Genomic DNA, 57671 nt, shown 5'->3' with positions numbered 1-57671 from the left:
CGGTCTCCGATGGCGGCGGAGGCACCGGTGCGACGGGCGGAGGCGGCGGCGCCTGCGGCACACCGGCATAACCACCGATGTCGGTCGGCTTCGGGAACGTCTCGTTGTCGGTGCCCTTGAGCGCACCGTCCATCGTCGCCTTCCAGATGTCGGACGGCAGACCGGACCCGTACACCGGGCCGCCCCACTCGTTGACCAGGGGCTTGGTGCCCGACGTGGTGCCCACCCACACCGCCGTCGACAGCGACGGGGTGTAGCCGACCATCCAGGCGTCGCGGTTGGCGCCCGTGTCGCCGAGCTGGTTGGTGCCCGTCTTGGCCGCCGAGGACCGCCCACCCGCCAGGTTGTGCCCGTTGGACCAGCCGGCGATCGGCTGCATCGCCGCGGTGACGTTGTCAGCCACCGCCTTGTCGATGCGCTGTTCGCCGGTGTTGTCCTGCTGCGAGGCGTCGAAGAGCACCTTGCCGTCTGCGTCGACGACCTTCTGCACGAAATGCGGCTTGTGATAGACGCCGGAGTTGGCCAGCGTCGCGTACGCCGAGGCCATGTCGAGCACCCGGCTCTGGTACTGGCCCAGCACGACACCGTTGTTCGGCGCCCCGCCCTTGCCGTCCTCACTCAAGGTGTGGTCGACGCCGGGGAAGCTGTCGGCGATGCCGGCGCTGTGCGCGGCGTCGGCGACGTCCTGGGGGCCGTTCTTCAGCTTCAGCATCAGCCGGTAGTAGCTGGTGTTCAGCGAGCGCTTGAGCGCCTCGGCGATATTGCAGACGCCGCAGCCCTCGCCCTCGACGTTGGTGATCTTGATGCCGTTGACGGTCACCGGCGAGCTGTCCACCTGGAAGCCCAGGCCGATGCCCTGTTGCAGCGCGGCCACCAGAGCGAACACCTTGAACGACGAGCCTGTCGGCAGGCCGGCCTGCGCGAAGTCGAAACCCTGCGCGTCGGAGCCGCCGTAGTAGGCCTTGATGCCGCCGGTCTTCGGGTCGACGGACACCGCCGCCGCCCGCATGTCGGGCATCTGCCCGTCCAGGGTTTTGGTGACCGACTCCTCGGCCGCCTTCTGCGCGGCCGGATCGATGGTCGTGGTGACCTGCAGCCCCTCGGTGTTCAGCGTCTGTTCGTTGATGTTGAAGAGGTCCAGCAGTTCCTTGGTGACCTGCCGCTCGATCAGTCCGTTCGGCCCGGTGGTCTGGTCCTGTTGACTGGCCTGCTCGGGTGGCACCGTCGGCGGGAACACCTGCGCGGCCCGGTCCGTCTTGGACAGGGCGCCGATGTCGACCATGCCGTCGAGCACCCAGTTCCACCGGTCGGCCGCACCCTCGGGGTCGACGGCCGGATCCAGGGTCGACGGCCGCTGGATCAGCGCCGCCAGCAGCGCGCCCTCGGCGACGTCGAGCTGTTCGACGGGTTTGTCGAAGTAGGCCTTCGCGGCGGCCGAGATGCCGTATGCACCGCGGCCGAAATAGATGATGTTGAGGTAGGACTCCAGAACCTGGTCCTTGCCCCATTCGCGCGACATCTTCGTCGAGATGACGAGCTCCTTGGCCTTGCGGACCACACCGCCCAGACCGGATCTCGCGTCGCCCACGAGCGCGTTCTTCACGTACTGCTGGGTGATGGTCGAGCCGCCCTGCAGGTCACCGCCGAAGATGTTGTTCTTGAATGCGCGCGCGAACCCCGACAGGGAGAAGCCCGGGTTGCTGTAGAAGTCGCGGTCCTCGGCGGCCATCACCGCGTCCCGCACATGCACCGGGATCTGGTTGATGCTGACGTCGTTGCGGTTGCCTTCGGGCGGGACGATCCGCGCCAGCTCGCTGCCGTCACTGGCCAGGATCGTCGACACCTGCGCGGTCCGGATGTCACCGGGCTTGGGCACCTCGACGATGAGATAGGCCATCGCGAACGTGACGAACGGCAGCACCAGGAACAGGACCAGCCCGACGTAGACGGCGCGGCGCACCCACTTCCACTGGAACTGCGGCCGCTGCTTCGGCGGCCGGGGTGGCGGCCCACCCGCCGGTGGGCGCGGAGGCGCCGGGGGCGGCGGCTTGCGCGGGGGTGAACCGTCCAGCGCCGCCTTCACGACGTCGATGGGGTCGCGCAGGTGCGGCTCGGTGGCGTTGCGGACGGGCGGCAACAACGTGGTCTGCCGGTCATCCGGCGGAATGTTCGGCCTGCGGTGTGCGCCCGGGCCAGCGGCATGCTCTCTATCGGCACCGCCCGCTGACCTCGTATGGCGCCCTTCGCTATTCACTGGCCGTACGCGCGCCGGAGCGCGCCGTTCGAGTGCGGGGCGCCTTCGGGGCCTTGGGGGGCCTTGGCGCGCCGAGCACGTACGACTTGACCAGATGGTTCCAACTGCAGGTCCTGCATACCTCCACCACATGTACCGCGAACTCGTCGTAACGCGTCGCCAACAGGACCAACTCCTCGGCGGTGCGGGCCGAACCCGACACCGCACCGAGGTGGTCACCGAATACCCACGACACCAGGGTGAGCTGTTCCTTGCGGCAGATCGGGCACATCACCGAGCTGGGCTTCCCGTGGTATTTGGCGGCGCGCAATAAGTAGGGATTGGCGTCGCACACCTCGGTGACCCCGGTACGCCCGGAGTACACCTCGGCCAGCAGGGATCGGCGCCGGAGCGCGTAATCCACCACCTGTCGCTGCAATCGCACGTCCACCAGAGTACGTCGGCGCCCCGACCGCAGAGCGAGGACGGCGCCAAGCGTCGGCACCGCAGCGCCGCCCGCCATACGATCTTCGCCATGGCGGCACGCACCCGGGCAAAGGACAGCGACCGTGATGCGACCTGCCGGATTCTGGACGACGCCTTGGGCGACGGCCAGCTCTCCGGCGAGGAGCACCGGCGCCGGGTGGCGACCGCCGTCGCGGCCACCACGCTCGGCGAGCTGGAGCCGCTGGTCGCCGACCTTCAGCTGGTCACCGGGGTGCAGCAGCGGCCGTCGGGGGCCACGCGGTCCCGCGGACCGATCCTGGCCGTTGCCGGTGTGGTCGCGGTGGCGATCGTCGCCGTCGGATGGGGCTTGGCCAAGGACGACTCCCCCGCCCCGGCAGGCAAACCCAGCCCGGCCGTGCCGGTGCCCGAGGAACATGTGGTGCTCGACACCGTCGTTGCACCGGCGCCCGACACCGTGCCCCCAGCCGTCCTCAAGCCGGTAGGCGACCTTCTCACCGCCGAAGGGTTGACCGCCGTCATCGACGCGATCCGCGCCCGCTTCGGCGACACCATGGGCTATGAACTCGCGATCTCGACCGACCGGGCCACCCTGGCGCGGCCAGACCCGGCCGACGACCGATCGAAGATGCTCTACCCCTTCCGCGGCGGGTGGGACGACCCCTCCCAGCGGCAGCGATCCGACACCGATGACCTGACCGACCTGGCGGCCTTCGACATCCCGGCCACCGCCGCCGCGCTGGCGACCGCGCCCGCCACGCTGAACATCGCGCCGGGGGACGTGGCGAGCGTCGACCTCGACATCGACCATCTCGCCGACGAGGGCGCGCTCGAGCTGTTGGTGAAGATCGCCACCAAGTCCGGTTCGGCCGGATACCTCTATCTGGACCCGGCGGCGAAGGTGAAGCGCGTCGAAAATCCCGGCTGATCAGCACCGCGACGGCGCGAACTCCTACGATCATCGCGTGGCGACTCGGCAGACGGCAGGCACGCGGGCCAAAGACAGTGACCGCAACGACACGTGCAAGGTCCTCGACAGCGCGCTGAGCGAGGGCCAGCTGTCCATGGACGAGCATCGGCAGCGGGTCGCTTCGGCCACCACCGCGGCCACCCTGGGCCAGCTGCAGGGGCTGGTCGGCGACCTGCAGGTGGCAAATGCCCCGGTCAAGCTGCCCAACCTGAAGCCGGAGCGCGCCTACGCAGCGACGGGCGCCGCCGGCGGCTGGGGTCTGCGCGTGGCGGCGGCCGCCGTACTGGTGCTGCTCGGCATCGCGATCGGCTGGGGGCTGTACGGCAATTCGTCCTCGCCGCTGAGCTTCACCACCGACCCGGGCGCGAAGGCCGACGGCATCCCCGCCCAGGTGCTGACCCCGCCTCGGCAGCTGCAGTCTCTCGGCGGTCTGACCGGCCTGTTCGAGCAGATGCGGCAGAAGTTCGGGGACACCAAGGGCTACAGCATCTCGATCTTCGAGGACTACGCCTCGCTGGAGCGCCCCGACCCGAACGAGCCGCGCCGGGCCCTGAGCTACTCCTACCGCGGCGGGTGGGACGACCCGAACGAGACCAGCGTGAGCGCCGACGACAAGGTGGTCGACCTCGGCGCCTTCGACATCCCGAAGATCGTCGGGCTGATCCGGGGCGCCCCCGAGAGCGTGGGCATCAAACCCACCGAGGTGAAGAACATGCACGTCAGCATCGAGCCGAACAGCGATATCACCGCCCCGCCCGGCAGCATCGAGATCAGCGTCTACGTCACCCCGAAGTTCGGCAACAGCGGCTACCTGTCGCTCAACGGGGACGGCACCGTCAAGCGCATCAACTACGCCAGCTAACCCTCCCGCCTCGCCGGCATATCGCCCCCACCTAGCGTCATATATATCGGCGCGATACAATTGCCCGACGTGTCGAGTCGACGTGACATTTGATCGACTTTGACAAGCGTGTGACGAGGGGGAGGTGATTCGATGTTGGAGCTCGCCATTCTCGGGCTGCTGCTCGAGTCGCCGATGCACGGCTACGAACTGCGTAAACGGCTGACCGGCTTGCTGGGCGCCTTCCGCGCGTTTTCGTACGGCTCGCTCTACCCGGCGCTGCGCCGCATGCAGGCCGACGGCCTGATCGTCGAGGACTCTGCCCCGGAAGGCACCCTCAAGGTGCGCCGGGCCCGCCGCGTCTACCAACTCACCGAGTCGGGCACGCAACGCTTCACCGAGTTGGTCGCCGACACCGGGCCGCAGAACTACACCGACGACGGTTTCGGCGTGCATCTCGCCTTCTTCAACCGCACCCCCGCCGAAGCGCGGATGCGGATCCTGGAAGGCCGTCGCCGCCAGGTCGAGGAACGCAGAGAGGGCCTGCGGGAGGCCATCGCCCGGGCGAGCAGCTCCTTCGACCGGTACACCAAGCAGTTGCATCAGCTGGGCCTGGAGTCCAGTGAGCGCGAAGTGAAGTGGCTCAACGAATTGATCGCAGCCGAAAGGGTGGCGCAGGGCCACCCGGAATCTCAACCCTGACCGACCCTGCTGACACACCGAGCATCGAAGTAAGTAAGAGAAGGAGAGCGTCACATGTCTGAGTCGAACGAAGTTCGGGTCGCTATCGTCGGCGTGGGCAACTGCGCGTCCTCGCTGGTACAGGGCGTCCAGTACTACCAGGATGCCGACGAGAACAGCGCGGTCCCCGGCTTGATGCACGTCAAGTTCGGCAAGTACCACGTGCGCGACGTGAAGTTCGTCGCCGCGTTCGACGTGGACGCCAAGAAGGTCGGCTTCGACCTGTCGGAGGCCATCTTCGCCTCCGAGAACAACACCATCAAGATCGCCGACGTGCCGCCGACCGACATCGTCGTGCAGCGCGGACCGACGCTGGACGGCATCGGAAAGTACTACGCCGAGACCATCGAGATCTCCGACGCCGAGCCCGTCGACGTGGTGAAGGCCCTCAAGGACGCCAAGGTCGACGTGCTGGTGTCCTACCTGCCCGTCGGCTCCGACGACGCCGACAAGTTCTACGCCCAGTGCGCCATCGACGCGAAGGTCGCGTTCGTCAACGCGCTGCCCGTGTTCATCGCCTCGGATCCGGTGTGGGCCAAGAAGTTCGAGGACGCCGGTGTCCCGATCGTCGGCGACGACATCAAGAGCCAGGTCGGCGCCACCATCACCCACCGCGTGATGGCCAAGCTGTTCGAGGACCGCGGTGTCACCCTGGACCGCACCTACCAGCTCAACGTCGGCGGCAACATGGACTTCAAGAACATGCTCGAGCGTGAGCGCCTGGAGTCCAAGAAGGTTTCCAAGACCCAGGCCGTGACCTCCAACCTGACCGGCTCGCTGGCAGGCAAGATCGAGGACAAGAACGTCCACATCGGCCCGTCCGACCACGTCGCATGGCTGGATGACCGCAAGTGGGCGTACGTGCGCCTGGAAGGCCGCGCCTTCGGCGACGTGCCGCTGAACCTGGAGTACAAGCTCGAGGTGTGGGATTCGCCGAACTCGGCGGGCATCATCATCGACGCGGTGCGCGCCGCGAAGATCGCCAAGGACCGCGGCATCGGCGGCCCCATCATCCCGGCCTCGGCCTACCTGATGAAGAGCCCGCCCAAGCAGCTGGCCGACGACGTCGCGCGCGCCGAGCTCGAGACATTCATCCACGGCTAGACCCAACCCGCGATTTGTGGAGTCGTACCCGTAATGATTGCGGGTATGACTCCACAGATCCCGGATGACGAACTGGTGGGCCTGGACGAATTCGGCCTGCTCCCCGAGAACGCCGCGCAGATCGGCACCACGGCGATCCCACCCGTGACGCGCATCGAAGCCGGCCGGGTCAGCTTCCTCAAGTGGGGCACCGAGTCCCCCGACGTCGTCTTCCTGCACGGTGGCGGACAGAACGCGCACACCTGGGACACCGTCATCCTCGGGCTGGGCGTGCCCGCCCTGGCCATCGACCTGCCCGGCCACGGCCGCTCCGCGTGGCGCGAGGACGGCGACTACGGACCCAAACTCGCCGCCACGGCCATCACGCCGATCCTGCTCGAGCACGCCCCCGACACCCGGCTGGTCGTCGGCATGTCCCTCGGCGGGCTGACGGCGCTGCGCATCGCGGCCACCGAGCCCACGCTGGTGCCCCAGCTTGTCCTCGTCGACGTCACGCCGTCGGCCCCGGAGCGGCACACCGAGATGACCAAGGCCCAGATGGGCACCGTCGCACTGGTCCGGGAGGACCGGACGTTCCCCTCGTTCGAGGCCATCCTGGATGCCACCGTCGCCGCGGCACCGCACCGAGACCGGAACTCGTTGCGACGCGGCGTCTTTCACAACGCGAAACAACTCGACGACGGCAGCTGGACCTGGCGCTACGACTCGTTCCGCAAAGGTGAGGGCTTCGAAGGACTCTGGGACGACGTCCCGGCGATCACCATGCCCACCACGCTGATCCGGGGCGCCAACTCGTTCTTCGTCAACGACGAGGACGCCGAGACCTTCGCCCGCACCGCACCCGGATTCCAGCGCACCCACGTGGTCGAGGGCGCGGGGCATTCGGTCCAGGGCGATCAGCCTGCGGCGCTGGTCGCACTCCTCAAGGACGTGCTGGGCTGACCCCGAGACGTTGCCGGTTGTTTACCAGCTGATTGCCAGGTTCACGTAGGTTCGCCCCCACCGGTCGCCCAGCCCGCGACCGGACTCCCGGGGGAAGGACCCGTGCACCCATGCCGCTCGTACCGCTGAATCTCTTGGTCGCACACCCGGGGCGGTCGTCACGCCAGCACGTGACCTGCCGCAACCGGTGCGGAGACGCGTGCTCGCGGCCCGCTCCCAACACCAGCGCCAACGAGTACTTCGGCGATATCGTCGCGTCGATGTCGCGGCGATCGGTGCTGCGCGCCACCGGCGTCGCCGTGCTGGCCGTCGGCGCCGGGTCGGCCCTGGCCGCGTGCTCCGGCGAGACCACCACCGCGCCATCACCTTCGGCGGAGGCACCCAGCCAACCGCTGCCCGGGATGCGCTTCGACAGCGTCGCGCCCAACAAAGAGGACGCCGTGGTGATCCCCGACGGCTATCAGCAGCGCGTCGTGATCGCCTGGGGCGATCCGGTTCTGCCCGGTGCACCGGTGTTCGACGTCAAGCGGCAGACCGGCGCCGCACAGCGCGCGCAGTTCGGCTTCAACAACGATTTCGCGGCGTTGCTGCCGATCGAGGGCGTGGCCGGGCACTACCTGTTGGTCAGCAACCACGAATATGTCAGCCCCCAGTTCATGTTCCACGGCTACGACGCCGACGCCCCGACCCGCGAGCAGTTCGACGTCGAGACGGGCGCGGTCGGACTGTCCGTCGTCGAGGTGCAGCGCAGCCCGCAGGGTGGTCTGCGTCCGGTGATGGGCCGCTACAACCGGCGCATCACCGTCGACACCCCGTTCGCCCTGACCGGCCCCGCCGCGGGTGCGCCCGCCGTACGCACCGCCGCCGATGCCGACGGACGCACCGTCATCGGCACCTTCGCGAACTGCTCCGGTGGTGTAACACCCTGGGGCACCATCCTTTCCGGCGAGGAGAACTTCCACACCTACTTCGGTGCGGTCGAGGGCACCGTGCCCGCCGACGCCGACCGGTACAAGCGTTACGGCGTGGTCACCGAGCCCTCGGAACTCAAGTGGGAGAACTTCGACCCCCGCTTCGACCTGGCCAAGGCGCCCCAGGAGGTGAACCGGTTCGGCTACGTCATCGAGATCAACCCGTGGGATCCCGCCTCGACGCCGGTTAAGCACTCGGCGCTGGGGCGCTTCAAGCACGAGGCGGCCAACGTCTACGTCACCGGCGACGGCACCGTGGCGGTGTACACCGGCGACGACGAACGCTTCGACTACATGTACAAGTTCGTGTCGGACAAGAAGATCCAGCCCGGTAACTTCGCGCACAACATGACGCTGCTCGACGAGGGCACGCTGTATGTGGCCAAGCTGTCCAGTGACATCCCGGCTACCGAGATCGACGGCAGCGGAAAGCTTCCTGCCGCAGGGGCATTCGCCGGTGGCGGCACCTGGATTCCGCTGCTGCACTCGGGCCCCGACGGCAAGGCCGAGTCGCTCGTCGACGGATTTTCGGCGCAGGACGTAGCGGTGTTCACCCGGCTGGCCGCGGACAAGGCCGGCGCCACCAAGATGGACCGCCCCGAGGATTTCGAGGCCGACCCCAAGACCGGCAAGCTGTACGTCGCGCTGACCAACAACGACAAACGCGGCACCGAGGGCAAGGCCAAGCCCGATGCGGCCAACCCGCGCAACGAGAACAAGAACGGTCAGATCCTGGAGATCACCGACGACCACGGCGGCACCGCGTTCACCTGGGAGCTGCTGCTGGTGTGCGGCGACCCGGCCGCGGCCGACACCTACTTCGGCGGCTTCGACAAGTCCAAGGTCAGTCCCATCTCCTGCCCAGACAACGTGGCCTTCGACGGTCACGGCAACCTGTGGATCTCCACCGACGGCAACGCCCTGAAGTCCAACGACGGACTGTTCGCCGTCGCGCTGACCGGGGACCGGCGGGGCGAGACCAAGCAGTTCCTCACGGTGCCGATCGGGGCGGAGACGTGCGGTCCCGTGGTGACCGACGACCTGGTCACGGTCAGTGTGCAGCATCCCGGTGAGGGCGACGACCACAGCCTGGACAACCCGTTGTCGCACTGGCCCGACGGTGGCAGCGCCCCGGCGCGGCCCGCGGTGGTCGCGGTGTGGCGTGACGGTGGCGCCATCGGCGTCTAACGCCACTGCTCGATGAGCGCACCGCGCTACGGTTGGTACCCATGACCCGTATCGGCGTTCAGCTGCAACCCCAGCACTCCCCCAACTACGGCCTGATGCGCGACGCGGTGCGCCGCTGCGAGGACCTGGGCGTGGACATCGCGTTCAACTGGGATCACTTCTTCCCGCTGTACGGCGATCCCGACGGGGCGCACTACGAGTGCTGGACCATGCTGGGCGCCTGGGCCGAGCAGACCTCGCGCATCGAGATCGGCGCGCTGGTCAGCTGCAACTCCTACCGCAATCCCGAGCTGCTGGCCGATATGGCCCGCACCGTCGACAACATCTCCGACGGACGGCTGATCCTGGGCATCGGATCGGGTTGGAAGGACAAGGACTACGACGAGTACGGCTACGACTTCGGCACCGCCGGAAGCCGACTCGACGACCTGGCCGAGTCGATGCCCCGGATCACCTCGCGGCTCGGCAAGCTCAACCCGCAGCCGGTGCGCGAAATCCCGATCCTGATCGGCGGCCAGGGCGAGCGCAAAACCCTCAAGCTGGTGGCCCAGTACGCGCACATCTGGCACGGGTTCACCACCGCGGAGACCTACCCGGAGAAGGCCGCCGTACTGGACCGGCACTGCGCCGACGTCGGCCGTGACCCTGCCGCCATCGAGCGGTCCTCGGGCGTCGACGGCAAGGGCGACGGGCTGATCGCCAACGCCGAAGCACTTACCGCACTGGGTGTTTCACTGTTGACGGTCGGCGTCAACGGTCCCGACTACGACCTGTCCGAAGCCGAAGAACTGGTCCGGTGGCGCGACAGCCGACGGTGACATGCCCAAGCGTTACGGCGTCAACGAACGCGAACAGGTGGTCGGCCACGTCGCGCACCTGATCCTGACGGGCAAGCTCCGTTCGGCTGATCGACTGGACCGCAACGAACTTGCCGCCGAACTCGGGGTGAGCCGGGTGCCCGTCCAGGAGGCGGTGGCGCAACTCGAGCACGACGGCATCGTGGTTACCCGCTACCACCGCGGCGCGTTCATCGCACGATTCGACGCCCGCGTGCTGCTCGAGCACTACAACCTGTACGGGGTGCTCAACGGCCTGGTCTCGGCGGGCGCGGCCACCGAGGCGACACCCGAGACCGTGGGGCGGCTGAAGGACCTCACCGGCGCACTGCGCACCGAGAACTTCCACGACATCGCCTGGGAATACCGGCAACTGCTGGTGGAGCGCCATGCCGGCCCCCGCCTGCAGGCCGCCATCGGGGCATCCCAGACGTTCATCCCTCGCGCCTTCTGGGCCGACCACCTGCACGTGGGTCCGGCACTGTTGGCGCACTTCGACGCCGAGACCAATGCCATCGCCGACGGCGACCCGGACGCCGCCCGCGCCGCGTGCCAGACGGCCGCCGCCCTGATGGGGCGGGTCATGCTGGCCGAACTGGTGCGCCGCGGCGTGCTCGCACCGCTGATACCGTCCGACACCTACTGAGGGACCGATCTGTTTGAGCCGAACCGATGGCCCACGGCCGCACAGCGGTTACGTTGCCACGATGACGTCTGTCCCGAATCGCATCGGCCGGGCGGTGCTCTGTGTGCTGATCGCGATGATGGCGTGCGCGCTCGCGTTCGCCGCACCCGCCGGCGCCGATCAGTGCGCCCCGCCCGGTGTCGACAGCGCCAGCGCGCTGCCCACCAATCTGGCTGCGGCCGCCAAGGGTCCCGGTGCGGACAAATACACCACCGCAGGCGTCGAACCCGTGGCGGGCATCGACGTGAACGCGCTGGGACTCGGCGTCCCCGGAGTGCTCACCGTGGGCACCCTGTCCGACGCGCCGCCCAGTATCTGCATCAACTCCCAGGGCCAGTTCACCGGATTCGACAACGAGCTGCTGCGGGCCGTCGCCGACCGGATCGGGCTGAAGATCAACTTCGTCGGCACCGATTTCTCCGGGCTGCTCGCCCAGGTCGCGTCACGCCGGTTCGATGCCGGATCGTCGTCGATCACCACCACCGACGCGCGCCGCAAGACGGTCGGCTTCACCAACGGCTATGACTTCGGCTACTTCTCACTCGTCGTGCCGACCGGCTCGGCCATCACCGGGTTCGAGAAGCTGGCCGAGGGCCAACGCATCGGCGTCGTGCAGGGCACCGTGCAGGAGGCCTACGTCGTCGACACCCTGCACCTGGACCCGGTGAAATTCCCCGACTACAACACCGTCTACGCCAGCCTGAAGACCCGGCAGATCGACGCGTGGGTGGCGCCGTCGCAGCAGGCGGTCGGTACGGTGCAGTCCGGGGACCCGGCCACCATCGTCGAAAACACCTTCAGTTTGGACAATTTCGTCGCGTGGGCGGTGGCCAAGGAGAACAAGCCGCTCATCGACGCGCTCAATGCCGGCCTGGACGCGACCATCGCCGACGGCACCTGGGCCAAGCTGTACTCGGACTGGGTGCCGCGCGCGTTGCCCCCCGGCTGGAAACCCGGCTCGAAAGCCGCACCGGTGCCTCAACTTCCGGACTTCGCCGCCATCGCCGCGCAGCACGCGGACACACCGGCCGCGGGTGGCGCCGCACCCAAATCCACGCTGGCCCAACTGGGTGCGGCATTCCTGGACTGGGACCTGTACCGCCAGGCCATCCCCGATCTGTTCAAGACCGGCCTGCCGAACACCCTGATCCTCACGGTCTGCGCCGCCGTCATCGGCGTCATCCTCGGCCTGGTGCTGGCCATCGCGGGCATCTCGCGCTCCCGGTGGCTGCGCTGGCCCGCCCGGGTGTACACGGACATCTTCCGGGGGCTGCCCGAGGTGGTGATCATCCTGGTCATCGGGCTGGGCATCGGCCCGATCGTGGGCGGGCTGACGGGCAACAATCCCTATCCGCTGGGCATCGCCGCGCTGGGCCTGATGTCGGCGGCGTATGTGGGTGAGATCTTCCGCTCGGGAATCCAGAGCGTGGAGGCCGGCCAGCTGGAGGCCTCCCGTGCGCTCGGCTTCAGTTACACCTCGTCGATGCGGCTGGTGGTGGTGCCCCAAGGCATCCGCCGGGTGCTGCCCGCGCTGGTGAACCAGTTCATCTCACTGCTCAAGGCCTCCTCGCTGGTGTACTTCCTGGGGCTGATCGCCAACCAGCGCGAGCTGTTCCAGGTGGGCCGTGACCTCAACGCCCAGACCGGGAACCTGTCCCCACTGGTGGCGGCCGGATTGTTCTACCTGCTGTTGACCATTCCGCTGACCCACCTGGTGAACGTCATCGACGAGCGCCTGCGCACCGGCCGCCAACCCGCGCCGGTGCAGGAAGAGGTGATCTGATGGCCGATCCAGGGGCGAGCGAAGCGACGGGGGAAGTTGCGGTATCGCTGGCAGCCAAGGACATTCATCTGTCGTTCGGGCCGAATCCGGTGCTGCGCGGGGTCGATGTGCAGGTGCCCGCCGGGAGTACCGCCGCGATCATCGGGCCGTYGGGCTCGGGGAAGTCGACGCTGCTGCGCACCCTGAACCGGTTGTACGAACCCGACCGCGGCGACATCCTGCTCGACGGCCGCTCGGTGCTGGGTGACAACCCGGATGCGTTGCGGCAGCGGATCGGGATGGTGTTCCAGCAGTTCAACCTGTTCCCGCACCGCACCGTGCTGGACAACGTGGCGCTGGCACCGCGCAAGCTCAAGGGCTTGTCCGCCGAGGCGGCGCACGAGCTGGCGCTGGCGCAACTGGACCGGGTTGGACTGCGGCACAAGGCCGATGCCCGGCCGGCGACGCTGTCCGGTGGCCAGCAGCAACGGGTCGCCATCGCCCGGGCCCTGGCGATGTCGCCGCAGGTGATGTTCTTCGACGAGGCGACCTCGGCGCTGGATCCCGAACTGGTCAAGGGCATCCTGGAATTGATCGCCGAGCTCGGCACCGGCGGCATGACGATGGTGATGGTGACCCACGAGATGGGCTTCGCGCGGTCCACCGCCGACACCGTGGTGTTCATGGATCACGGCAAGGTCGTCGAATCCGGTCCGCCCGAACAGATTTTCGAGGCCGCCGAGACCGACCGACTCCGTCGGTTCCTGTCCCAGGTGTTGTGAATCTGTATTCGCGCCGAAACTTCATCGCGGAACCGACCTGGCAGGAGCAGACAGGTTAGACTAGCGAATTATGGTCGAGACCGAACCGCAGGTCGCTGAGCTGGCCGGAGAGCTCCAGCGGGTGCTCTCCAAGCTGTTCTCCGTGATGCGCCGCGGGGACCCCAACAAGGGTCAGGCCGGCGACCTCACGCTGGCTCAGCTGTCCATCCTTCTGACGTTGCTCGACAGCGGGCCCATCCGGATGACCGAACTGGCCGCGCACGAACGGGTCCGCACCCCCACCACCACCGTCGCGATCCGGCGCCTGGAGAAGTTGGGCCTGGTCAAGCGTTCTCGTGACCCATCGGACCTGCGCGCGGTCCTGGTCGAGGTGACACCGCGCGGGCTGGTGCAGCACCGCGAAGCGCTGGACACCCGCCGGGCCTTCCTCGGCGAGATGGTGGCCAAGCTCACCGACGACGACCAGCGCACGCTGCTGGCGGCGCTCGGCTCGCTGGACCGCCTGGCCGACCAGACGCAGCCGGTCGAGAAGCCCGGCAGTTAGCCCAGCCAGTCCAGTACCGCGGCCGCCGTCCAGGACTGCTGCATGCTGCCGAGCGGCTCGCCGGTGAACGGTTCGTAGTATTCGGCGAAAGTCCCGTCGCTGGCCTGGCGCAAGCCTTCCCGGCGCAACACCTGTGATCGTTCGGCCCAGCCTCGGCGCGCGAAGCACCAGGAGAACAGCCACGTCATCACCGGCCACACCGGGCCACGCCAGTATTCGCGCGGCCGGAAGTCCCGCGACACCGGTGAGGTGGACGGGATCAGCGAGTACTTCAGGTCCGGATGCCCGCAGAACCGCGGGCCCTCAAGCAGTTTGAGCAGCGCGCGTTCCTTGTCGTGCGGCAGCCCGCCGCACAGCAGGGGCGAGAACTGCGCGACCGTCTCGGTGGCCACCCACTTCTCCGTGCGCAGATCGAAATCCCTTGCCGCACCGGTTCTCTCGTCGGCCGTCTCGACGACGCCGGCGCGGAACCGGTCGGCCCAGGCGTACAGGTCACGGACATCGGCGTGCGGGCGCTTGTAGTCCTCGCCGATCTCGGCCAGCACCGTGCACGCCACCGAGAACACCGCCGAGACGAAGACGTCCTCGACGGCGAAGCTCATCACCTTGGGCAGCAGCTCGTCGTCGTAGCGCGCCGACTTCATCTCTTCCAGCAGCCACAGGTACCGGTCGTACTCCAGATCCGACGGACGCTGGCTGGAGTCGGTGTTGATCTTGTTGTCCTCGCGCTGATATTCGGGCACGTTGCCCGGAATCACGTTGGCGTAGGCGCTGTCCCAGCGCGGCGAGTTGTCCATCCCGGATTCCCAGCCGTGATACAGCGTGACGCGGCCGTGCCCCTGCTGATCGCGGCTCTCGGCCAGCCACCGATGCCAGCGCACCAGATCCGCCCACCGCCGGTCCAGGAACGCCTCGGCGACCGCCCGGGTGGACCGACCTCTGGTCTTGGCGTGGTCCAGGATCCGCTGCACGGCGATGGCGTGCACAGGCGGCTGGGTGATGCCGGAGGTGTGCCGGGTGCGCGGGGCGTTGGCCGCCAGTGCCGACGTGGCCCACCGGGCCGGGCCCGGGAAGTAGCCGTCGACCCCGTTGGCGAAGACGATGTGCGGGATCATCCCGTTGCGCCACTGCGCGGACAGCAGGGTGTCGAGCTCGACGACGGCCCGTTCCACGCTCAGCGGTGCCAGCCCGATCGCGACGAACGCGGCGTCCCAGCTCCACATGTGCGGGTACAGCAGCGGGGCAGCGGTGGTCATGGCGCCCAGGTCGTTGCCGCGCAGCAGATAGGCCGCGCGGGCGGCGAGTTGGGTGGCGGCGAAACTCGGATCGGGTGGCATCGCATCAATCATGCGACGCCGGAGGGCGCTTTGCAGATTGGAGCGCGCAGATCAGTACGCTTCCAGGGGTGCCGACCGCATTGATCACGGGCGCCGCAGGCGGCATCGGTTCCGCCATCGCCGCCGCGCTCGCTCCCACCCACACGCTGCTGCTGGCAGGCCGTCCGTCGGACCGCCTCGATGCGCTCGCCGAGCGACTCGGCGCCCCGACCTGGCCGTTGGAGCTCACCGATCCGGATTCGATCGAGGCGGCCACCGAGGTCCTCGCCGAACTCGACGTGCTGGTGCACAACGCCGGCGTGCTGTACCCGGGGCGGGTCGGGGACTCCATCGTCGAGCAGTGGCGGGCCAGCTTCGAGGTCAACGTGACCGGTGCGGTGGCCCTGACCCTGGCGCTGCTGCCGCAGCTGCGCGCCGCGCGCGGGCATGTGGTGTTCATCAATTCGGGTGCGGGCCGGACGGTGTCGCCGGGCATGGCGTCGTACTCGGCGAGCAAGTTCGCGCTGCGCGCGTTCGCCGACTCGCTACGCGCCGACGAGCCGTCGCTGCGGGTCACCTCGGTGTTCCCCGGGCGCACCGACTCGGAGATGCAACGAGATCTGATCGCCTACGAGGAGAAGGAGTACGACGCGGCCAAGTTCCTCCGCCCGGAGACCGTCGCCGAGATCGTCGCCCATGCCGTGGCCACCCCACCGGATGGCCACGTGCACGAGGTCGTCGTCCGTCCCCGCTGAATCAGGCCGGGACCATGCCGTGTGGATCCAGGACGAATTTCTGCGCCACCCCGGAGTCGAACGCGGCGTAGCCATCCGGGGCCTTGTCCAGCCCGATGACGGTGGCGTTCACCGCGTCGGCGATGTGGGCCTTGTCATGCAGGATGCTCATCATCAGGCCGCGGTTGTAGTTCAGCACCGGACACTGCCCGGTGTAGAAGCTGTGGCTCTTGGCCCAGCCCAGACCGAGGCGCACCTTGAGCGTGCCGTGCTTGGCGTCGTCGTCGGTGCCGCCCGGGTCGCCGGTGACGTACAGGCCGGGGATGCCCAGTGAGCCGCCCGCCCGGGTCGCGTTCATGATGGAGTTCAGCACCGCGGCAGGTTGCTCTCCCGCCCCCTGCCCGTGGCCGCTCGCCTCGAATCCCACCGCGTCGACGGCGCAGTCGACCTCGTTGGTGTGCAGGATGTCGGCGATCTGATCTTCCAGGGTGGCGTCCGCGCTGATGTCGACGGTCTCGCAGCCGAAGGATTCGGCCTGCTTGAGCCGCTCGGCGTTCAGGTCACCCACGATCACCACGGCCGCGCCCAGCAGGTGGGCCGAGTACGCCGCCGCGAGACCGACGGGGCCCGCGCCGGCGATGTACACCGTCGATCCGGTGGTGACGCCGGCGGTCTTGGCGCCGTGGTAGCCGGTGGGGAAGATGTCCGACAGCATGGTGAGATCACGGATCTTCGCCAGGGCCGCATCGCGATCGGGGAACTTCAGCAGGTTGAAGTCGGCGAACGGCACCATGACGTAGTCGGCCTGGCCACCCAGCCAGCCACCCATGTCCACGTAGCCGTACGCCGAGCCGGCGCGGGCCGGGTTGACGTTCAGGCAGATCCCGGTCTGGCCTTCCCGGCAGTTCCGGCAGCGCCCGCAGGCAATGTTGAACGGCACCGAGCAGATGTCGCCGACTTCGAGAAACTGTACGTCGGAGCCCTTTTCGACGATCTCGCCGGTGATCTCGTGGCCGAGCGTCTGACCGACGGGGGCGGTGGTGCGGCCCCGGACCATGTGCTGATCGGAGCCGCAGATGTTGGTCGACACGCACTTGAGGATGACGCCGTGATCCGCTTTGCGGCTCATCCCCATCGCCGAGGCGACCTCGGCCGGGACCTCGAGTTTCGGATAGGGCAGCGTTTCGACGGCCACCTTGCCGGGACCCTTGTAGACGACGATCCGGTTGTCACTCATCACGTACCCCAGACTGGGCCGCGATCACCGTATGTCGTTCTCTCAGGCGGGATTTCCGCCGCGACTGCGCGGCCCTGAGACCAGTATCCGTGCGCCGCATGCGGATATGCCGATGTCTGCAGATCTCGGGCGAGAAACTAGCCCAACGGTGGGGATCGCTCCCCACCGTTGGGTGGTTCCGCTCAGACGACGAGGTTGACCAACTTGCCGGGCACCACGATGACCTTCTTCGGGGTGGCCCCGTCCAAGAAGGCGAGCACCTTCTCGTCGGCGCGCGCCGCGGCTTCGAGGTCCGCCTTGTCCGCGTCGGCAGGCACGGTGATCTTGCCGCGCACCTTGCCGTTCACCTGGACCGGCAGTTCGACGGTGTCGTCGGTCAGGTACCGCTCGTCGGCGACCGGGAACGGCCCGTGCGCCAGCGGGGTCTCGTGCCCGAGCCGGCGCCACAATTCCTCGGCCAGGTGCGGCGCCAGCGGGGCGACCATCAGCACCAGCGGCTCGACGGCGGCGCGCGCCGTCACGCCTTCCTTGGTGAGGTGGTTGGTGTATTCGATCAACTTTGCTGCGGCGGTGTTGTTACGCAGTGCCGCATAGTCTTCGGCCACACCGGCGATGGTCTTGTTCAGGGCGCGCAGGGTGTCGTCCGACAGCGCCTCGTGCTCGGCGACGCGTTCGGCACCAGTCGCCTCGTCGACCACCGCGCGCCACACGCGCTGCAGGAAGCGGTGCGCGCCGACTACGTCCTTGGTGGCCCACGGCCGCGACGCCTCCAGCGGGCCCATCGACATCTCGTAGACCCGCAGCGTGTCCGCGCCGTACTCCTCGCAGATCTCGTCCGGCGAGACGGAGTTCTTCAGGCTCTTGCCGATCTTGCCGAACTCCTGATTCACCTCCGCACCCTCGAACCAGAACTTTCCTTCGCGCTCAACCACTTCGGCCGCAGGCACGTAGCTGCCGCGGGCGTCGGTGTAGGCGAACGCCTGGATGTAGCCCTGGTTGATCAGCCGCCGGTAGGGCTCCGACGAGCTGACGTGGCCCAGATCGAAGAGCACCTTGTGCCAGAAGCGCGAGTACAGCAGGTGCAGCACCGCGTGCTCGACACCGCCCACGTACAGGTCCACCCCGCCAGGGTCGGCCGGCCCGTGGATGTCGGGGCGCGGCCCCATCCAATACGCCTCGTTCTCCTTGGCGCACAACTCATCCGGGTTCTGCGGGTCGGTGTAGCGCAGCTCGTACCAGGAGCTGCCCGCCCATTGCGGCATGACGTTGGTGTCGCGGGTGTAGGGCTTGAGCCCATCCCCGAGATCCAGCTCGACGTGCACCCAGTCGGTGGCCTTGCCCAGCGGCGGCGACGGTTCGCTGTCCGCATCGTCCGGGTCGAAGGACACCGGCGCGTAGTCCGGGATGTCCGGAAGTTCCACCGGCAACGCCGATTCGGGCAGCGGATGGGCCCGGCCGTCGGCATCGTAGACGATGGGGAACGGCTCGCCCCAGTACCGCTGCCGGGCGAACAGCCAGTCGCGCAGCTTGAACTCCACCCGGGACCGGCCGCGGCCGTCGGCCTCCAGCCGGGCCACCACGGTTTCCTTCGCCGCGGCGACGCTCAGCCCGTTCAGGTAGTCGCTGTTGACCAGTTCCCCGTCACCGCTGTACGCGGCAACGCTCACGTCACCGCCGGTGATCACCTCGATGATGGGCAGGCCGAAGGCGGTGGCGAACTCCCAGTCACGCTGATCGCCGCTGGGCACCGCCATGATGGCGCCGGTACCGTAGCCGGCCAACACATAGTCGGCGATGAACACCGGAACCTGTTGGCCGTTCACCGGATTGGTGGCGTACGCACCGAGGAACACGCCCGTCTTGGTCTTGTTCTCCTGGCGCTCCAGGTCCGACTTGGCCGCGATCGAGGCCCGGTAGGCCGCCACCGCCTCGGCCGGGGTGGCCGCGTCATAGGTCCAGCGGGCATCGGTGCCATCGGGCCATGCGGCGGACACCAGCGCGTCGACCAGATCGTGCTCGGGCGCGAGTACCAGATAGGTGGCGCCGAACAGGGTGTCCGGACGGGTGGTGAACACCTCAACAGCACCGGCGGCTGTCCCGAATTCGACCGAGGCACCGACCGACCGGCCGATCCAGTTGCGCTGCATGGCCTTCACCTTGTCCGGCCAGTCCAGCGTGTCCAGATCGTCGAGCAACCGATCCGAGTACGCCGTGATGCGCATCATCCACTGCCGCAGGCGTTTCCGGAACACCGGGAAATTGCCGCGGTCGCTGCGGCCGTCGGAGGTCACCTCTTCGTTGGCCAGCACGGTGCCCAGACCCGGGCACCAGTTGACCATCGAGTCGGCGCGGTACACCAGGCGGTGACCGTCCACCACGTCGGCGCGCTCTGCGGCCGACAGCGCCGACCAGTCCCGGCCGTCGGGCAGCGGGCGCGCACCCGACTCGAACTCGGCGATCAACTCGCCGATCGGGCGGGCGCGTTTGAGGTCGGTGTCGAACCACGCGTTGTAGATCTGCAGGAAGATCCACTGCGTCCACTTGTAGAAGTCCACGTCGGTCGTGGAGAAGCTGCGCCGGGTGTCGTGGCCCAGGCCCAGCCGGCCCAACTGACGCCGGAAGTTGACGATGTTGGCTTCGGTGCGGGTGCGCGGGTGCGTCCCCGTCTGCACCGCGTACTGCTCGGCGGGCAGGCCGAACGCGTCGAAGCCCAGCGCGTGCAGCACGTTGCGGCCGGTCATCCGGAAGTAGCGCGCGTAGACGTCGGTGGCGATGTAGCCGAGCGGATGCCCCACATGCAGGCCGTCGCCCGACGGGTACGGGAACATGTCCTGGACGAACATCTTGTCCGCGGGCACCGGCCCACCGTCGGCCGGCGCGAGTGACCCGACGGGGTTCGGGACGTTGAACGTGCCCCGCTGCGCCCACGTCTCCTGCCAGTCGGCCTCTATCGCCCCGGCCAGTTGCGCGGTGTAGCGGTGGCTCGGGGCGTCCACATCTGGGGAGGTCTCGGTGTCGGGCGGGGCGTCTGTCACGCCAAACAGGGTATAAGCGCCGCTTCGGTGCCCTTCGGCCACGGGTTGGTAAAGGTTCCGTTGCAGAGCGGTCTGCACACGGTTGCAGCTCGGTTCCGGCCCTGGTGACCACCCGTCGGGCGTGGATACAGTCGGCCCCTGACTTGGCGAGTGATCGTGGGAAGGACCGACGTCAGATGAGGAATATGGCCGACGGCGGGACCGTCAATCAGACCGCGAGCCGCCGGTGGCGGATCGTGATCGCCGGGACTGCGGCCGGTATCGCCGGCGTGGTCGGACTGGCGGGAAACATCGCCGCCGCCGAACCGCTGGCGCCGCAGCCGTCGCTGCCCGGACCCGCCACCGTGACCCAGACGGTCACCGTCACCCCGAATGCGAACCCGCTGGTGCCTGCGCAGGCCGCGAGCGTGCCTGCCCAGGCCGCAAGCGTGCCCGCCCCGGCTGCGGGACTCCCGGTCGCCGCCGGAACACCGGCCGCCGCCGGAACACCGGTGGCTCCAGCCGCCACTGCCACCGTGGCCCAGCCCGTCGCCGTCCCGCTCAACCCGGACAACTCCAGCAGCATCCGCGACTTCCTCAAATCGAAGAACGTCGAGATGGAGCCGCAGAACCCCCGCGACTTCAAGGCGCTGCACATCGTGCTGCCGATGCCTCAGGGCTGGTCGCAGGTCCCCGACCCGAACGTGCCCGACGCCTTCGCCGTGATCGCCGACCGGGTCGGTGGTGACGGGCTGTACACCTCCAACGCCCAGGTCGTGATATACAAGCTGGTCGGTGACTTCGATCCGCGGGAGGCCATCCGGCATGGCTTCGTCGACAGCCAGCAGCTCACCGCGTGGCGGCCCACCGACGGCCGGATCTCGGTCATCAACGACGTGCCCACCTCATGGATCGAGGGCACCTACCGCGAGAACAACATGACGCTCAACACGTCGCGGCACAATTTGTTCACGACGGTCGGTCCGGACCGCTACCTCGTCTCGCTCGCGGTGACGACCGGCGCCGCCGTCTCGGTCGCCTCGGGCGAAGCCACCGACGCGATCATCAACGGGTTCAAGGTGCTGCCGCCCGGCGCGGTCCCGGCCCCGGCTCCCGCTCCGCTGGCGGCGCCGGGTGCCCCACCGGCCGCACCTGTGGCTCCGGCGGCGCCCGCGCCCGCAGCTCCCGCGCCCGCAGCGGCCATCGCGCCCCTGGCGGCGGCCCTCCCCGGCTGACGTCGACGGGCGCGCCCCCTATCCTTGGGGGATGCTCGTCGCCGCCGTGTTGTGTCTGTGCGCCGCGGCTGCCACCGCTGCGGTCGCCGGTTGGACCTTGACCCGCCCCCCTTCCGATGACCCCGTCCGGCAGGTGTTGCGCGCCGTGGCACCCACCCAGTTCGCCGCGGCGGCGATGCTCACCGCAGGCGGTGTGGTGGCGCTGGCCAAGCCCGGCGGGATGGCCGTTCTGGTGCTGATGGTGTGTGTGTTCGGTGCCATCGGCACCGTGGCCGCCGGCTGCTGGCAGAACGCCAAGCTGGTGGCGCGGGCCGAGGCCGAGCAGGAACTGGCCAAAGCGGGCGGCTGCGCGGGATCGTGCGCCTCTTGCACGTTGTCGTGCAGTTGAGACCTAGTTCCTGCTGACGTCGATCGGGTGCGTCGCGAGCATCGACAGCGGCAGCGGCTGACGCCGCAGCACCCGGCCCCAGAGATCCACCTTCGGCTCGGCGTGGATATCCGTCGGTAGCGCCGACAGCACGATCCAGTCGTCGCGTTCGATCTCGCCCTCGAGCTGACCGATGGTCCACCCGGAGTAGCCGGCGAAGATCCGGACCCCCTCGACGACGGGCGCGATCGCATCCGGATCGGCGTCCAGATCGACCATCACCACCCGACCCTGCACGTGGCGCAGCCCCGGCACGTCGCCCGCACTCATCCCGACCCGCAGGGTGGCCAGGCACAGCGCGGAATCCCGCTTCACGGGACCGCCGACGAACATGGTCTTGGGCTTCACCGCGAGCTTCGCCCACTGCGGAAGCACGTTGTACACGGCCGTCTCGCTGGGGCGGTTGAGCACCACGCCGAGGGTCCCGCCCTCGTTGTGCTCCACGATGTAGATGACGCTGCGCCGGAAGGTCGGCTCGAGCAGATCGGTCTCGGCCAGCAGCAGCGTTCCGGCTCGCACCCGGGGTGTCGTCGGAGCTGTGTATTCCTCCGGATCCTCTGGATGCGCCACCCGACCATCATCGCACCAGCGACCGCAGGCGGGGACGAACAGGCGCGGCCCGCCGGGATATTTGTAGGGTGGATTCCGGGTGCGGTCGGCACGATCCCCGGCCCGGACAGGATCTGACACCACATGACGGACACCCGCCCACCTGACGCTGGCTGGCAGGCGGTCCGAGGCATGCCGGAATTCCGTCGGCTGCTCGAGTTGCGGGCCACCAGTCAGTTCGGCGACGGCCTGTTCCAGGCCGGGCTGGCCGGCGCGATCCTGTTCAACCCGGAGCGTGCCGCGTCGCCGTGGGAAGTCGCCCTGTCGTTCGCCGTGTTGTTCCTGCCGTACTCGGTGATCGGCCCGTTCGCGGGGCCCCTGCTGGACCGGTGGGACCGGCGCTGGGTGCTGGTCGGGGCGAATGCGGGCCGGTTGGCACTGGTTCTCACCGTCGCGACCGCGCTGGCCCTGGACGCCGGGAATCTGGTGCTCCTGCTCGGCGCGCTGATCGTCAACGGATTCACCCGGTTCGTGTCGTCGGGACTGTCGGCGGCACTACCGCACGTGGTGCCGCGCGACCGGGTGGTCTCGATGAACTCCGTTGCCACGGCGACCGGTTCGGTGGCCACCTTCTTCGGCGCGAACTTCATGTTGCTGCCGCGCTGGCTGCTGGGCTCCAGTGACGCGGGTGCCTCCGCGGTGATCTTCATGGCGGCGGTGCCGATCGCCGGGGCGCTGCTGTTGTCGGTGCGCTTCCCGTCTCATGTGCTGGGTCCCGACGACACCGCTCGCGCGGTCCACGGGTCGGTGGCCTACGCCGTGATCACCGGCTGGTTGCACGGCGCCCGGACGGTGGTCTCGGTGCCGACGGTGGCCGCCACGCTCAGCGGTCTGGCCGCCCACCGGATGGCCTTCGGCATCAACACCTTGCTGGTCCTGGTGATCGTCCGGCACGTCGGCGACGAGGAGGTCGCGGGTGTCGGTCTGGGTAAGGCGGTGGTATTCCTGGGCGCCGGCGGCCTGGGTGCCTTCCTGGCGACGGTGCTGACCCCTGCGCTGATCGGGAAGTGGGGCCGGTACCGCGCCGCCAACGGCGCGCTGGCGCTGGCGGCCGTCGTGCAGCTGTGCGCGGTGACCCTCGCATTACCGGTGCTGGTGGGGTGCGGGTTCATCCTGGGCGCAGCCGGACAGGTGGTGAAGCTGTGCGCCGACTCCGCCATGCAGATCGATGTCGATGACGCGCTGCGCGGGCACGTGTTCTCGGTCCAGGATTCGTTGTTCTGGTTCTCCTTCGTGCTGGCCGTGACCGCGGCCGCGGCGGTGATCCCGCCGGACGGCCGGTCGGTGCCGCTGGTCGTTGCCGGGGCGGTGCTCTATCTCGTCGGGCTGGGGACGCACGCCGGGCTGGGCAGGCGCGGCAGGCAGGTCGAGGACCGGGGCTAGGGTTCACCCATGGCTGGAGCCGGACCGATCGTCGCCGATCTGCACGCCGAGAGCGACGTCCTCGACGCACTGGTGGCCGACCTGCCCGAGCAGGGCTGGCGCACCGCGACCCCCTCCCCTGGCTGGACCATCGCGCACCAGATCGCGCACCTGTGGTGGACCGACCAGACCTCTCTGCAGGCCGTCACCGACGAAGCCGCGTTCAACGAGGTCCTCGCCGACGCCGCCAAGGATCCCCTCGGCTTCGTCGATGCGGCCGCCGAGCTGATGGCCACCACACCCCCGGCGCAACTGCTGGCGGGCTGGCGTGCCGACCGGGCCCGGCTGCACGAGTCGCTGCTGGAAGTCGAGGACGGTCGCAAGCTGCCGTGGTTCGGTCCGCCGATGAGCGCCGCGTCGATGGCGACGGCCCGCCTGATGGAGACGTGGGCGCACGGGCTCGATGTCGCCGACGCACTCGGCGAACGCCGGGAGCCGACAGCACGCCTGCGCTCCATCGCCCACATCGGGGTGCGGACCCGCGATTTCGCCTTCAGCGTGCACGGTATGACCCCGCCAACGGCACCGTTTCACGTGAAACTACAAGCGCCCAAAGGGGATTGGTGGACCTGGGGGCCCGAGGACGCCGAGCAGTCGGTGACCGGGCCCGCCGAGGATTTCTGCATGCTGGTCACCCAGCGCCGCGCCCCCGCCGACCTCGCGGTGACAGCCGTGGGCACCGACGCCGCCACGTGGCTGACCATCGCCCAGGCCTTCGCGGGCCCGCCCGGGGCCGGGCGCGGCTGAGGCCGGACTAGAGCTCGCTCGCCGAATCGGCGGCGCCATCGCCGTCGGTATCGACGAGTTTCACGTCCCAGTGGCCGTCGGCGTCACGGTCGGCGTAGGCCGTCGGCCCCGCCAGCACCCGATCGGCCAGCCCGTCGGCATCGGTGTCGAGCAGCCGGTCATCGGCGTCCCCGTCGGCGTCGAAGTCCACCAGTGGACCGCCGGTCTGCTCCACCCCGTCCAGGCCGAACCACCGGATCCGACCGCCGTCTCCCGCCAGGGCCCACGTGCCCGAGCCGTCGTCGGTGAAATACGCCGCGCCCGGGCCACCCACGTCATGGATGCCGTGCTCGGCGAGGCCGTCGTGGTCCAGGTCGGCCAGGGCGTCGTCGATCCGGCCGTCGCCGTCGAGGTCGAGCCCCACGGCGTCGAGCATCCCGTCACCGTCCGCGTCGACGGCCGGTTCCGCGGTGAACATCGTCGCGCCGCCGTCGGGGTCGGCCAGGCAGTAGTCCATGCCCTTTCAGACGCATCAGCGTGGCTGCGCGTTCCACCATTTCCGGAGTTCTTCGACGGCCTCGTCGTGATCGAGGGGCCCGCGGTCCAGCCGCAGCTCCTTGAGGTGCTTCCAGGCCTGCCCGACCTGCGGGCCGGCCGGGATGTCGAGGATCCGCATGATCTCGTTGCCGTCCAGGTCCGGACGCACCCGCTGCAGATCCTCTTTCTGGGCCAGCTCGGCGATCCGTACCTCGAGATCGTCGTAGTTGGCCTGCAACCGTGCCGCCCGCCGCTTGTTGCGCGTCGTGCAGTCCGCGCGCACCAGCTTGTGCAACCGCGTCACCAGCGGACCCGCATCGGTGACGTAGCGGCGCACCGCCGAATCCGTCCACCGCCCGGTACCGGCACCGTCGGCGTAGCCGTGGAACCGCAGATGCAGGTACACCAGCTGGGACACGTCGTCGACCATCTGCTTGGAGTACTTCAGGGCCCGCATCCGCTTGCGGGCCATCTTGGCGCCCACCACCTCGTGGTGATGAAAGCTGACCCCGCCGTCGGACTCGTGCTTGCGGGTGGCGGGCTTGCCGATGTCGTGCAGCAGCGCCGCCCAGCGCAGCACCAGGTCAGGGCCGTCGTCCTCGAGATCCACCGCCTGGCGCAACACGGTGAGCGAATGCCAATACACGTCCTTGTGCTGGTGGTGCTCGTCGATGGCCATCCGCATCTCGCCGACTTCGGGCAGCACCACGTCGCCCAACCCGGTCTGCACCATCAGGTCCACCCCGGCCACCGGATCCGTACCCGTCAACAACTTGTCCAGTTCGGCGGCCACCCGCTCGGCGGTGATCCGCTCCAGCTGCGGCGCCATGTCCAGCAGCGCCTCCAGCACCCGCGGCGCCACGGTGAAGCCGAGTTGTGACACGAACCGCGCGGCGCGCAGCATCCGCAGCGGATCGTCGCCGAACGACACCTGCGGCGCCGACGGGGTGTCCAGCACCTTCGCCCGAAGGGCGGCCAGCCCGCCCAGCGGATCGCAGAATTCGGTCGGGCCGTCGCCGGTGACCCGTACCGCCATCGCGTTGACGGTGAAGTCGCGGCGCACCAGGTCCTCTTCGAGGCTCTCGCCGAAGCGCACCTGCGGATTGCGGGTCACCTGGTCATAGCTGTCGGACCGGAACGTGGTGATCTCGAGGCGGTGCGCACCCTTGCCCACGCCCAGGGTGCCGAACTCGATCCCGGTGTCCCACAGCGCGTCGCCCCAGCCGCGCAGCAGCTTCTGCATCTGCTCGGGGCGGGCATCGGTGGTGAAGTCCAGGTCGGTGTACACCCGGCCCAGCAGCGCGTCGCGCACGCTGCCTCCCACGAGGTACAGCTCATGCCCGGCGGCGGCGAACACCGCACCCAGATCCGCGAGTACATCCCGATACGCGCTCAACGTCACCCACGCGCCGGCCAGTAGTTCGGCATCGGCAGGGTCGGGCGTCGGGTCGTGCGGCACGGTCGGTGAGTCTAGTGACCCATCGCGGGACGCCGATCAAGCGCACGAGGCACGAGAGCGCGATGAGAAGTCCCGCCATCAACTCTCCCGGCCGATAACGACCCGGCGACAGGCCGGCCACGACCGGGCCAGTGTCGCGAGGAGCCCGGCCCGCTGCAGCTACTCTGGCTTGGGTGTCGGACGGCGAACAAGCCAAACCGCGACGGCGCCGAGGGCGTCGCCGCGGCCGCCGTGCTGCCGGTCCACCGGTGCCCGCCACCGAGCAGTCCACCTCCAACGGCGAGCAGCACACCGCCGACAAGACCTCCGCGACGGCCAAGCCCGGCCAGAACCGTCAGCAGCGCCCACCCCGGCGCGCCCAGGAACGTCTGCGCACCGTGCACGAGACCTCCGCGGGCGGCCTCGTCATCGACGGCATCGACGGACCGCTGGAAAGCCAGGTCGCGGCATTGATCGGTCGGATCGACCGGCGCGGCCGGATGCTCTGGTCGCTACCCAAGGGCCATATCGAGATGGGCGAGACCGCCGAACAGACCGCCATCCGCGAGGTCGCCGAGGAGACGGGAATCCAGGGCAGCGTGCTCGCCGCGCTCGGCAGCATCGACTACTGGTTCGTCACCGAGGGTCGGCGCGTACACAAGACAGTGCACCATTACCTGATGCGTTTCCTGGGCGGCGAACTCTCCGATGACGATGTGGAGGTCACCGAGGTCGCGTGGGTTCCGATCGGGGATCTACCGGCCCGGCTGGCTTACGCCGACGAGCGCCGCCTCGCCGAGGTCGCGGGCGAGCTGATCGCCAAGCTGCAGTCCGACGGTCCGGCCGCGCTGCCGCCGCTGCCGCACAGTTCCCCGCGCCGGCGTCCGCAGACCCACTCGCACACCCGGAATCGTCGCCAGGAGGACTCGCCCGGCCGGCGGGCGAACGGATGCGGAAACGGCACGTGAGATCACCGGCGATCCTCCTCGCCGTCGTCGCGCTCGTCCTCCTGATCGCCACCCCAGCCGCCTGGCCGCGCCCGGCCGCCGCCGAACCGGCTTCGGCGCAGTTCCTGCACTTGCAGATCGACCGCGTCACCCCCGACGTCGTCACGACCACCAGTGACGCGGTGGTCACCGTCGCCGGCACCGTGAGCAACGTGGGCGACCGGCCGGTGCGTGACGTCGTCGTCCGCCTCGAGCACGCCGCCGGGGTGACCGCCGCTCCCGGACTGCGCAGCAATCTGTCCGGAAACCTGGACCAGTACGAACCCGTCGCCGACTTCATCACCCTCGCGCCCGAGCTGCAGCGCGGCCAGAAGGTGCCGTTCACGTTCAGCTATCCGGTGCGGGCCGGCAGCGGCCCCTCCCTGCGTATCGACAAGCCCGGCGTGTACCCCGTCCTGGTCAACGTCAACGGCACCCCCGACTACGGCGAGCCGGCCCGCCTCGACGACGCCCGCTTCCTGCTCCCGGTGCTCGGGGTTCCCGCGGACCCGACCGAGGCCACCGGACCCGAGGGCGTGCCCAGCGTGGGCGCCGTCGTCCCGCCCGACACCTCCAAGCCGGTGGCGACGACGGTGCTCTGGCCACTGGCCGACCGCCCCCGGTTGGCGGCCGGCATCCCGGGCGGCACCACGCCGGTGCGCCTCCTCGACGACACCCTGGCCACCTCGCTGGCCACCGGTGGCCGGCTGGACACCCTGCTGTCGGCGGCCGATTTCGCCACCAGCCCCGAAGTGGACCCGGACGGGACCGTCCGCACGGCGCTGTGCCTGGCCATCGATCCGGACCTGTTGGTCACGGTCAATGCCATGACCGCCGGCTATGTGGTCAGCGCCTCCCCGGACGGCGGGCTGAACGCGCCCACCCAGCCCGGCACCGGCAAGGATGCCGCGGTGAACTGGCTGAACCGGCTCAAAGCGCTGGCGCAGCGGACCTGCGTGACGTCCACGGTGTACGCGCAGGCCGATCTGGACGCCGTGGCGCGGGTGGGCGATCCGACCCTGAGCGCCGCCGCCGCGTCGGGCGCCGCCGACATCGTCGACCAGATCCTCGGGATCACCTCGCTGCGCGGTGTGACCCTGCTCGCCGACGGACCTCTGACCGACCGCGCGGTGGCGCTCCTCGCGGCGCAGGGCCCCACGGTCGCCATCGCCGCGGCGCCGCTGACGGCGGACGGCGACGACTCGGTGGCTTTGCAGCCGCGCCGCGATGCCCCGCAGGTGGTGACCGCCCCGTTCGATCCGATGGTGGCCGCCGCCCTGGCCGGCACCGGCGCGGATCCGCAGACGCCGACCTTCGTGGATTCCTCGCTGACCATCCCGCTGAAGCACGACTCCCAGGCGGCCCGCCTGCAGGACGCGCTGGGCGCGCTGCTGTGGCGGGGCCTGCGGGCGGACATCGAGCCCCGCTCCCAGATCGTGATGCCCCCGCTGGCGTGGGATCTGCGTCCCGAAGAGGCCCAGGCGGTGTTCACCGCGATCTCCAGCAGCATCCGCGCCGGCCTGGCCGTGCCGCGACCGCTGCCGGTACTGCTCACCGACACCCAAGCCGCGGCGCCACCCGCGCCCACCCCCCCACCGGCCATCGACAGCAACCCGCGCGCCCGGTTCGACGACGGCATCATCTCCGGGATCGGGTCGACCACCACCCGGCTGTCCGAACTCACCTCGGCGCTGACCACCGATCAGCAGACCGGCCTGACGGGACCGCAGTACACCGCGCCACTGCGGGAGGACATGCTACGGGCACTGAGCCAGACCGTACCGCCGGACGCGCGCAATGGTCTTGCCTTGCAACGGCTTTCGACTGTCCAGCGGACCGTCTCCGACCTGACCGGTGCGGTGACCATCGTGAACCCCGGCGGGTCCTACACCCTGGCCACCGAACGCAGCCCGCTGCCGCTGGCCCTGCGCAACGACCTGCCCGTGCCCATCCGGGTGCGGTTGCACATCGAGGCCCCACCCGGGATGACGGTCACCGATCCCGGCGAGATCGAACTACCGCCCGGCTACCTGCCCCTGCGCGTGCCCATCGAGGTGCACTTCACCCAGCGGGTCGCCGTCGACGTGACGCTGACCACCGCCGACGGGATGGCACTCGGCGAGCAGGTCCGGTTGTCGGTGCATTCCAACGCCTACGGGAAGGTGCTGTTCTTCATCACCTTGACCGGCGGGCTGATCCTGGCGCTGCTGGTCGGGCGGCGGCTGTGGCACCGGTTCCGCGGCCAGCCCGACCGCGCCGACCTGGTGCCGCCCACCCGTCCGGTCCGCATCCACCGGCCCGACCCGCTGGACACCGCACTGGCCCACGCCCCCGATGACGACCGCCGATGAACGCACCCGCACCCGAACGCAAGGAACTGTCGGATTCGGCAGTCGTCTCACGGTCCTGGGGTATGGCGTTCGCCACCCTGATCAGCCGGATCACCGGCTTCTTCCGCATCGTGCTGCTGGCCGCCATCCTCGGCGCCGCGCTGTCGAGTTCCTTCTCGGTGGCCAACCAGCTGCCCAACCTGGTGGCCGCCCTTGTGCTCGAGGCGACGTTCACCGCCATCTTCGTCCCGGTGCTCGCCCGCGCCGAACGCGACGACGCCGACGGCGGGACGGCCTTCGTGCGCCGCCTGGTCACACTCGCCACCGCCCTGCTGCTGGTCGCCACCGTCATCTCGGTGGCCTCGGCGCCGCTGCTGGTGAATCTGATGCTGGGCAGCGACCCCCAGGTCAACCGGCCGCTCACCACCGCCTTTGCGTATCTGCTGCTGCCGCAGGTCATCTTCTACGGGCTGACCTCGGTGTACATGGCAATCCTGAACACCCGCAACGTGTTCGGGCCACCGGCCTGGGCGCCCGTCATCAACAACGTCGTCGCGATCGTGACCCTCGGGGTGTACCTGCTGGTGCCCGGCGAGCTGTCACTCGACCCCGTGCAGATGGGCAACGCCAAGCTCCTCGTGCTGGGCATCGGCACCACGCTCGGCGTCGTCGCGCAGACGGCGGTGCTGCTGGTGGCGATCCGTCGCCAGCGGATCAGCCTGCGCCCGCTGTGGGGTATCGACGCGCGGCTCAAGAAATTCGGCACGATGGCCGCCGCCATGGTGCTCTACGTGCTGATCAGCCAGATCGGCCTGATCGTCGGCAACCAGATCGCCAGCTCGGCGGCGGCGTCCGGTCCGGCCATCTACAACTACACGTGGCTGGTGCTGCAGCTGCCGTTCGGGATGATCGGCGTGACGGTGCTGACCGTCGTGATGCCGCGGCTGTCACGCAACGCCGCCGCCGAGAACGGTCCGGCGGTGCTCGCCGACCTGTCCCTGGCCACCCGGCTGACCATGATCACGCTGATCCCGATCGTCGCGTTCATGACCGTCGGCGGCCCGGCCATCGGCACGGCGCTGTTCGCGTACGGGAACTTCGGCGAGACCGACGCCGGCTACCTCGGCATGGCGATCACCCTGTCGGCGTTCACCTTGATCCCCTACGCGCTGGTGCTGCTGCAGCTGCGGGTGTTCTACGCCATGGAACAGCCGTGGATCCCGATCGTGCTGATCCTGGTGATCACCGCGGTGAAGGTGGTCGCCTCCGTCGCCGTCGGGCACCTGGTGACCGATCCGCAGCTCGTCGCCGGCTATCTCGGACTGGCCAACGGGCTCGGCTTCCTGGCCGGCGCGACCGTCGGGCACCTGGTGCTGCGGGCCAACCTGGACCCGCCCGGCGGAAAGCTGATCAGCGTCGCGGTCGTGCGGACCGTCCTGGTCACGATCACCGCTTCGCTCATCGCCGGCCTGATCGCGCATGTGGTGGATCGCCTGGTGGGCGTCGACAAACTCACCGAGCACGGCGGCGCCGCCGGCTCGCTGCTGCGGCTGCTCATCCTCGGCGTGATCATGCTGCCGATCATCGCCGGCGTGCTGCTCGCGGCGCGGGTGCCCGACGCCCAGGCCGCGCTGCGGATGGTGCAGCGCAGGCTGGGTCGCGCACCTGCGCCGCCGCCGGTCCCCCGCGTTATCTCCCAGCGGCCGACGCCCAGGGTCAACTACCCTGATCAGAGGAATTTGCACGTACCTCCGCGCCCCGCGGGGCCGGGCATGCGGAAAGGACACATGGTGGCCGACCAACCCGGCAGCGGGTTCTCTCCCGATACTCCCTCGGAGACGGGCCCCGGTTCCGGTGCCACCACCCGGATTCCCGCCGCCGGCTCGGATTCTCGGCCGCCGGTGGCCGACGAGCTGCAGCCGGACGTGCCCGCCCGGCCGCCCGCCGACTACAGCGCCGACCCCACCCGGGAAGCGCTGCCGTTCGACGCGCCCCGGGAGCCCGCGCTCGAAACCGCGACGTCGGCCAGCGACGACACCGTGCACCTGATCCCGGGCGCCGTGATCGCCGGCGGCCGCTACCGGCTGTTGGTCTTCCACGGTGGTCCGCCGCATCTGCAGTTCTGGCACGCGCTGGACACCGCGCTCGACCGCCAGGTCGCGCTGACATTCATCGATCCCGACGGTCAGCTGCCCGACACCCAGTTGCAGGACATCCTGAGCCGGACCTCACGGCTCAGCAAGGTCAACTCCCCCGGTATCGCCCAGATCCTCGACGTCGCCCGGACCGCGTCCGGGGGGCTGGTGGTGTCGGAGTGGATCCGCGGCGGCTCGCTGGCCGAGGTCGCCGAGACCACCCCCTCACCGATCGGCGGGGCGCGCGCCATCCAATCGTTGGCGGCCGCGGCGGAGGCGGCACACCGCACCGGGGTGGCGCTGTCCATCGACGACCCCAGCCGGGTCCGGGTGAGCATCGAGGGTGACGTCGCGCTGGCGTTCCCCGCGACGCTGCCCACCGCGACGCCCGAGGACGACATCCGTGGGATCGGGGCGGCCCTCTATGCGCTCCTGATCAACCGCTGGCCGCTCCCCGAGGCCGGTGTGCACAGCGGTCTGGCGCCCGCCGAGCTGGACAGCGCCGGTCAGCCGATCGAACCGCGTGCGGTGGATCGCGACATCCCGTTCCAGATCTCGGCCGCCGCGGCCCGCGCGGTGCAAGAAGGCGGCGGGATCCGTAGCGCCCCCACCCTGCTGAATCTGTTGCAGCAGGCCACCGCGGTCGCCGACCGCACCGACTACATCGCGCCGGTCGCGGGAACCGAAGCACCCGGTAACCCGCGCCCGTTCAGCGCCGTCCCGGTGCGCGATCCGGATTCACTCGCGCGTCGCCGCAAGGGTCTCATCATCGGGCTGTCCGCCGCCGCGGTCATCGTGGTGATCGCGCTCGTCGTGCTGGCGTCCGTGCTGAAGGGCATCTTCGGCGACGTCGGCGGTTCGCTGGACAAGGGCGACCTCGGGCTGAACGCCCCGAGCAGCTCCGCCAACGCCGACGGCGGCGGTGTGATCAAGCCGGTGCGCGCGACGGTCTTCTCCCCCGAGGGTGAAGCCGACGCACCGACCCTGGCCGGGCTGGCCATCGACGGCAACCCCGCGACGGTCTGGCCCAGTGACACCTACTCCGACCCCAACCCGTTCCCGAACTTCAAGAACGGGGTCGGGCTGATGCTGCAGCTGTCCCAGCCGGCCACCATCGGATCCGTCACGCTGAACGTCACCGGAACCGGCACCGCCGTCCAGATCCGGTCCGCGCAGTCGGCCACGCCGGCCAAGCTGGAGGACACCACCGTCTTGGCCCCGGCGACCCCGTTGAAGAAGGGGTCCAACACCATCACCGTGTCGAACGCCTCACCCACGTCGTATGTGCTGGTGTGGATCTCCACGTTGGGCACCGTCGACGGCAAGAACCGCACCGACATCTCCGAGATCACCCTCAAGTCCGCGTCCTGATCGAAGTTATCCCCAGGCTGTGCATGCATGATGCGCAGGTCAGCGCGTTTCTGGCACACGTGCCAGAATTGGTGCCCGGAAGGGTCCCCGGACCTCACTAGTGTTCGACTGTGGGGAGTTTCGGGGGGAATTCTGGCTGGGAACGCACGGACGCACAGTTGCTGGCGGCGCACGTCGCCGGTGACCGTTTCGCGTTCGAGGAGCTGTTCATCCGCTACCAGCGTCCGTTGTACCGGCTGGCGCGGTTCACCACCCACAGCCCGGAGGATGCCGGCGACGCGCTGCAGGAGGCCATGCTGTCCGCGCACTGCGCCGCCGCGACGTTCCGCCAAGGTGCGTCGGTGAGCAGCTGGCTGCATCGCATCGTGCTCAACGCCTGTCTGGACCGGCTGCGGCGGCGCCGGGCCCGCCCCACGGCGCCGCTGGGCGACGACGACTGGCCGGTCGGTGACCAGACCGGGCATGTGGACAACGCGATCGTGGTGACGCAGGCGCTGATGGGGCTGCCCGTCGACCAGCGGGCCGCGGTGGTGGCCGTCGACATGCAGGGCTACTCGGTGTCGGAGGCCGCCCGCATGCTGGGCGTCGCGGAGGGCACCGTGAAGAGCCGCCGGGCCCGGGCCCGGGGGACGCTGGCCCGCGTCCTGGCCGAGCGGTCCGCTCCGGTCGGGCCATGATGGACCAGTGCAGGATGACGACCCGGTCCGACGGGAACTGGCGGCGCTGGCCGCCGATCCGGACTCGGCGCCGCACGTACCGGCCGCCGTCAGCGCCCGGGTACTGACCGCCCTGCGCGCGTCGGACCCGGCACACACCGACCGGCCGCTGCGCGGGCGCCGGGGTGCGCTCTGGTGCGGGGTGGCCGCGGCGCTGACCGCCCTGGGCGTGGGCGCGGTGGCACTCACCGGCACCCACCCCACACCGACCCGCAGCACCGGTCCGACGGCCGAACAGATCACCGTCGCCCGCCGCGGCGCCCCGATGCCCCTACCGGACGCCGAGATCCTGGCGCTGCTGAGCCGCCCCGCCGATCTCGGCGCCCTCGCCGACCCGCAGCGCTGGTCCGCGTGTCTCACCGGGCTCAGACGGGATCCGGCGGCGCCGGTGTTGGGTGCCACCCTGGTGACGGTCGCGGGCCGGCCGGCGGTGCTGGTGGTGGTCGCGGCCGAACAGGCCGGACAACTCACCGCGTTGGTGCTGAATGCCGGTTGCAGCGCCACCGACCACCGACCGGTCGCCGAGAAGTCGCTGCCCCGCCCCTAGGGAACAACAGCGGGAACACCAGGGCCTACCCTGATGTTTGTACTCAAGCCGGTGTCACACGGCAGAAAGGCTTCGCACCCACGATGTCAAGCTCCTCTGAGATCCACGACGTGATCGTCATCGGCTCGGGCCCCGCCGGCTACACGGCCGCGGTGTACACCGCCCGGGCACAACTCAAGCCCGTGGTGTTCGAAGGTATCCAGTTCGGTGGCGCACTCATGACCACCACCGAGGTGGAGAACTACCCCGGATTCCGCGAGGGCATCACCGGCCCCAACCTGATGGACGAGATGCGCGAGCAGGCGTTGCGGTTCGGCGCCGACCTGCGCATGGAAGACGTCGACGAGGTCGACCTGTCCGGCCCCATCAAGAAGGTGACTGTCGGTGACGTCACTCACCAGGCACGCGCTGTGATCCTCGCCATGGGTGCCGCCGCCCGCCAGCTGGGGGTGGCCGGCGAGCAGGAGCGCATCGGCCTGGGCGTCAGCACCTGTGCCACCTGCGACGGGTTCTTCTTCCGCGACCAGGACATCGCCGTCATCGGCGGCGGTGACTCGGCGATGGAGGAGGCGACATTCCTGACCCGCTTCGCGCGCAGCGTCACCTTGATCCACCGGCGCGAGGAGTTCCGCGCGTCCAAGATCATGCTGGAACGCGCCCAGGCCAACGAGAAGATCACCTTCCTCACCAACACCGCGGTGACCGAGATCGAAGGCGAACCGAAGGTCAGCGGAATTCGATTGCAGGACACGGTAACCGGTGAAGAGTCCAAGCTCGCCGTGACCGGCGTCTTCGTCGCCATCGGACACGACCCGCGCTCTGATCTGGTGTGCGGGCAGGTCGACCTCGACGACGAGGGCTACGTCAAGGTTGTCGGCCGCACCACCGCGACGTCGGTCGAGGGCGTGTTCGCCGCGGGCGATCTGGTCGACCACACCTACCGGCAGGCGATCACCGCCGCCGGGTCCGGCTGTTCGGCCGCCATCGACACCGAGCGCTGGCTCGCCGAGACTGACTGACCCACAACCAATCCCGATCTGGAGGATCACCATGAGCGAAGATTCCGCGACAAGCACCGTCACCGACGCCTCTTTCAGCCAGGACGTGCTGTCCAGCTCCACCCCGGTACTGGTCGATTTCTGGGCCACCTGGTGCGGACCGTGCAAGATGGTCGCCCCGGTGCTCGAGGAGATCGCCAAGGAGAAGACTGGCGACCTGCGGGTGGTCAAACTGGACGTGGACGCCAACCCGGAGACCGCGCGGGACTTCCAGGTGGTGTCGATTCCGACACTCATCCTGTTCAAGGACGGCGCGCCGGTGAAGCGTATCGTCGGGGCCAAGGGCAAGGCCGCCCTGCTCAGGGAGATCGCCGAGCACGTCTGACAGGTAACGCGCAGCCACTCCCCACCTCCGGAATTTTCCGGATTTTCGCGCGTATCTGCGACAATGCTGTCAGTCCGTCCAGCAGTCGTCGGCATCTGTCGACTGCAGCGCATGTGAAAGGCCAGGTATGTCGATACTGCGTCTAGGTGACCGGGGAGTGGCGGTCACCGAGATCAGAGCGGCTTTGGCAGCGCTGGGCATGCTCGACAGTCCCGACGCGGACCTGGCCACCGGCAAGCACATCGCCCTGGACGTATTCGACGATGATCTCGATCACGCCGTGCGCGCTTTCCAGCAGTATCGCGGTCTGCTCGTCGACGGGATGGTCGGCGACGCCACCTTCCGCGCCCTGAAGGAGGCGTCCTATCAACTGGGCGCCCGTACCCTGGCCCATCAGTTCGGTGCACCGATGTACGGCGACGACGTCGCGACGTTGCAGGCCCGGCTGCAGGATCTCGGGTTCTACATCGGTTTGGTCGACGGCCATTTCGGGCTGCAGACGCACAACGGGCTGATGTCCTATCAGCGCGAGTACGGCCTGTTCCCGGACGGGATCTGTGGGCCGGATACGTTGCGCTCCTTGTACTTTCTCGGTTCCCGCGTCACCGGCGGCTCGTTGCATGCCATCCGTGAGGAAGAACTGGTCCGGCGTTCGGGTCCCAAGCTGTCCGGTAAGCGGATCATCATCGATCCGGGCCGCGGCGGGGATGACCACGGGCTCATCCTGCAGGGCCCGGCGGGACCCATCAGCGAAGCAGACATCTTGTGGGACTTGGCCACTCGGCTCGAAGGCCGGATGACGGCGATCGGCATGGACACGTTCCTGTCCCGGCCGGGCGGCCACAGCCCCTCAGACGCCGAGCGCGCCACGACGGCCAACACCGTCGGCGCGGACCTGATGATCAGCCTGCGTTTCACCAGTCACGTCAGCCCCACCGCGAGCGGTGTGGCGTCATTCCACTTCGGGAACTCGCACGGCTCGGTGTCCACCATCGGACGCAACCTGGCCGACTTCATCCAGCGGGAAGTGGTGGCGCGCACCGGGTTACGGGACTGCCGTACCCACGGTCGCACCTGGGATCTGTTGCGGTTGACCCGGATGCCCACCGTCCAGGTCGATTTGGGCTACATCACCAATCCGCACGACCGACAGTTGTTGGCGGCCAGCACCACTCGCGACGCCATCGCCGAAGGCATGCTGGCCGCGGTCAAGCGCCTCTACCTGCTGGGCAAGAACGACCGTCCCACCGGCACTTTCACGTTCGCCGAACTGCTGGCACACGAACTGTCGGTCGAGCAGGCCGGCCGGGTCTCCCCCAGCTAGCTCAGCCACACGGCACGGCGCCGACCGGCACCTGAATCTGCGCCGTCTCGAGCAGACGCTCCAACGCGGCTTCGACATCGGCCTTCCAACCCAGGCCCTGCTCCAGTTCGAGGCGCAACCGCGGCACGTACGGATGTGGGGACACCACTTCGAAGCCGGATTCGGCCAACAGGTCGACGTCGATGATGCACTGCTCGGTCGAGCAGTCGCCGAGCACCTCGACGACGGGAAGCAGATCCGCCGGGACCGCGGCGGGCTCGAGGTTCAGCACCCCGGGCGTTCGGCCGAATGCCTCCAGGGCGCGGACCCCACGGCGGACGAGATCACCCACCACCGCCGCGATCAATCCCCGCGGGAGCACCCCGGTGTCATCGGAGGCGTCCACGCCCAGCGAGGTCAGCAGCACGGCGTCCGCGCTGACCGGTCCGGTGGGAAACCGGCGGGCCCGCGGCACCGCTCCGGGCGGTGCGTAGAAGGCGTACCCCAGGCATGCCGAGTCGCTGCGAAACTCCGCTTGCACGACATCCTGCTGACCCGGCCCGGGCGCACACTCGACCGCGATCTGGCCGCAGGATCCCCACTCGAGCATCACCATGGACAGCCAGGCTTCCTTCTCGAACTCGGGGTCGGCCAGCTGATCGCCGGCACCCAGGGTCGAGGGGTCCACTTCCCAGAACACGCAACGCCGAGCGTGCTTCGGCAGCTGATCGAACGCCTCAAGCCGCAGTGGCGTGATTCGCGATGACACTTCGATCCCCGATTCTTGCGAAAATCCCGGTACCAGACGACTTGCCCGCTTGGATTACTCCTCCAGAATAGGAGAGCGCGCCCGCGGCGGCCGGATCAGGCCGATTTTGCCGCCCAGAATCGGGCCGGCACTGAAATCTCTTGCTACACATCGCATTTCCCGAGAGATGCGGCCGCAGCCCGGTCTAGTGTCACAGTGACGTAATTCGCCTGTGTCCTAGGGTCAGGCGCTGCAGCGCACATTTCGGCCATTTACGACTTCGCGTCCTTCATCAGGTCGACGATCCGCTGAAGATCGTCGACCGAGCCGAACTCGACCACAATCTTGCCCTTGCGCTTACCCAGGCTCACCGTCACGCGGGTATCGAAGGCCGTCGAAAGCTGCTCGGCCACATCCTGGAGCCCTGGCATCTGGATCGGCTTCCGCCGCGGCGACGGAGGATCGGCCGGACCATTGCGGTTGGCCAGTGTCACGGCCTCTTCGGTGGCCCGCACCGACAACCCCTCGGCCACGATCCGGGCCGCCAACTCCTCCTGGCGCTCGGGTCCGCCGTCGAGAGCGAGCAGCGCGCGGGCATGACCGGCCGACAGCACCCCGGCCGCGACCCGGCGCTGAACGGCGATCGGCAGGCGCAGCAAGCGGATCATGTTCGAGATGAGCGGCCGGGATCGCCCGATCCGTACCGCGAGTTCGTCGTGCGTCACGTCGAACTCCTCGAGCAACTGCTGGTATGCGGCTGCCTCTTCCAACGGATTCAACTGCGCCCGGTGGATGTTTTCGAGGAGGGCGTCGCGCAGCATGTCGCCGTCGGCGGTCTCCCGGACGATGGCGGGAATGGCGGCCAGGCCTGCCTCCTGCGAGGCGCGCCACCGCCGCTCCCCCATCACCAACTGGTACTGCGGCCCGTCACCGGTACCGGGCACCGCGCGGACCACGATGGGCTGCATGACGCCGAACTCTTTGATCGAGTGCACCATCTCGGCGAGTGCCTCTTCATCGAACACCTGCCGCGGCTGCCGCGGGTTCGGCTCGATGAGCTTCGGATCGATCTCGCGGTACACCGCACCGAACTCCGAGGCAGCCTGCGCGGAATCCGCAGCGGCGCTGCTCGCTTGCGGTCCACCGCCCATCAGCACGTCGGCTGCGGCGCTACCCAGCTTGGTGCCCAGCGGATCCTCGTCCGCGGGACCGGTGGGGATCAACGACGCCAGCCCACGCCCCAGCCCACTGCGCTTCTTGGACTGCTGGTTCATGCTCGACCCTTCTGCTGATTGACGGTCTGTCCGCGCTGGGCGATCTCCCGGCTGGCATCCATATAGCTCATGGCGCCCCGTGATCCCGGGTCGTAATCGAGGATCGTCATGCCGTAGCCAGGCGCCTCGGACACCTTCACACTGCGGGGAATCACCGTCTTGAGCACCTTCTCGCCGAAGTGGGTGCGCACGTCGTCGGCCACCTGGTCGGCCAATCGGGTCCGTCCGTCGTACATGGTGAGGATCACCGTGGTGACTTCGAGGTCCGGATTGAGATGCGACTTCACCATCTCGATATTGCGAAGCAACTGCCCCACGCCCTCCAGGGCGTAGTACTCGCACTGGATGGGGATCAGCACCTCGGGTGCCGCCACGAGCGCATTGATCGTCAACAGGCCGAGCGACGGCGGGCAGTCGATGAAGACGTAGTCGAAGCTGTGCTGTTTGAGTTCGGAGAGCGCCGTCCGGAGCCGGCCCTCGCGCGCCACCATGCTGACGAGTTCGATCTCCGCGCCGGCCAGGTCGATCGTCGCGGGGACGCAGAACAGCCGCTCGTTGTGCGGGCTGCGTTGTAGTGCCTCGTGCAGGGGGATCTCGCCGATCAGCACCTCGTAGGACGACGGCGTGCCTTGGCGGTGCTCGATGCCCAGGGCGGTGCTGGCGTTGCCCTGCGGGTCGAGATCGATCACCAGGGTCTGCAATCCCTGGCGAGCCAGGGCCGCCGCGATGTTCACCGCCGTGGTCGTCTTACCGACCCCACCCTTCTGGTTGGCGATGGTGAACACCCGCTGGCGTGACGGCTTCGGAAGTCCCGCCTCGCGGTTGTGCAGCAGCCGGGTGGCCCGCTCGGCCTCCGCCGCGATCGGGGTGTCCGCACCCGGGTCGCCGCTCCATGTGCCGGCGCCGTCTGGTGTCCATGTTTCACGTGAAACATCGGGACGACCGTCGGGTCGCTTGGCCGGTCCCGCGGTCATCGCTTCCTCCTGTTGGATCGCGTCGATCGATCCGCCCGTGGGGCTCGCGTTGCCGCGACCACGGTGACGGGTGGATTCAAATAGTCCACGCCACATCTCACCACCCTTACGTCGGTGGCACCAAGCGAACGCAATGCGCGCTCATGGTCCACGATCTCTTGCTCGGCTCGTTCACCCTTGAGGGCCAGCATCCGCCCGCCGACCCGCAGCAGCGGCAGGCTCCATCGAGCCAACTTGTCCAATGACGCGACCGCTCGCGACGTCACCGTGTCCAACTCCCCCACCTCGTCCCGAACGCTTGGATCCTCGGCCCGGCCCCGGACCACTGTCACATCCAGACCAAGCTCGTCGACGACCTCGCGGAGGAACTCGCTGCGCCGCAGCAGGGGTTCGATCAGGACCACCCGAACATCCGGGCGCGCTATCGCCAACGGTATACCGGGCAGACCCGCGCCACTGCCGATGTCCGCAACGCGCTCCCCCGGGTGCAGTAGCTCCGCCACCGCCCCGCTGTTGAGCAGGTGGCGGTCCCACAACTTCTCCAACTCGGACGGACCGAGGAGTCCCCACTCGATCCCCGCGCCGGCGAGTATCTCGCCATACGACCGGGCCAGTTCGGCGCGCTCGCCAAAACACAAGGCCGCCGACTGGGGAGCCGGACTCAGTTCGCCATGTTTCACGTGAAACATCCTCCGGATGACCCAGGCCGACGGCCTTGATTTTTGTGGGCGAGAACTACATGTCTGTAATTCAGGCCGGTAGCACGACGACGCGGCGCGCAGGCTCAGCGCCTTCACTCTCGCTGCGCACACCGTCCACCGCCGCGACGGCGTCGTGCACGATCTTGCGCTCGAATGGTGTCATGGGCGAGAGCTCCTCGCGCTCACCCGAGGCAACCACGCGGCGGGCGATCTTGTCGCCCAGTGCCGCCAACTCGTCGCGGCGGCCACGACGCCAGCGTGCGATGTCCAGCATCAGGCGGCTGCGCTCACCGGTCTTCTGGTGCACGGCCAACCGGGTCAACTCCTGCAGGGCATCGAGCACCTCGCCCTTGCGGCCGACCAACTTGTTCAGGTCACCACCACCATCGATGCTCACGATGGCGCGGTCGCCCTCGACGTCCAGATCGATATCGCCGTCGAAGTCCAGGAGGTCCAACAGCTCCTCCAGGTAGTCGCCCGCGATCTCACCCTCGGCGACGAGACGGTCTTCGAGATCTTCCGGGCCGTCGCTTGCCTCCGGGGCAGCCGCTTCCGTCTCGACGACCTCTTCTTCGGTGCGCTCGGTGGTCTCGGCGTCAGTCATGTCTTCTCTCCTTAATCTGCCGGGCCCGCTTCCGGGGATGTTCACCCCGGTCACCTAGCCGCCGGCTTGGTCTCTTATCCGTCGCTGCGCTCGTCCCAGCGTGTCAAGCGACTAGCGTTTCGGTTTTCGATTCGGGCGGGCACCCGGGCGGGGCGTCTTGCTCGCCGTGCCGCCGGTGCCACCCGAACCCTTGTCCTCGATCTTGGACGGGGAATCCTCCACTGAGTCCGGCACAACCGAATCCTCGACACCCTCGGATTCGGTGAGCTCTTTGGCCGGTCTCTTGGCTCGATTGGGCTTCGCGCCCGGGGACGGAGCATTGGCAGCCCGGCGCGCGATGGCCTCCTGCTTCTTGGCTTCTTCCTCTTGCTCGATCTTGCCGAACACATAGTGCTGCTGACCGAAGGTCCAGATGTTGTTGGCGAACCAGTACAAGATGATCGCCAGCGGCAGGAACGGGCCACCGACCACGACGCCCAACGGGAAGACGTAGAGGGCGAGCTTGTTCATCATCGCGGTCTGCGGGCTGGCCGCGGCTTCCGGACTCTGCCGGGCGACCGACGCCCGGCTGTTGAAGTAGGTCGCGATGCCGGCGAGGACCATGATGGGCAGGCCCACGGCGATGACGGCGGCCCGGTTGAATTCGGTGAACGCGTCGATACCGGTGGTCTGGATCATGGTCGCGCCCAGCGGTGCACCGAACAGGTTGGCATCCAGGAAGTGCGCGACGTCGGCGGGGCTGAAGACGTAATTGCCCGTGGCCCGGTTCTGCTCCACCGTCAGGTGAATCTGCCCGAAACCACCCTGCGTCCGGTTGAACGACCGCAGCACGTGAAACAGGCCGAGGAACACCGGGATCTGCGCCAGCATCGGCAGACAGCCGAGGATGGGGTTGAACCCGTGTTCCTTCTGGAGCTTCTGCATCTCCAGCGCCATCTTCTGGCGGTCCTTGCCGTACTTCTTCTGCAGCGCCTTGATCTGGGGCTGCAGTTCCTGCATCTGGCGCGTGGTGCGAATCTGCCGGACGAACGGCTTGTAGAGGATCGCGCGCAGCGAGAAGACCAGGAACATCACCGCCAGCGCCCAGGCAAAGAAGTTGGACGGGCCCAGCACCAAAGCGAAGAGCTTGTACCAGACCCACATGATCGCCGACACCGGGTAATAAATGATGTCCAGGCTGAACCAGTTAAACAAGTGAATCGCTCCTGACGATCTCCGCTGAGGTTGACCCGGCGGCGTGCTCACACCGCTCGGGTATCGGATCCCATCCGCCGCGATGCCATGGCCCACATTTGGCCAACCGCACCACGGCCAACCATCCGCCGCGGATCAGGCCCCATTCGGTCAGGGCATCGACGGCATACTCGCTACAGGTCGGGGTGAAGCGGCAGGTGGGCAACCGAAGCGGTGACACCATCGTCCTGTACAGCTGGATGACGACGATGACGCTTCGAGCTGCCCGTCCCCTCACCGCCGCGCTCCGGCCGTGCTCCGGGTGTGCTTGAGGGCGGCGCGTAACTCCGATTCGAGCCGCGCCGATATCGCGTCCCGGCTACCGGGTAACGCGCGAATGACCACCAGGTCCGAGGTATCCAGATCGGTGAGGACGGCCCGGGCCACATGGCGAAGCCGGCGCGACACCTGATGCCGCTGCACCGCATTGCCAACCGATTTCGACACCACCAGGCCGATCTTCGGACCGTCTGGCGAGTCGACAAGCCCGCCCGCCTCGCCGCGCAACGCATGCACGACAAGATCGGGCTGAACAGCCCTTACTCCTTGACGAACCGTGACACCGAAATCAATAGACCGTGTCATCCGGTTTCGGGCCGGAAGCACCGCCCTGAGTCCTGATCGAATCAGGCAGTCAGAGAACGGCGACCCTTGCCGCGCCGAGCGGACACGATCGCGCGTCCGGCACGCGTCCGCATGCGCAGACGGAAACCGTGCACACGGGCCCGGCGCCGGTTGTTCGGCTGAAAAGTCCGCTTGCCCTTGGCCACGGCTGTCTCTCCTTGTTACATATGGGACCGCAACCTCACCGCCACGAGTGTTTCGTAGCGATGCGATCACGACCACCGTTGGTAAGCTCGTCGATCTCATGTACTAACCGGCGCGGTCCCCGGATACCCGGGTCGCAGCCGTATCACCACGTACGGGCGACTGCTCGAGGGTACTGACGAGATTTGCCTGGGTCAAACCTGCGCTCTGCACCGTCGGCCTCTGCTCCCCCGCCCCGGTGAATGCTCACCGGAAATCCCCTGTGAAATCACAAAAGTCACACGCGTCACCAACTTTACGGGGCCGGCCAGGTACCTCTCGGCAATGTTGCAGAACGGTTGGCACTCGGAGAGAAAACTGTTAGCTTCTGGCAATGCCGTTTCGACACCGGAGCGGCGCCGGACACCAGAGCGAGGACAACCGCCGGCCGAGAGCCCACACGCGACAGCGCACGTGACGAGCTCCGACACACGTTCTCCCCGCCCACGAACAAGCCGACAGATAAAGCGCGACGAACACGGCTGACCACTCTCCACAGCCTGTGGATAACTATGTGGACAGTTTCGTCGTCGTCGCTCCTGGGCACAGCCCAGGCCAGCCGCAAGGGGGGTAAGCGTCGTTGGCCGCGGACCCCGATGCTTCCTTCGGCACGATCTGGAACAACGTCGTCGCCGAACTCACGTCACAGCTGACCGCTCAGCAGCGGGCCTGGCTGCGCATGGTGCAACCACTCGTCATCACCGAGGGCTTTGCGCTGTTGTCCGTGCCGACCCCGTTCGTCCAGAACGAGATCGAGCGGCATCTACGTGAACCGATCGTCGCGTCGCTGAGCCGTCAGCTCGGCCAACGCGTCGAACTCGCCGTCCGCATCTCCACCCCGGATCCCGAGGCCGAGACCGCACCCGTCGACTCCCCCGTCCCCACCGAGGCCGAAGAGGTCGACGACGACCTCGAGGCGCGCACCAGCGCCGAACAGAGTTGGCCGACCTTCTTCAACCGGTCCCAACCCGCCAATCCCGAACCCGACGATGTCAGCCTCAACCGGCGCTACACCTTCGAGACGTTCGTCATCGGCGCCTCCAACCGCTTCGCCCACGCCGCGACGCTGGCCATCGCCGAAGCTCCGGCACGCGCCTACAACCCACTCTTCATCTGGGGTGAATCCGGTCTGGGCAAGACCCACCTGCTGCATGCCGCCGGCAACTACGCGCAGAAGCTGTTCCCCGGGATGCGGGTCAAGTACGTATCCACCGAGGAATTCACCAACGACTTCATCAACTCCCTGCGCGACGACCGCAAGGCGTCGTTCAAACGCAGCTACCGCGACATCGACGTGCTGCTGGTCGACGACATCCAGTTCATCGAGGGCAAGGAAGGTATCCAGGAAGAGTTCTTCCACACTTTCAACACCCTGCACAACGCCAACAAGCAGATCGTCATCTCCTCGGACCGGCCGCCCAAGAAGCTGGCCACCCTCGAGGACCGGCTGCGGACCCGCTTCGAGTGGGGTCTGATCACCGACGTGCAGCCGCCCGAACTCGAGACCCGCATCGCGATCCTGCGCAAGAAGGCGCAAATGGACCGCCTCGATGTGCCCCCGGATGTGTTGGAGTTGATCGCCAGCCGCATCGAACGCAACATCCGCGAGCTCGAGGGCGCCCTGATCCGGGTCACCGCCTTCGCCTCGTTGAGCAACACCACGATCGACAAGGCCCTGGCGGAAATCGTGCTGCGCGACCTGATCGCCGACGCGAGCACGGTGCAGATCAGCACCGCGACCATCATGGCGGCCACCGCCGAGTACTTCGAGACCTCCCTGGAGGAGCTCCGGGGGCCCGGGAAGACCCGTGCGCTGGCCCAGGCCCGTCAGATCGCCATGTACCTCTGCCGTGAGCTCACCGATCTGTCGTTGCCGAAGATCGGTGAAGCGTTCGGCCGCGACCACACCACCGTGATGTACGCGGAGCGCAAGATTCGCGACGGGATGGCCGAACGACGCGAAATCTTCGACCACGTCAAGGAACTCACCACCCGGATCCGTCAGCGATCCAAGGGCTGAGTCCCCGTTCTACTCCCACCTCGACCGTGCGCTCAGGCGCCGCGGTCGAGGTTTTTTCGTATGTGGACCCCTTCGTCATCCCCCGAAATCACACAAATTTCGGAAAAAACTTGTGACCCTGTCGCCACTCTCGTCACACACAACCGTGTGGATACCGCTGTGCAGAAACTGCGCGCAACCGGCCCGTCAACCGTCGTTCACTCCACACGGCCGAAGTTATCCACATTCACACCCAGTGTTCGCCCTCTGATTCCACAACCTGCACACAGCCTCTCGAGCCTCCCCACCAGCACGACCGCGGGGATATCCCCAACCTGCACAGCCCCTATTACTGTTGCTTGTATATCTACCTAGTTCCTTCTTTAGAAGAAGGCTGTTGGGGACAGAGGATTCAAGGCTCCGCTCCGGGGCCCTCCAGGACCCCGAGCCTTGGCGAGTGAATCGCTTTCAACTTCGCGTCGAACGCTCTACGGTGGTGATTCGATAGCCGGCATGGTCGCCGCTCACTGCGCGACTAGGCTCGGAGCAACACGGGGAATCCGCTGTACTTGTGCTAGTTGATGCGGTAGATCGAAGGGACGTTATGGACGTGGTGACGACGAATGTTGGTCTCACCGATTTGAAGTTCCGCCTGGTACGCGAAGATTTTGCCGACGCTGTTGCCTGGGTTGCCCGTAATCTGCCGAGTCGCCCGACCGTCCCGGTGCTGGCCGGCGTGCTGCTCACCGGATCCGATGACGGCCTGACCATCTCCGGATACGACTACGAGACGTCGGCCGAGATTCGTGTCGCAGCCGAGATCGCTTCTCCGGGAAGCGTTTTGGTCTCCGGACGGTTGCTCTCCGAGATCACGCGCTCATTGCCGGCCAAGCCCGTCGATGTCAGCGTCGAAGGCACCCGGGTGTCACTGACCTGCGGCAGTGCGCGATTCTCGCTGCCGACGATGGCCGTCGAGGACTATCCGTCGTTGCCGGCCTTGCCTGACGAGACCGGTGTGGTGTCGGCAGATCTGTTCGGCGAGGCCATCGGCCAGGTCGCCGTGGCCGCCGGCCGGGATGACACGCTGCCGATGCTGACCGGCATCCGCGTCGAGATTTCCGGCGAGAAGGTCGTTTTGGCGGCGACGGACCGGTTCCGGCTGGCCGTGCGGGAACTGACATGGTCGACGGCGGTCGCCGGGGTCGAGGCCGCGGTTCTGGTGCCGGCCAAGACACTGGCCGACGCCGCCAAGGCCGGCACCGCGGGGACCGAGGTGCATCTCGCGCTCGGTGCCGGCGCATCCGTCGGCAAGGAAGGCCTGTTGGGTATCCGCTCCAACGGCAAGCGGACCACGACGCGCCTCCTGGACGCCGAATTCCCGAAGTTCCGTCAGTTGTTGCCCACCGAGCACACCGCCGTGGCGACGGTCGGCGTGGCAGAGCTGACCGAGGCGATCAAGCGTGTGGCGCTGGTCGCCGACCGTGGCGCCCAGGTGCGGATGGAATTCGATTCGGATGTGGTCCGGTTGTCCGCAGGCGCCGACGACGTCGGCAAGGCGGAAGAGGACCTGCCGGTGGAATTCGCCGGTGAGCCGCTGACCATCGCCTTCAACCCGGGTTATCTGACCGATGGGTTGAGTTCGTTGCACTCCGAGCGTGTGACGTTTGGTTTCACGACACCGAGCCGTCCCGCGGTGTTGCGGCCGGCAGGCGAGAATGATGAGACTGTCGGTTCGTCCGGACCGTTCCCGGCCGGACAGACCGACTACGTCTATCTGTTGATGCCGGTACGTCTTCCTGGCTGACCGGTCCTACCTCGCGTAAAGGGGACAATATGCAGCTCGGCTTGGTCGGTCTGGGAAAAATGGGCTTCAACATGCGGGAACGCCTGCGTGGCGGTGACCACGAAGTCGTCGGTTACGACCCGCGGCCCGAAGTCACCGACGTTCCCACGCTCGAGGCACTGGCCGGCGCACTCACCGCACCGCGAACGGTGTGGGTCATGGTGCCCTCCGGTGACATCACCCATCAGACCATCGTGGAGTTGGCCGAGCACCTGAGCCCCGGCGACCTGGTGATCGACGGCGGAAACTCGCGCTACACCGAGGACGGGCCGCACGCGAAGCTGTTGGGGGACAAAGGAATCTCCTTCATCGACGCTGGCGTCTCCGGTGGCATCTGGGGTCTGACCGAAGGTTACGGCCTGATGGTCGGCGGCAGCGACGAGGACATCGCCCGCGCGATGCCCATCTTCGACACCCTGCGTCCGCCCGGAGATGTCGCCGACGGATTCGTCCATGCCGGTCCGGTCGGTGCCGGGCATTTCACCAAAATGGTGCACAACGGCGTCGAGTACGCGCTGATGACGGCGTACGCCGAGGGTTACGAACTGTTGGCTGCCGAACCGCTGGTGAAGAATCCGGCGGCGGTGTACCAGGCGTGGAGCAACGGCACCGTGGTGCGCTCGTGGCTGCAGGAGTTGCTGGCCAAGGCACTCAAAGAAGACCCGGCGCTGGCCAATATCACCGGCTACACCGATGACTCCGGTGAAGGCCGGTGGACGGTGGAAGAGGCAATCCGCCTGCGGGTACCGGTGCCGGGAATCGCGGCATCCCTGTTCGCGAGATTCCTTTCCCGCCAAGATGATTCACCGACGATGAAAGCCGTTGCGGCGCTGCGAAACCAGTTCGGTGGGCATGCGGTGCAGCGGATTTCCGAGTCGGGCTGATCCGCAGGACGACGATTTGTACGTACGTCACTTGGTGTTGACGGATTTCCGTTCGTGGCCGCGGGCCGATCTCGAGCTGGGTCCCGGCCAGACGGTGTTCGTGGCGCCGAATGGCTACGGCAAGACGAATCTTGTTGAGGCACTGTGGTACACGGCCACCCTCGGCTCGCACCGGGTGGCTACCGACGCCCCACTGATCCGCACCGGTGCCGACCGCGCGGTGATCTCGACGATCGTGGCCAACGAGGGACGCGAACTCGCGGTCGATCTCGAGATCACCCACGGCCGGGCGAACAAGGCCCGGCTGAACAGGTCACCGGTGCGCAGCCCCCGGGAGGTGCTCGGGGTGCTGCGCGCGGTGTTGTTCGCGCCGGAGGATCTGGCGCTGGTGCGGGGTGATCCCGGCGAGCGCCGCCGCTACCTCGACGAGGTGGCGACCACCAGGCGGCCGCGAATCGGCGGAGTGCGGGCCGACTATGACAAGGTCCTGCGGCAGCGGACCGCACTGCTGAAGTCGGCAAGTGGGGCCCGCTACCGCGGCGACTCCGCAGCATTGGAGACCCTCGAAGTCTGGGATGGGCATCTGGCATCGCATGGGGCACAACTGCTTTCGGCGCGGGTGGACTTGGTGAGCCAGCTGGCGCCCGAGGTGGAGAAGGCCTACCAGCTGCTGGCACCGGCGTCGCGGGCGGCGTCCATCCGATACCGCAGCGGCACCGACGCGGTGGAGGCGGAAGCGGCGGCGGGCACCGTCGACCCGGCCGTCTATGAGGTTGCGCTGCTCGAGGAACTGGGTCGGCGGCGCGGCGCCGAACTGGAGCGCGGTGTCTGTCTGGTGGGCCCACATCGCGACGATCTCGAGCTGCGACTCGGTGATCAGCCCGCCAAAGGCTTTGCCAGTCACGGTGAATCGTGGTCGATGGCGCTCGGGCTGCGGCTGGGCTCGTACGAACTACTGCGCACCGACGGCACCGACCCGGTGTTGTTGCTCGACGACGTGTTCGCCGAACTGGACAGCGCGCGGCGCCAGGCGCTGGCGAAGGTCGCGGCGTCCGCAGAACAGGTGTTGGTCACCGCGGCGGTGCCGGACGACTTGCCCGGCAACTGGGATGCGCAGCGCATCCACGTCGGAATGAGAGACGATGACACGGGACGGATATCGGAGGTGCTGTCGTGAACGAGACGTCTGAGTCTCCGGAGACTCCGGAACCGGAGGATCCCAGAGATATGGTGCGCCGAGTGCTCGAGGAGGCCCGCGGTGCCGCGCGCAACCAGGGCAAGGATGTCGGCCGGGGCCGCACCTCGCCGGCCAAGCGCACCGGTAATGCCGGAAAACGCCGAGCCTGGTCGGGACCGGGACCCGATGTCCGCGACCCGCAGGCGTTCGGAGCGGCGACCCGTGATCTGGCGCGGACCCGTGGCTGGTCCAAGCAGGTCGCCGAGGGCTCCGTACTCGGGCAGTGGACCGTCGTGGTCGGAGCGGACATCGCCGATCACGCCACCCCGACCGGTCTGCGCGACGGCGTCCTCACGGTGGCGGCCGAATCGACCGCCTGGGCGACGCAGCTGAGGATGATGCAGTCCCAGATCCTGGCCAAGATCGCTGCGGCGGTCGGCGACGGTGTCGTGACCTCGGTGAAGATCCTCGGTCCACAGGCCCCGTCCTGGAAGAAAGGGCGTTACCACATCTCCGGTCGCGGCCCCCGCGATACGTACGGATAGGTCGCGCTGTAAGCCGCCAGAACCCCATAAAGGACATTCTCAGGCGTGCGGACGCACCTGGGAGCGCGAAATTCCACAGGCGCCGCGATTAGGTAGGCGAAAACATCGCCGCAGAGTCGGTCCAGTCGGGGTCGAACGGTAGACTCGGTCGAGATCTGCAGGCGGTAGTCGATACCGCCTCTCGCGAACCCCAAGGAGACGCGTCCAACGTGGCTGCCCAAGATCAGTACGGTGCCGAGTCCATCAAGGTGCTCGAGGGCCTCGAAGCCGTTCGGAAACGTCCCGGTATGTATATCGGCTCGACCGGTGAACGAGGCCTACACCACCTGGTCTGGGAGGTGGTGGACAACGCCGTCGACGAGGCCATGGCCGGCTTCGCCACCGTCGTCGATGTGCGCATCCTCGAGGACGGCGGCGTCCAGGTCACCGATGATGGCCGCGGCATCCCCGTCGAGATGCACTCCACCGGAATTCCGACCATCGACGTCGTGATGACCGTGCTGCACGCCGGCGGCAAGTTCGAAGAGGGTGCCTACCAGGTATCCGGTGGTCTGCACGGCGTCGGCGTTTCGGTCGTCAACGCCCTGTCCACCCGGCTCGAGGCAGATGTCCGCAAGGACGGGTCCGAATGGTTCCAGACCTACGACCGATCGGTCCCCGGCACGCTGCGCCAGGGCGAGAAGACGAAGAAGAGCGGAACCACGATCCGGTTCTGGGCGGACCCGGACATCTTCGAGACCACCACCTACGACTTCGAGACGATCGCCCGTCGCCTGCAGGAAATGGCCTTCCTCAACAAGGGCCTGACCATCGAACTGACCGACGAGCGGGTCTCCCCGACCGAAGTGGTCGATGAAGTGGTCGCCGACACGGCGGAAGCGCCGAAATCGGCCGAGGAGAAGGCCGCCGAAGCGGCCGCCCCGCACCGGGTCAAACACCGGACCTTCCACTACCCCGGTGGTCTGGTCGACTTCGTCAAGCACATCAACCGCACCAAGACCGCGATCCAGCCCAGCGTCATCGATTTCGACGGCAAGGGCCCCGGCCACGAGGTCGAGATCGCCATGCAGTGGAACGCCGGCTACTCGGAGTCCGTGCACACCTTCGCCAACACCATCAACACCCACGAGGGCGGTACCCACGAAGAGGGTTTCCGCAGCGCGCTGACCACCGTGGTGAACAAGTACGCCAAAGACAAGAAGCTGCTCAAGGACAAGGACCCGAACCTCACCGGTGACGACATCCGCGAGGGTTTGGCGGCCGTCATCTCGGTGAAGGTGGCCCAGCCGCAGTTCGAAGGCCAGACCAAGACCAAGCTGGGCAACACCGAGGTCAAGTCCTTCGTGCAGAAGATCTGCAACGAGGAACTTCAGCATTGGTTCGATGCGAACCCCGCCGAAGCCAAAACCGTTGTGAACAAGGCGGTTTCATCTGCACAGGCCCGGATGGCCGCGCGTAAGGCCCGGGAGCTGGTACGCCGCAAGAGTGCCACCGACATCGGCGGCCTGCCCGGCAAGCTGGCGGACTGCCGCTCCACCGACCCGAGCAAGTCCGAACTGTATGTGGTGGAGGGCGATTCGGCCGGCGGCTCGGCCAAGAGTGGCCGCGACTCGATGTTCCAGGCGATCCTGCCGCTGCGCGGAAAGATCATCAACGTCGAGAAGGCCCGCATCGACCGGGTGCTCAAGAACACCGAAGTCCAGGCCATCATCACGGCGTTGGGCACCGGCATCCACGACGAATTCGACCTGGCCAAGCTGCGCTATCACAAGATCGTGCTGATGGCCGACGCCGACGTCGACGGTCAGCACATCTCGACGCTGCTGCTGACCCTGCTGTTCCGGTTCATGAAGCCACTGATCGAGCACGGCCACGTGTTCCTCGCGCAGCCGCCGCTGTACAAGCTGAAATGGCAACGCCAAGAACCGGAATTCGCCTACTCCGACCGCGAGCGGGACGGCCTGCTCGAGACCGGCCGCGCGGCGGGCAAGCGCATCAACCCCGAGGACGGCATCCAGCGCTACAAAGGTCTGGGTGAGATGGACGCCAAGGAGTTGTGGGAGACCACCATGGATCCGTCGGTCCGGGTGCTCCGCCAGATCACACTCGATGACGCCGCCGCGGCCGACGAACTGTTCTCCATCCTGATGGGCGAAGACGTCGAAGCCCGCCGGAGCTTCATCACCCGTAATGCCAAAGACGTTCGCTTCCTTGACGTTTAAGACAGAGGAACTACATGACTGACACCACGCTGCCGCCGGGCGACGAAGCCGGCGACCGCATCGAACCTGTCGACATCCAGCACGAGATGCAACGCAGCTATATCGATTACGCGATGAGCGTCATCGTCGGCCGCGCACTCCCGGAGGTCCGCGACGGTCTCAAGCCGGTGCACCGCCGCGTGCTGTACGCCATGTTCGACTCGGGCTTCCGGCCGGACCGCGGTCACGCGAAATCCGCACGCTCCGTTGCCGAGACGATGGGTAACTACCATCCGCACGGCGACTCGTCGATCTACGACACCCTGGTCCGGATGGCCCAGCCGTGGTCGTTGCGCTACCCGCTGGTGGACGGACAGGGCAACTTCGGCTCGCCCGGCAACGATCCGCCGGCCGCCATGAGGTACACCGAAGCCAGGCTGACCCCACTGGCCATGGAGATGCTGCGCGAAATCGACGAGGAAACAGTCGATTTCATCCCGAACTACGACGGCCGGGTGCAGGAGCCGACGGTTCTGCCGAGCCGGTTCCCGAACCTGCTGGCCAATGGCTCCGGCGGTATCGCCGTCGGCATGGCCACCAACATCCCGCCGCACAACCTGCGGGAGTTGGCCGAGGCCGTCTACTGGTGCCTGGAGAACCACGAAGCGGACGAGGAGGCCACGCTGGCCGCCGTCTGCGAGCGGGTCAAGGGCCCCGACTTTCCCACTGCCGGTTTGATTGTCGGCACCCAGGGCATCAACGACGCCTACACCACGGGCCGCGGTTCGGTCCGGATGCGCGGCGTGGTCGAGATCGAGGAGGATGCGCGCGGTCGCACCTCGATCGTCATCACCGAGTTGCCCTATCAGGTCAACCACGACAACTTCATCACCTCGATCGCCGACCAGGTCCGCGACGGCCGGATGACGGGCATCGCCAACGTCGAGGACCAGGGCAGTGATCGTGTCGGTATCCGAATCGTGGTGGAGCTCAAGCGAGATGCCGTCGCGAAGGTGGTGCTGAACAACCTCTACAAGCACACCCAGCTGCAGACCAGCTTCGGCGCGAACATGCTGTCCATCGTCGACGGGGTGCCGCGCACGCTGCGCATCGACCAGATGATCCGTTACTACGTCGAGCACCAACTCGACGTGATCAACCGGCGCACCCGGTACCGGTTGCGCAAGGCCAACGAGCGGGCCCACATCCTGCGTGGTCTGGTCAAGGCACTCGACGCCCTCGATGAGGTCATAGCGCTGATCCGGGCGTCGGCCAACGCCGATATCGCCCGCAGCGGTTTGATGGAGCTGCTCGATGTCGACGAGATCCAGGCCCAGGCCATCCTCGACATGCAGCTGCGCCGCCTCGCCGCTCTCGAGCGCCAGCGCATCGTCGACGATCTGGCCAAGATCGAAGCCGAGATCGCCGACCTCGAGGACATCCTGGCCAAGCCGGAGCGCCAGCGCGCCATCGTGCGTGACGAGCTCAAGGAGATCGCCGACAAGTACGGCGACGATCGCCGCAGCCGCATCATCGCGGCCGACGGTGACGTCACCGACGAGGACCTGATCCAGCGCGAGGACGTGGTGGTCACGATCACCGAGACGGGCTACGCCAAGCGCACCAAGACCGACCTGTACCGCAGTCAGAAGCGCGGCGGCAAGGGTGTGCAGGGTGCCGGCCTCAAGCAGGACGACATCGTCAACCACTTCTTCGTCTGCTCCACCCACGACTGGATCCTGTTCTTCACCACGCAGGGCCGCGTGTACCGGGCCAAGGCCTACGACCTGCCCGAGGCGTCCCGGACGGCCCGCGGACAGCACGTGGCCAACCTGCTGGCCTTCCAGCCGGAGGAGCGCATCGCCCAGGTCATCCAGATCCAGAGTTACGAAGATGCGCCGTACCTGGTGCTCGCCACCCGCAACGGTCTGGTGAAGAAGTCCAAGCTGGTCGACTTCGACTCGAACCGTTCCGGCGGCATCGTCGCGGTGAACCTGCGTGACGGCGACGAACTCGTCGGCGCCGTGCTGTGCTCCGCCGAGGACGACCTGCTGCTGGTGTCGGCAAACGGCCAGTCCATCCGGTTCTCCGCCACCGACGACGCGCTGCGCCCGATGGGCCGGGCCACCTCGGGCGTGCAGGGCATGCGGTTCAACGAGGACGACCGGCTGCTGTCCCTCAACGTCGTCCGCGAGGACACCTACCTGCTGGTCGCGACGGCCGGCGGGTATGCCAAGCGCACCGATATCGCGGAGTACACGGTTCAGGGCCGGGGCGGCAAGGGCATCTTGACGATCCAGTACGACCGGCGCCGCGGCAGCCTGGTCGGCGCGCTGATCGTCGACGACGACACCGAGCTGTACGCCATCACTTCGGGCGGCGGTGTCATCCGGACTGCCGCACGCCAGGTGCGCAAGGCCGGACGCCAGACCAAGGGCGTGCGCTTGATGAACCTCGGTGAGGGCGACACACTGATTGCCGTTGCACGCAATGCTGAGGGCGCGGACGAGGCCGAGGACGACGACGAGACCATCGACGGCGCCGCCGACGGGTCGACCGAGGAGCCCACCGATGCGTAGCGTGACGGTCGATTGCCACCGCGGCAACGACAAGAGCTAAGGAGCACCTGAGGTGACGTCTCCGAAGGAACCGGGTCACTCGCGGCCGAGCGACGCTCCCGGTGGCGCCAACGGCGCGACTGGGACGCCGGGTGCGACACCCGAAGGCGAGGTGCCCCCGTGGCAGCGGGGCCCGGCCGCCAGGGCCGGCGCCGCGCGTCCGGCCGAGCAGCCGCCCCGTCCGGCCGAGGGGTCCCGTCCGGGCTCGCACTCCCCCGGGGTGGACGCCAGGCTGAACCGGTTCATCGCGGGCGGGAGCACCCCGGCTCGGGAGACTCCGCAGGCACCGCAGCGGGAGACCGAGGTGATTCCGACGCGCACCGAGCGCCCGGAGCCCGCTCGCCCGGAGGCCACCCGGTCGGAGAACTACGCGAGCGAGTTGCCCGACCTGTCCGGACCGGCGCCGCGCCCGGCCGCCCGGCCGGCCGGTGCGACGCCCGCTGCGACGGGTGGGCCGGAGCGCAGCGACCGGGGAACCGGTGCCGCCGAATCCCGCTCCACTCCCCCGGCCACCCGGGTCCAGGCCAGCCGCAAGCAAGGCCCGGTGCGGGCCAGCATGCAGATCCGGCGCGTCGACCCGTGGAGCACGCTGAAGGTGTCGCTGGTGTTGTCTGCGGCACTCTTCTTCGTGTGGATGATCGCCGTGGCGTTCCTCTATCTGGTCCTCGGCGGCATGGGCGTGTGGAGCAAGCTGAACAGCAACGTGGGCGACCTGCTCACCAGCAACAGCGGCACCGGTGGCGAATTGGTCTCCAGCGGAACGATTTTCGGCGGCGCAGCGCTCATCGGCCTGGTGAACATCGTGTTGCTGACCGCGATGGCGACGGCCGGGGCGTTCATCTACAACCTCACCACCGACCTGGTCGGTGGGGTCGAGGTGACGCTCGCCGATCGGGACTGATCCCCGCGGTTTGGGTAGACGGGGCCCGTTACGGTAATCTCGTCGCTCGGCCGTAGTGCGGTATTTACGGGCCTATAGCTCAGGTGGTTAGAGCGCTTCGCTGATAACGAAGAGGTCGGAGGTTCGAGTCCTCCTAGGCCCACGGAAGGGTTAAACCTTGAGGTTGGTGGTTGTGCTTGCGGCGGTTCTCGCCGCAGCAGTCGTGTGGCGGTCGCGACACGGCGCCGAGGTGTGGCACACCGGTGAAAGCCCTGCCGACCCGTAAGGGGCCTTAGCTCAGTTGGTAGAGCGCTGCCTTTGCAAGGCAGATGTCAGGAGTTCGAATCTCCTAGGCTCCACAAGTCTTCGACACGCAGATTGCAGGCGGTTCCGGCACACGTCGCCGGGGCCGCCTTTGTGTATCGGTGCCCGCGACATGGCCGGGCTCCGCACGCAATTTTCGTTAAGGTAACGGCCGAATCTCTTACTCCCCGTTCAAGAAACGGGGCATCCTCTCACCAACCCGCCAAGGCCCGACGCTGCGAAACGCATAGGGTTCGAACGGTTACCGCGCCGTGTTAAAAATGTGACCTTTGTAGCCCAACGTTACCGAAGTGACATCGCGTCTCGATCCACGCGATGCCATCGGGGAACAAAGGGGAACAAGATGACGATTGCGCTGTATCACCAGACACTGCCGGACTGGGCCACGCGGCGGAACTTCGGACGCGCGCTGGTGCGCACCGGAGATGTCCTCGCCACGGTGCTGCGCCCGGTGGTGGTGGCGGTGGCCATCCTGATCGCCGCGATGTGGTGGTCCATGCCGCGCGCCGCGGCCGACCCGGTGACCACCGTCCTCAACGACGTGGGAGTGGGCAACAACGGACCGGTCAGCACGATGATCGCGCAAGTGGGTGAGATGTTCTGCCCCTTGATCGCCCAGGCCGGCACCAACTTCGCCAGTGGCTCCTACAAGGCCAACGGCAACCCGCTCGGTGGCGCGATCGCGGGCGGTGTCACCAACGCCGTCATCCAGAACCAGTGCCCGTCGTGGATCAACTCGATCGCCAACGGGCACTTGCCGGGCGCACTGACGGGCGCGGCGTCGGCCATCAATCCGATGCAGAGCGTGACCGGCGCGGCCACCGACCCGCTTCAGACGCTGACCGCAGCGTCGGCGGCGCTGCCCACCGGTGCGCTGCCCAGCCTCGGCACCCCGAGCCTGGGCGTTCCGAGCCTCGGCACCCCCAGCCTGGCGGTCCCGAGTCTTGGCGTCCCCACCGTGTCTGTTCCCACCGTGTCTGTTCCTACGGAGGGATTGCCCATCACCGGCCTGCCGTCCAGCCCCTTGACCAAGCTGGCCGGCACGGCGGGCTGACCCTTATGGCTTGGGCGTCACCTCGACACTCGGCGGCAGCGGCGACGGATCGGGGCGGGTCGAGCGGCGCACGATCGAGAAGGTGACGGCGCCGCCGGCCAGCACCACCGCACCGATGACGATCCAGAGCAGCGGCTTGCGGCGGCGCGGTTCCTCGACCACCTCGGCACTACGGAGTTGGCGTCCCAGCCACGAGGCCGACGTCAGCGCCGAGGTGAGGCCCACCCCGAGGCCGCCGCGGGTGACGTCGACGGGACCCACGACGGTGTACTTCA

At 67.9% G+C, this 57671-nt stretch carries 51 protein-coding genes and 2 tRNA genes (2 of these 53 running past the window's edge); 35 read left to right on the top strand and 18 right to left on the bottom strand.

Annotated features, from left to right (window positions below; all coding sequences use genetic code 11):
• A protein-coding gene (locus tag AC1DY7_RS04050) for a transglycosylase domain-containing protein (protein WP_477492373.1) crosses the window boundary here: on the bottom strand, positions 1-2254 show its 5' portion. The gene continues 137 nt to the left of window position 1, outside the view; only the first 2254 of its 2391 coding nucleotides appear in the window; its start codon is at positions 2252-2254; the stop codon falls past the left edge of the window.
• Complete coding sequence (locus AC1DY7_RS04045) at positions 2247-2678, bottom strand: DUF5318 family protein (protein ID WP_477492372.1); 432 nt, start codon at positions 2676-2678, stop codon at positions 2247-2249. The genes AC1DY7_RS04050 and AC1DY7_RS04045 overlap by 8 nt, the downstream gene beginning before the upstream one ends.
• 90 nt (positions 2679-2768) lie before the next feature.
• Here AC1DY7_RS04045 and AC1DY7_RS04040 point away from each other — a divergent pair, with 90 nt between their 5' ends.
• The 11 genes from AC1DY7_RS04040 (at position 2769) to AC1DY7_RS03990 (ending at position 14064) form a co-directional block, all read left to right on the top strand.
• Positions 2769-3626 carry a DUF1707 SHOCT-like domain-containing protein gene (locus AC1DY7_RS04040; protein ID WP_477492371.1) on the top strand — a complete coding sequence of 286 codons (858 nt, stop codon included), beginning with the start codon at positions 2769-2771 and terminating at the stop codon, positions 3624-3626.
• Between the two features lie 37 nt (positions 3627-3663).
• The gene (locus tag AC1DY7_RS04035; protein WP_477492370.1) at positions 3664-4530 is read left to right on the top strand and encodes a DUF1707 SHOCT-like domain-containing protein; all 867 of its coding nucleotides are present in this window, start codon (positions 3664-3666) and stop codon (positions 4528-4530) included.
• Between the two features lie 132 nt (positions 4531-4662).
• Positions 4663-5211 carry a PadR family transcriptional regulator gene (locus AC1DY7_RS04030; protein ID WP_477492369.1) on the top strand — a complete coding sequence of 183 codons (549 nt, stop codon included), beginning with the start codon at positions 4663-4665 and terminating at the stop codon, positions 5209-5211.
• Between the two features lie 54 nt (positions 5212-5265).
• Positions 5266-6354 carry an inositol-3-phosphate synthase gene (locus AC1DY7_RS04025; RefSeq protein WP_477492368.1) on the top strand — a complete coding sequence of 363 codons (1089 nt, stop codon included), beginning with the start codon at positions 5266-5268 and terminating at the stop codon, positions 6352-6354.
• A gap of 45 nt (positions 6355-6399) precedes the next feature.
• On the top strand, positions 6400-7296 hold the full coding sequence (locus AC1DY7_RS04020) for an alpha/beta fold hydrolase (protein ID WP_477492367.1): 897 nt from the start codon (positions 6400-6402) through the stop codon (positions 7294-7296).
• Positions 7297-7406: 110 nt separating this feature from the next.
• Positions 7407-9455, top strand: coding sequence for a PhoX family protein (locus AC1DY7_RS04015; protein WP_477492366.1), 2049 nt, complete (start codon positions 7407-7409; stop codon positions 9453-9455).
• Positions 9456-9496: 41 nt separating this feature from the next.
• Complete coding sequence (locus tag AC1DY7_RS04010) at positions 9497-10273, top strand: LLM class F420-dependent oxidoreductase (RefSeq protein ID WP_477492365.1); 777 nt, start codon at positions 9497-9499, stop codon at positions 10271-10273.
• A gap of 1 nt (position 10274) precedes the next feature.
• Positions 10275-10937: a GntR family transcriptional regulator gene (locus AC1DY7_RS04005; protein WP_477492364.1), complete on the top strand. Its 663-nt coding sequence runs from the start codon at positions 10275-10277 to the stop codon at positions 10935-10937.
• Between the two features lie 115 nt (positions 10938-11052).
• Positions 11053-12759, top strand: a complete 1707-nt coding sequence (locus AC1DY7_RS04000; RefSeq protein ID WP_477492425.1) for an ABC transporter substrate-binding protein/permease — start codon at positions 11053-11055, stop codon at positions 12757-12759.
• Positions 12759-13520 carry an amino acid ABC transporter ATP-binding protein gene (locus tag AC1DY7_RS03995; protein WP_477492363.1) on the top strand — a complete coding sequence of 254 codons (762 nt, stop codon included), beginning with the start codon at positions 12759-12761 and terminating at the stop codon, positions 13518-13520. The genes AC1DY7_RS04000 and AC1DY7_RS03995 overlap by 1 nt, the downstream gene beginning before the upstream one ends.
• A gap of 70 nt (positions 13521-13590) precedes the next feature.
• Positions 13591-14064 (top strand): MarR family winged helix-turn-helix transcriptional regulator, encoded by a 474-nt coding sequence (locus AC1DY7_RS03990; RefSeq protein WP_477492362.1) that lies wholly within the window; start codon positions 13591-13593, stop codon positions 14062-14064.
• On the opposite strand, the gene ggh is transcribed toward AC1DY7_RS03990, so the two are convergent.
• Positions 14061-15401 (bottom strand): glucosylglycerate hydrolase, encoded by a 1341-nt coding sequence (gene ggh / locus AC1DY7_RS03985; RefSeq protein ID WP_477492361.1) that lies wholly within the window; start codon positions 15399-15401, stop codon positions 14061-14063. The two genes, AC1DY7_RS03990 and ggh, sit on opposite strands and share 4 nt — an antisense overlap.
• 68 nt (positions 15402-15469) lie before the next feature.
• Between ggh and AC1DY7_RS03980 the strand changes: the two genes are divergently transcribed.
• Positions 15470-16135 (top strand): SDR family oxidoreductase, encoded by a 666-nt coding sequence (locus tag AC1DY7_RS03980; RefSeq protein ID WP_477492360.1) that lies wholly within the window; start codon positions 15470-15472, stop codon positions 16133-16135.
• A gap of 1 nt (position 16136) precedes the next feature.
• Here the strand turns inward: AC1DY7_RS03980 and fdhA are convergent, their stop codons facing one another.
• Both fdhA and leuS read right to left on the bottom strand, forming a co-directional pair.
• Entirely contained in the window at positions 16137-17351 is a 1215-nt protein-coding gene (gene fdhA, locus AC1DY7_RS03975; protein WP_477492359.1) for a formaldehyde dehydrogenase, glutathione-independent, read from the bottom strand.
• A 182-nt stretch (positions 17352-17533) separates the two neighbouring features.
• Positions 17534-20386: a leucine--tRNA ligase gene (leuS, locus tag AC1DY7_RS03970; protein WP_477492358.1), complete on the bottom strand. Its 2853-nt coding sequence runs from the start codon at positions 20384-20386 to the stop codon at positions 17534-17536.
• A 176-nt stretch (positions 20387-20562) separates the two neighbouring features.
• Here leuS and AC1DY7_RS03965 point away from each other — a divergent pair, with 176 nt between their 5' ends.
• Together AC1DY7_RS03965 and AC1DY7_RS03960 are read left to right on the top strand one after the other, a co-directional pair.
• A complete protein-coding gene (locus AC1DY7_RS03965) occupies positions 20563-21600 on the top strand; it encodes an LpqN/LpqT family lipoprotein (protein WP_477492357.1) in 1038 nt (345 codons plus the stop codon).
• Between the two features lie 31 nt (positions 21601-21631).
• On the top strand, positions 21632-21988 hold the full coding sequence (locus tag AC1DY7_RS03960) for a hypothetical protein (RefSeq protein WP_477492356.1): 357 nt from the start codon (positions 21632-21634) through the stop codon (positions 21986-21988).
• A 3-nt stretch (positions 21989-21991) separates the two neighbouring features.
• Here AC1DY7_RS03960 and AC1DY7_RS03955 read toward each other — a convergent pair whose 3' ends face one another.
• Entirely contained in the window at positions 21992-22597 is a 606-nt protein-coding gene (locus AC1DY7_RS03955) for a YqgE/AlgH family protein (RefSeq protein WP_477492355.1), read from the bottom strand.
• Between the two features lie 123 nt (positions 22598-22720).
• On the opposite strand from AC1DY7_RS03955, the gene AC1DY7_RS03950 reads away from it, so the two are divergent.
• Both AC1DY7_RS03950 and AC1DY7_RS03945 read left to right on the top strand, forming a co-directional pair.
• Positions 22721-24019 (top strand): MFS transporter, encoded by a 1299-nt coding sequence (locus AC1DY7_RS03950; protein WP_477492354.1) that lies wholly within the window; start codon positions 22721-22723, stop codon positions 24017-24019.
• A 9-nt stretch (positions 24020-24028) separates the two neighbouring features.
• Positions 24029-24805, top strand: coding sequence for a TIGR03084 family metal-binding protein (locus tag AC1DY7_RS03945; protein ID WP_477492353.1), 777 nt, complete (start codon positions 24029-24031; stop codon positions 24803-24805).
• A 7-nt stretch (positions 24806-24812) separates the two neighbouring features.
• On the opposite strand, the gene AC1DY7_RS03940 is transcribed toward AC1DY7_RS03945, so the two are convergent.
• Together AC1DY7_RS03940 and AC1DY7_RS03935 are read right to left on the bottom strand one after the other, a co-directional pair.
• Positions 24813-25301 carry a pullulanase gene (locus AC1DY7_RS03940; protein ID WP_477492352.1) on the bottom strand — a complete coding sequence of 163 codons (489 nt, stop codon included), beginning with the start codon at positions 25299-25301 and terminating at the stop codon, positions 24813-24815.
• A gap of 15 nt (positions 25302-25316) precedes the next feature.
• On the bottom strand, positions 25317-26780 hold the full coding sequence (locus AC1DY7_RS03935; protein ID WP_477492351.1) for a CCA tRNA nucleotidyltransferase: 1464 nt from the start codon (positions 26778-26780) through the stop codon (positions 25317-25319).
• Positions 26781-26953: 173 nt separating this feature from the next.
• On the opposite strand from AC1DY7_RS03935, the gene AC1DY7_RS03930 reads away from it, so the two are divergent.
• The 8 genes from AC1DY7_RS03930 (at position 26954) to AC1DY7_RS03895 (ending at position 37551) form a co-directional block, all read left to right on the top strand.
• A complete protein-coding gene (locus AC1DY7_RS03930) occupies positions 26954-27727 on the top strand; it encodes an NUDIX hydrolase (protein WP_477492350.1) in 774 nt (257 codons plus the stop codon).
• Complete coding sequence (locus AC1DY7_RS03925; protein ID WP_477492349.1) at positions 27709-30096, top strand: DUF6049 family protein; 2388 nt, start codon at positions 27709-27711, stop codon at positions 30094-30096. The genes AC1DY7_RS03930 and AC1DY7_RS03925 overlap by 19 nt, the downstream gene beginning before the upstream one ends.
• Positions 30093-33581: a lipid II flippase MurJ gene (locus AC1DY7_RS03920; RefSeq protein ID WP_477492348.1), complete on the top strand. Its 3489-nt coding sequence runs from the start codon at positions 30093-30095 to the stop codon at positions 33579-33581. Before AC1DY7_RS03925 ends, AC1DY7_RS03920 begins: the two co-directional genes overlap by 4 nt.
• A 110-nt stretch (positions 33582-33691) precedes the next feature.
• The gene (sigM, locus tag AC1DY7_RS03915) at positions 33692-34258 is read left to right on the top strand and encodes an RNA polymerase sigma factor SigM (protein WP_477492347.1); all 567 of its coding nucleotides are present in this window, start codon (positions 33692-33694) and stop codon (positions 34256-34258) included.
• Between the two features lie 7 nt (positions 34259-34265).
• Positions 34266-34844 carry a hypothetical protein gene (locus tag AC1DY7_RS03910; RefSeq protein ID WP_477492346.1) on the top strand — a complete coding sequence of 193 codons (579 nt, stop codon included), beginning with the start codon at positions 34266-34268 and terminating at the stop codon, positions 34842-34844.
• Positions 34845-34927: 83 nt separating this feature from the next.
• Positions 34928-35863, top strand: coding sequence for a thioredoxin-disulfide reductase (trxB, locus tag AC1DY7_RS03905; protein ID WP_477492345.1), 936 nt, complete (start codon positions 34928-34930; stop codon positions 35861-35863).
• A gap of 25 nt (positions 35864-35888) precedes the next feature.
• Positions 35889-36227, top strand: coding sequence for a thioredoxin (gene trxA, locus AC1DY7_RS03900; RefSeq protein ID WP_477492424.1), 339 nt, complete (start codon positions 35889-35891; stop codon positions 36225-36227).
• Positions 36228-36354: 127 nt separating this feature from the next.
• Positions 36355-37551 (top strand): N-acetylmuramoyl-L-alanine amidase, encoded by a 1197-nt coding sequence (locus tag AC1DY7_RS03895; protein ID WP_477492344.1) that lies wholly within the window; start codon positions 36355-36357, stop codon positions 37549-37551.
• A 1-nt stretch (position 37552) separates the two neighbouring features.
• Here the strand turns inward: AC1DY7_RS03895 and AC1DY7_RS03890 are convergent, their stop codons facing one another.
• The 9 genes from AC1DY7_RS03890 to rpmH all read right to left on the bottom strand — a co-directional run bounded on the left by AC1DY7_RS03890 (position 37553) and on the right by rpmH (position 43834).
• Positions 37553-38299: an acetyltransferase gene (locus AC1DY7_RS03890; RefSeq protein WP_477492343.1), complete on the bottom strand. Its 747-nt coding sequence runs from the start codon at positions 38297-38299 to the stop codon at positions 37553-37555.
• A gap of 251 nt (positions 38300-38550) precedes the next feature.
• The gene (locus AC1DY7_RS03885; RefSeq protein ID WP_477492342.1) at positions 38551-39552 is read right to left on the bottom strand and encodes a ParB/RepB/Spo0J family partition protein; all 1002 of its coding nucleotides are present in this window, start codon (positions 39550-39552) and stop codon (positions 38551-38553) included.
• Positions 39549-40526 (bottom strand): ParA family protein, encoded by a 978-nt coding sequence (locus AC1DY7_RS03880; protein ID WP_477492341.1) that lies wholly within the window; start codon positions 40524-40526, stop codon positions 39549-39551. The genes AC1DY7_RS03885 and AC1DY7_RS03880 overlap by 4 nt, the downstream gene beginning before the upstream one ends.
• Positions 40523-41215, bottom strand: a complete 693-nt coding sequence (gene rsmG, locus AC1DY7_RS03875; RefSeq protein ID WP_477492340.1) for a 16S rRNA (guanine(527)-N(7))-methyltransferase RsmG — start codon at positions 41213-41215, stop codon at positions 40523-40525. The genes AC1DY7_RS03880 and rsmG overlap by 4 nt, the downstream gene beginning before the upstream one ends.
• 61 nt (positions 41216-41276) lie before the next feature.
• Positions 41277-41831 (bottom strand): Jag family protein, encoded by a 555-nt coding sequence (locus AC1DY7_RS03870; RefSeq protein ID WP_477492339.1) that lies wholly within the window; start codon positions 41829-41831, stop codon positions 41277-41279.
• 111 nt (positions 41832-41942) lie between these two features.
• The gene (gene yidC, locus AC1DY7_RS03865; protein ID WP_477492423.1) at positions 41943-42974 is read right to left on the bottom strand and encodes a membrane protein insertase YidC; all 1032 of its coding nucleotides are present in this window, start codon (positions 42972-42974) and stop codon (positions 41943-41945) included.
• A 43-nt stretch (positions 42975-43017) separates the two neighbouring features.
• The gene (yidD, locus tag AC1DY7_RS03860; protein WP_477492338.1) at positions 43018-43248 is read right to left on the bottom strand and encodes a membrane protein insertion efficiency factor YidD; all 231 of its coding nucleotides are present in this window, start codon (positions 43246-43248) and stop codon (positions 43018-43020) included.
• A 50-nt stretch (positions 43249-43298) separates the two neighbouring features.
• Positions 43299-43670 (bottom strand): ribonuclease P protein component, encoded by a 372-nt coding sequence (rnpA, locus tag AC1DY7_RS03855; protein ID WP_477492337.1) that lies wholly within the window; start codon positions 43668-43670, stop codon positions 43299-43301.
• A gap of 20 nt (positions 43671-43690) precedes the next feature.
• The gene (rpmH, locus tag AC1DY7_RS03850) at positions 43691-43834 is read right to left on the bottom strand and encodes a 50S ribosomal protein L34 (RefSeq protein ID WP_073695092.1); all 144 of its coding nucleotides are present in this window, start codon (positions 43832-43834) and stop codon (positions 43691-43693) included.
• A gap of 617 nt (positions 43835-44451) precedes the next feature.
• Between rpmH and dnaA the strand changes: the two genes are divergently transcribed.
• The 11 genes from dnaA (at position 44452) to AC1DY7_RS03795 (ending at position 57396) form a co-directional block, all read left to right on the top strand.
• Positions 44452-45891, top strand: coding sequence for a chromosomal replication initiator protein DnaA (gene dnaA / locus AC1DY7_RS03845; protein ID WP_477492336.1), 1440 nt, complete (start codon positions 44452-44454; stop codon positions 45889-45891).
• Between the two features lie 583 nt (positions 45892-46474).
• Entirely contained in the window at positions 46475-47674 is a 1200-nt protein-coding gene (dnaN, locus tag AC1DY7_RS03840) for a DNA polymerase III subunit beta (RefSeq protein WP_477492335.1), read from the top strand.
• Between the two features lie 29 nt (positions 47675-47703).
• Entirely contained in the window at positions 47704-48597 is an 894-nt protein-coding gene (gene gnd, locus AC1DY7_RS03835; protein ID WP_477492334.1) for a phosphogluconate dehydrogenase (NAD(+)-dependent, decarboxylating), read from the top strand.
• A 16-nt stretch (positions 48598-48613) separates the two neighbouring features.
• Positions 48614-49774 carry a DNA replication/repair protein RecF gene (recF, locus tag AC1DY7_RS03830; RefSeq protein ID WP_477492333.1) on the top strand — a complete coding sequence of 387 codons (1161 nt, stop codon included), beginning with the start codon at positions 48614-48616 and terminating at the stop codon, positions 49772-49774.
• Positions 49771-50319, top strand: a complete 549-nt coding sequence (locus tag AC1DY7_RS03825; protein ID WP_477492332.1) for a DUF721 family protein — start codon at positions 49771-49773, stop codon at positions 50317-50319. Before recF ends, AC1DY7_RS03825 begins: the two co-directional genes overlap by 4 nt.
• 155 nt (positions 50320-50474) lie before the next feature.
• Entirely contained in the window at positions 50475-52541 is a 2067-nt protein-coding gene (gene gyrB, locus AC1DY7_RS03820; RefSeq protein WP_477492422.1) for a DNA topoisomerase (ATP-hydrolyzing) subunit B, read from the top strand.
• A 14-nt stretch (positions 52542-52555) separates the two neighbouring features.
• Positions 52556-55099, top strand: a complete 2544-nt coding sequence (gene gyrA, locus AC1DY7_RS03815) for a DNA gyrase subunit A (RefSeq protein ID WP_477492331.1) — start codon at positions 52556-52558, stop codon at positions 55097-55099.
• A 52-nt stretch (positions 55100-55151) separates the two neighbouring features.
• Positions 55152-56039, top strand: a complete 888-nt coding sequence (locus tag AC1DY7_RS03810; protein ID WP_477492330.1) for a DUF3566 domain-containing protein — start codon at positions 55152-55154, stop codon at positions 56037-56039.
• 68 nt (positions 56040-56107) lie between these two features.
• Positions 56108-56181: transfer RNA gene (locus AC1DY7_RS03805), tRNA-Ile, on the top strand.
• A 123-nt stretch (positions 56182-56304) separates the two neighbouring features.
• Positions 56305-56377 (top strand) — tRNA-Ala (locus AC1DY7_RS03800).
• Between the two features lie 308 nt (positions 56378-56685).
• Entirely contained in the window at positions 56686-57396 is a 711-nt protein-coding gene (locus tag AC1DY7_RS03795; protein WP_477492329.1) for a hypothetical protein, read from the top strand.
• 3 nt (positions 57397-57399) lie between these two features.
• Here the strand turns inward: AC1DY7_RS03795 and cwsA are convergent, their stop codons facing one another.
• On the bottom strand, positions 57400-57671 hold the 3' portion of the coding sequence (gene cwsA, locus AC1DY7_RS03790) for a cell wall synthesis protein CwsA (protein WP_477492328.1). 55 nt of this gene lie beyond the right edge of the window; only the last 272 of its 327 coding nucleotides appear in the window; its start codon lies off the right edge, out of view; its stop codon occupies positions 57400-57402.

The organism is Mycobacterium sp. P2_H7 (assembly GCF_056403275.1).
Note: the sequence above shows the minus strand (reverse complement) of the source record. Positions and strands in the feature narration are given on the sequence as shown.

Excerpts from the sequence above, each read along its gene's own strand:
- AC1DY7_RS04040 (WP_477492371.1), top strand. The coding sequence starts at position 2,769 with ATGGCGGCACGCACCCGGGCAAAGGACAGCGACCGTGATGCGACCTGC.
- AC1DY7_RS04000 (WP_477492425.1), top strand. The coding sequence starts at position 11,053 with ATGATGGCGTGCGCGCTCGCGTTCGCCGCACCCGCCGGCGCCGATCAG.
- AC1DY7_RS03940 (WP_477492352.1), bottom strand. The coding sequence starts at position 25,301 with ATGGACTACTGCCTGGCCGACCCCGACGGCGGCGCGACGATGTTCACC.
- AC1DY7_RS03990 (WP_477492362.1), top strand. The coding sequence starts at position 13,591 with ATGGTCGAGACCGAACCGCAGGTCGCTGAGCTGGCCGGAGAGCTCCAG.
- AC1DY7_RS03895 (WP_477492344.1), top strand. The coding sequence starts at position 36,355 with ATGTCGATACTGCGTCTAGGTGACCGGGGAGTGGCGGTCACCGAGATC.
- AC1DY7_RS03945 (WP_477492353.1), top strand. The coding sequence starts at position 24,029 with ATGGCTGGAGCCGGACCGATCGTCGCCGATCTGCACGCCGAGAGCGAC.
- trxB (WP_477492345.1), top strand. The coding sequence starts at position 34,928 with ATGTCAAGCTCCTCTGAGATCCACGACGTGATCGTCATCGGCTCGGGC.
- fdhA (WP_477492359.1), bottom strand. The coding sequence starts at position 17,351 with ATGAGTGACAACCGGATCGTCGTCTACAAGGGTCCCGGCAAGGTGGCC.
- AC1DY7_RS03925 (WP_477492349.1), top strand. The coding sequence starts at position 27,709 with ATGCGGAAACGGCACGTGAGATCACCGGCGATCCTCCTCGCCGTCGTC.
- ggh (WP_477492361.1), bottom strand. The coding sequence starts at position 15,401 with ATGCCACCCGATCCGAGTTTCGCCGCCACCCAACTCGCCGCCCGCGCG.
- yidD (WP_477492338.1), bottom strand. The coding sequence starts at position 43,248 with ATGGTGTCACCGCTTCGGTTGCCCACCTGCCGCTTCACCCCGACCTGT.
- AC1DY7_RS04005 (WP_477492364.1), top strand. The coding sequence starts at position 10,275 with ATGCCCAAGCGTTACGGCGTCAACGAACGCGAACAGGTGGTCGGCCAC.
- AC1DY7_RS03965 (WP_477492357.1), top strand. The coding sequence starts at position 20,563 with ATGAGGAATATGGCCGACGGCGGGACCGTCAATCAGACCGCGAGCCGC.
- AC1DY7_RS03880 (WP_477492341.1), bottom strand. The coding sequence starts at position 40,526 with ATGACCGCGGGACCGGCCAAGCGACCCGACGGTCGTCCCGATGTTTCA.
- rsmG (WP_477492340.1), bottom strand. The coding sequence starts at position 41,215 with ATGTTTCACGTGAAACATGGCGAACTGAGTCCGGCTCCCCAGTCGGCG.
- gyrA (WP_477492331.1), top strand. The coding sequence starts at position 52,556 with ATGACTGACACCACGCTGCCGCCGGGCGACGAAGCCGGCGACCGCATC.
- AC1DY7_RS04015 (WP_477492366.1), top strand. The coding sequence starts at position 7,407 with ATGCCGCTCGTACCGCTGAATCTCTTGGTCGCACACCCGGGGCGGTCG.
- AC1DY7_RS04030 (WP_477492369.1), top strand. The coding sequence starts at position 4,663 with ATGTTGGAGCTCGCCATTCTCGGGCTGCTGCTCGAGTCGCCGATGCAC.
- AC1DY7_RS03920 (WP_477492348.1), top strand. The coding sequence starts at position 30,093 with ATGAACGCACCCGCACCCGAACGCAAGGAACTGTCGGATTCGGCAGTC.
- AC1DY7_RS03885 (WP_477492342.1), bottom strand. The coding sequence starts at position 39,552 with ATGAACCAGCAGTCCAAGAAGCGCAGTGGGCTGGGGCGTGGGCTGGCG.
- AC1DY7_RS03960 (WP_477492356.1), top strand. The coding sequence starts at position 21,632 with ATGCTCGTCGCCGCCGTGTTGTGTCTGTGCGCCGCGGCTGCCACCGCT.
- gnd (WP_477492334.1), top strand. The coding sequence starts at position 47,704 with ATGCAGCTCGGCTTGGTCGGTCTGGGAAAAATGGGCTTCAACATGCGG.
- yidC (WP_477492423.1), bottom strand. The coding sequence starts at position 42,974 with ATGTGGGTCTGGTACAAGCTCTTCGCTTTGGTGCTGGGCCCGTCCAAC.
- AC1DY7_RS03950 (WP_477492354.1), top strand. The coding sequence starts at position 22,721 with ATGACGGACACCCGCCCACCTGACGCTGGCTGGCAGGCGGTCCGAGGC.
- AC1DY7_RS04020 (WP_477492367.1), top strand. The coding sequence starts at position 6,400 with ATGACTCCACAGATCCCGGATGACGAACTGGTGGGCCTGGACGAATTC.
- AC1DY7_RS03795 (WP_477492329.1), top strand. The coding sequence starts at position 56,686 with ATGACGATTGCGCTGTATCACCAGACACTGCCGGACTGGGCCACGCGG.
- AC1DY7_RS04025 (WP_477492368.1), top strand. The coding sequence starts at position 5,266 with ATGTCTGAGTCGAACGAAGTTCGGGTCGCTATCGTCGGCGTGGGCAAC.
- dnaN (WP_477492335.1), top strand. The coding sequence starts at position 46,475 with ATGGACGTGGTGACGACGAATGTTGGTCTCACCGATTTGAAGTTCCGC.
- AC1DY7_RS04010 (WP_477492365.1), top strand. The coding sequence starts at position 9,497 with ATGACCCGTATCGGCGTTCAGCTGCAACCCCAGCACTCCCCCAACTAC.
- AC1DY7_RS03870 (WP_477492339.1), bottom strand. The coding sequence starts at position 41,831 with ATGACTGACGCCGAGACCACCGAGCGCACCGAAGAAGAGGTCGTCGAG.